We start from the raw sequence: 56,570 nt of genomic DNA on the forward strand, positions 1-56,570 counted from the left end.
GATGCCGGCGATGGTGCCGGTGAGGTAGCCCTTGCCGTACTGGTCGGCCTGGTCGTCGGGGACGGGCAGCGGGGCCACCCCGATCTCGAAGTCCGTCCCCGCATCCTCGGCCATGCCGAGCCGCCACTCGCCGTCGAGCTGCATGGCGACCTGGCCGGTGTGGAAGGGGTGCTTGGGGCCCCACTCGTCGCCGAGGGTGGCCCGGAACCTCTCCAGCCGCCGGAATCCGCCGAGTTCGTCCACCAGCTTCTTCTGGAGCGTGAAGCCCTTTTCGAAAGCGGGGTCCCCGGCGAGGTTCGACTTGCCGTCCTCGGTGAAGTAGGCCGGTGAGAACTGGCCGAAGTAGTGCTCGGTGGTGGATTCCCAGCCGTGGTAGTTCGGCATGAACCCGAGCTGTCGGTAGCCGTCCCCCCGGCGGACGGTCAGCTTCTTGGCGTCGGCCTCGAATGCGGACCAGGTCTTCGGCGGGCTGTCGATGCCGGCCTTCTCGAACGCCGTCTTGTTGTAGTAGAGCCCGTACGCGTCGCCGAGCAGCGGAACCGAGCAGCGGTTGCCGTCGAACTGCGTGTACTCGTTCATCGGCTTCGGGAACGTCTTCCCCGGGTCGATCCCGGACTTCTCGAAGAACGGGTTCAGATCCACCAGCGCCCCCGAGGAGCAGAACTTGCCCACGTTGTTGGTGGTGAAGGAGGAGATCACGTCCGGGGCCTTGGTGCCGCCGGAGCGCAGCGCCTGGTTGATCTTGTCGTCGGTCATGTTGCCGACGACGTTCACATGGATGTGGGGGTGCGCCTTCTCGAAGCCGGCGACCAGCGACCTGACCGCCTTCACCTCGTTCGGCGCGCTCCAGGCGTGCCAGAAGGTGAGGGTCGTGTCCTTCGTCGGGTCGTCGGTGGCGCCCGAGCCGGACCGGCCGGTACACGCGGCGGTCAGGAGCACGGCGGAAGCAGTCAGGGCAAAAGCCGCTTTTCGGGCGACTTCGGGTATGGCTGTGGGCATGGCGAGGTCTCCCAGGGACGGGTGGACAGAAGGAGGAGGGCTGCGGGGGATCAGCGCGAGGTGTCGAAGACCTCGTCGCGGGTGGCGGCGAGCGCCGACTCCAGGGCGCCGCGCAGGACGGGGTGTTCGCGGACGTCGCCGACGACCAGCCGGGGCCGGGCCGCGGCCAGGTCTTCCAGTTCCTCCTGGACGAGGGCGCGCAGCACCTCGCCGCCGGCCGTCAGGGCGGAGCCGCTGAGGACGACCAGCTCGGGGTCGAGGACGGAGACGAGCGAGGCCAGGCCGGTGGCCAGCCGGGTGGCGTAGAGGCGGAGCAGCTCCCGGTGGGGGCCGCTCGAATGGTCGGCGGCACGGGCGACGAGTGCGGCGGCGGCCTCGGCGTGCGGCCCCGACGGTAGGTCCGTGATGCCGAGTTCTCGGGCCAGCTGCGGTACGGCCTGGGAGCCGGCCAGCTCCTGGTAGCCGCCGCTGTTGGCCTTGGTGACCTGGCGGACCAGTGGTGCGCCCGGCACCGGCAGGAAGCCGACCTCGCCGGCGCCGCCGGTCCAGCCGCGGTGCAGCCGGCCGCCGAGGACCAGGGCGGCGCCGAGGCCCTCCTCGTTCCACAGCAGCACGAAGTCCCGGTGGCCGCGGGCCGCCCCGAGCCGCTGTTCGGCGATGGCGGCGAGGTTGACGTCGTTCTCGTACTCGACCGGCATCGGCAGCGCCGCGGCGAGGTCGTCGAGCAGCGTCGGGGAGTGCCAGCCGGGCAGGTGGGAGGCGTAGCGCAGTCGCCCGGTGTTGGGGTCGAAGGCGCCCGGGGTGCCGATGACCAGCCGGTGCACCTCGGAGGGGGCGAGCCCGGCGGCCTTGACGGCGCCGTCGAGCGCGTCGGTGACCTGCCGGACGACCGGATGGGCCGGCCGCCGGCCGGGGGTGGGCAGCTCGTACTCGCCGACCGTGCGGCCGGTGATGTCGGCGACCGCGGCCCGGATGCGGACCGGGGTGACGTCGAGACCGGCGGCGTAGGCGGCGGCGGGGTTGACCGCGTACAGCTGGGCGTTGGGGCCCGGCCGGCCCTCGCTGGTGCCGGTGAGCCGGACCAGTCCGGCCGCCTCCAGGCGGGCCAGCAGCTGGGAGGCGGTGGGCTTGGAGAGGCCGGTGAGCTTGCCGATCCGGGTGCGCGACAGCGGCCCGTGCTCCAGTAGCAGGTCCAGGGCGGCGCGGTCGTTCATGGCGCGCAGGACGCGCGGGGTGCCCGGCGTACCGGCGGTTCCTGCCATGGGGTCGACACCTGCCTTTCCAGCCGCCCAGCTTCCCAGTGACCTGGGTATGACGTCCAGTCTTGATCATCGGGGCCGCCCCGAGATCACTGTTAGGAAAGTTTCCTGTTCGGTGGGAGGAACGTAAGCCCAGGAGGAAGCGGGCGTCAATACACAACGCCCCCGAGGCGACGGAGTCGTTACCTCGGGGGCGCGGTGGTACGGAGGTGGTGGTGCTACTTCACCGTCACGTGGTCACCGGCGGACGTCTTCGCGGCCGTGGTGGCCGTACCGGCGAAGACGAAGCGGTAGCTGCCGCTCTTGGCCGCCTTCACCGTGGTGGACAGGGCGCCACCGGTGCCGGAGGTGATCGTCTTGACGTCGGCGTAGGAGCCGCCGTCCGCCTTGAACTGCAGAACGGCCTTCTGCCCCTGGTAGCCGGTGTACGTGCCGGACGCCCAGGTGGCGCGGGTCAGCTTGCCCTTGACGGTCAGCGTCCTGCCCTTCTTCACGGGCTCCGGGGTGGCGTCCGTGGTCAGCCGGGCGGCGCGCAGCACCTTCACCGAGGCGAGGTTGCCCCACATGGTGATGTCGTTCTCGCTGTGCAGGTAGTCGTCCGAGACGGTGCCGTCGCTGTGGGCGTACACGCCCGCGGCCTTCCAGGTGCCGGCGTCGGCTGCCTCGTACAGCGTCTCGCCCGGAGCGGCGGTGATCGTCTCGGTGCAGCTCTCGGTGACGGTCGTGTCCGTCGTGGCGGTGGTCGTGCAGACGGGCGCCTTCTCCGGGCCCAGCTCGTTGTCGACCGACTTCAGCGTGCCGCGGTAGAGGATCACCGCCTGCATCGTCGTCTTCTGGTCGATGACCAGGTCCTTCGGCCGGGTCAGGGTGTACGACACCGGCACGGTCACGGCCTTGACGGCGCCGACCACGACCGGCTTGCCCTTGTTCACGGTCACGCCGGAGAACGTCAGGTCCGGCGTACCGGCCGCCGACGCGGCGGGCGCGGCCAGGCCGGCCAGGGCCAGGGCGCCGGACAGAGCGGTGCCTATGGCGAGCTTGCGCATGTATCCCCACATTCGAGACTGACCCCGGGCGACGTCGCGCTCCAGAGCAAGGTCCGCTGTGCACGTGACCCTAAAGGATCACCGGGTGCGGAGGGAACGCGGGGTTTCTGTGAAGGTGATCTGCATGCGGGGGCGCGTCACGAGTGCGCCACGGATGTGGTTTCCGCTGGTCACAGGGCCTACATTCGCAGTCTGTCGACGAGTGGACGGTGGGGGATGCCCGATCGAGGACTGCTGTGGAAGCTGTGGCTGGCCCTGATGTCCGGCTCGGCGCCCTTGCTGGTGGGAGTGGGCGCACGCGGCCTCGTGGAGGACGGCATGTCCTGGTCGCTCGTCCGCGACCTCGCCTTCGTACCACTGATCTGGGGCTTCGTCAGCCTGCTCCTCGCCCTGTACGTGTCCGTCGCCCTGGTCCGCCGGGCACGCGGGACCGGCATCCCGGTGACCGCGAACGCCCTCGCGGCCACGCAGAAGCGCACGTTCCCGGCATGGGCGGCGAAGCGGCTGCGGGCGAGGCTCGCCGACTCCGACCGGGCCTTCGACGTGGAACAGGGCGAGGAGTCGCTCGACTTCCGCTGGCGCCCGTTCCGCAGCCGGCACGCCGTCACCGGTTCCCTGACCGCCGTCGGGACCTCGGGCGAGGCCCGGGTCCGGCTCGACGCGGACGAGGGACTGCTGCACCTGCTGGGCCAGCGCAGGGCGAGCGCGTTCATCGCGCTGTGCCAGATGACGCGACTGGCGGAGGGGAAGTGAGGAGGCGTCGGGCCGCCGCGCTGCTGGGGGCACTGCGCTCGAAGTGCGTGCCGAACCGCTTCGCTACTTCACCGGAGGCGCCGGGCGCTGGGCGGCGATCGGGGCGGCCGCCGCCGACTGCGGGGAGTCCGCGTTGGAGTACACCGACGGGGCCGCGACCGTCGCCGTCGGGTCGGGGGTGTCCGCCTGGTCCTCGACCGCCGTCGCACCGCCCACGATGCGGATGCTCGCCGCGTCGAACGCCCGCTTGATCCGCCAGCGCAGCTCGCGCTCCACCGTCACCGACTTGCCCGGCATCGTCTTGGCCGAGACCCGGACGACCATGGAGTCGATCAGGACCGAGTCCAGGCCGAGGACCTGCACCGGGCCCCACAGCAGCTCGTTCCAGGGCTCTTCCTTGCTCATCTTCTCCGCGACCTCCTCCAGCGTGGCCTTGACCCGGTCCAGGTCCTCGCTCGCCTTCACGGTCACGTCGACCCCGGCCGTCGCCCAGCCCTGCGAGAGGTTGCCGATCCGCTTCACCTCGCCGTTGCGGACGTACCAGATCTCACCGCTGTCGCCGCGCAGCTTCGTCACGCGCAGCCCGACCTCGATCACCTCGCCGGACGCCACGCCCGCGTCGATCGTGTCCCCGACGCCGTACTGGTCCTCCAGGATCATGAACACGCCGGACAGGAAGTCCGTGACCAGGTTCCGGGCGCCGAAACCGATCGCCACACCCGCGACACCGGCGGACGCCAGCAGCGGCGCCAGGTTGATCTTGAAGGTGGACAGCACCATCAGCGCGGCCGTACCGAGGATCACGAAGCTCGCCACCGAGCGCAGCACCGAGCCGATCGCCGCCGCCCGCTGCCGCCGCCGCTCGGCGTTGACCAGCAGCCCGCCCAGCGCGGTGCCGTCCACCGCCTGCGCGGTGCGGTTCATCCGGTCTATCAGCTTGGTGATCGCCCGCCGCACCGCCGCTCTGAGCGCGACCGCCACCGCCACGATCAGCAGGATCTGCAGACCCATCGCGAGCCACGTCTGCCAGTTCTGCTCGACCCAGCTCGCCGCGTTCGTCGCGCTCTCCTGGGCGTCCTGGAGCGTCGGCACGGCCGGGGCCGACCCCGAGGGTGACGGCGACGGGGACGGCGATGCACCGGCGGCCATCACGGCGGCGGGCAAGGACGACACGGCAGGTACCTCCAAGGTGCTGCGCGGTCCGTACCGGCGGGCGGTCAAGGTCACGAAAAGGTCACCGGACGGACAGGACCACCACACTAACGGGGCATTGTGGGTGCCTCGTGCCGATCCGCACAGGAGGCGCGCAGGAGAGACAGGGCTCACGCGGGCTTGAACAGGCCATGATCCGGGGGATGAGTCGGATGTGGTCGAAAACACTCCCAGCCCGTTACCGGGACATGGTGGCGCTTCCACCAGGCATGAGGGGAGACTGGCCACAGTTCGTCCCGGCGCGAGCCACGCGCCGCCGACGCCCAAGGAGGCACCCGTGCCGCATGTCCTGGTCCTCAACGCGTCGTACGAGCCGCTCGGCGTCGTACCGCTCCGCCGCGCGCTCGTCCTCGTCCTGGAGAACAAGGCCGTCTCCCTCGAGGAATCCGGCGCCTATATGCACAGCGCGACCGTCACCCTCCCCGCACCCAGCGTGGTCCGGCTCAAGCGATTCGTCCGGGTTCCCTATCGGGGGCCCGTTCCTCTCACCAGGCGGGCGCTCTTCGCGCGCGACGGGGGCCGATGCATGTACTGCGGTGGCGTCGCAACCAGCGTCGACCACGTCATCCCGCGCAGTCGCGGGGGCAAACACGTCTGGGACAACGTGGTGGCCTCCTGCCGCCGCTGCAACCACGTCAAGGCCGACCGCCACCTCGTCGAGCTGGGCTGGCGGCTGCGGCACAAACCGGCTCCGCCGACCGGGCTGGCCTGGCGGATCATCGGCACGGGGCATCGCGACCCGCGCTGGTTGCCGTACCTGCAGCCCTACGGCGCGGATGATGCCCTGGCCCGGATCGACGGCGTGTCCGCCTAGACCCGGGCCTGTGTGTGTGCGCCTGTGAGAGGGGGCGGGGACTAGCCGTCGGCCCCCTCGGGGCGCGCACCCCGTACCGCATACACGGCCGTGCCCAGGACGAACGCCGTCACCGCCGCCGCCCACGCGCCCGGCTGTGCGCCCGGCTGCATCGGCCACGCCCACACCGCGGCCGCTCGGCCGTGGGCGGTGCCGGAGCCCAGATACACGGCGCTCACGTAGGCGAAGGCGGGGAGCCAGCTGAGACGGGCGCCCAGGAGCACGGCCGCTGCCGCGGTGACACCCGTGCAGCCCAGGGTGTTGCGGAGCACGGCGGGCGGGCCGAAGGTCTGCATATGGCCGAGCACGGCCGGCGTCACCAGCACGGCGGCCAGCGCGGTCAGCCCGACCAGCTGCACCAGCCGACGCGGCCACCACGGCCGTACGGCCGTGCGGTCCAGCTCGTCCGAGGCGCTGTACAGGCTCGTCCCGATCGCCGCGGACGCCAGCAGCGGTGCCAGCGCGACGATCGGCACCCGACGGTCCGGATCGAGGTAGGCGTCCAGCCGGCCGGCCGCCCACACCGCGAAGGCGGCCGTACCGGCGAGCGCGGCCAACGTGAGCGGAAGCGCCCGGGAACGGGCGTACAGCACAAGGCCATTGGTCGTCGTCACAGTGCGGGGACCCTTTCCGGGTGGCAGCCCGCGCGGGCCGCGAAGTACGCCGACAGCCACTCCCGGCGCTCGTGCTCGGCCATGCCGGCCAGCCGGGCGCGCGTCCGGCGCAGCTTGCCGCGCTCGGGGTCGAAGCGGTCGATGTCGTCCTGGACCGGGCTCGGCGCCAGGTAGCTCTCCACCGCGTCGTCCGCCGTGAGTACCCGGGCGGACACCGTCCGCTCGGGGCAGTCACCGCGTTCCGAGAGCGCGGCGACGGCCTCCCACGCGAACTGCTTCGGATCGGTCAGCCGCCCCCGCGCGGCCGACCAGCCGAGCGGGGTGACGCCCGGCAACCCGGCCTCGTCGGCGCGCAGGGCGCCGCCATGGTCCGCCCAGCGCACCGGCAGGTTCCGCACGCCCCGCAGCTTGCCCCTGATCCCCGACAGAGCATCGCTGACCTGCGGGAGCATCCCGGCGTACCGAGCGTTGACGCACACCGCCGGAGTCGTGGAGGTGTCGCACACCTGGCGGCGGGCCAGCGGGTCGGTGTGCCACAGGCCGTCCCCGGTCTGCGCGAGCAGCGCCCCCGCGGCCAGCGCCGCCGCCAGCGGCAGCAGCGCCGTCACCCGCCGCCGGGCCGCGTACCCCAGCCCGGCGGCACAGGCCAGCCCGCCGGTCCACACCGCCATCGCCCACGGCTGCCACCACACCGGCAGCCCGCCGACCGGGACCGGGGCGGCGGGACTCAGCGGGCGGGCGAAGTCCGAGCCGCCGACCGACATCAGGCCGAACCCGACGTACCCGGCCATCGCCAGCAGCGGCGCCGCCAGCCGCGTGGGCACCACCCGGCCCACCACATGCCCGGCCAGCGCACCCGCCGCCATGGCGACCGCGTCCCCCGGCAGCAGGGCCGGGTGCGGCCGGTCGCCCTGGGCGTAGGGCCAGGTGGCGAGCAGCGCCGCGGCCACCGCGACCAGATAGCCGGCGGCCACCCACAGCGCGACCGGCAGCGCCGCCACCAGCAGGCGGGCCAGGGGCGGCCGTACGGTCGTCGCCCACAGCTCCTCGGTACGGCGCCGCCGCTCCCGGCCGCCCTGCCAGCAGCCCGCCGCCGCGGCCAGCGGCAGGGTGATCAGCAGGGCACCGTGCACCTCGGTGGCGGTCTCCGCCCACCAGCCCTGCCAGCGGTCCGCCGTCGCGCCCAGCAGCGCGCCGCACGTCAGCAGCACCGCGGCCCCGGCCCAGGGCGCGAAGCCCCGGACGGCCTCGGCCCGCAGCGGGTGCGGCGCACGCCCGGGCGCCTTCGGCCCGGTGCCGATCGTCCTCACACCGCCTCCCGCACACCCGACGCACGGTGCGCCCGCAGCGCCGCCGTGTACCCGCGCTCGATCGGATGGTCGCCCGGCCCGCCGGACGCCTCCCCGAGCAGGCTGAGCGCCTCGGGCGTGCCCCGGTACGCGACGCGCCCCCCGTCCAGCAGGGTGACCTCGGTACAGGCGGCCGCCACGTCCTCCACCAGGTGGGTGGAGACCACCACGGTCGCCGTGGCACCCAGCTCCCGCAGCAGCTCCCGGAACTCCACCCGCTGCTCCGGATCCAGACCGGCGGTCGGCTCGTCCAGCAGCAGCAAGGCCGGATCGTTGACGATGGCCTGCGCGATGCCCACCCGGCGGACCATGCCGCCCGACAGCGTCCGCACCTTCGCGTCGATACGGTCCGCGAGGCCGGCCCGGGCCACCGCCCGCTCCACGGCCGCCGGCACCCGCGCCGCCGGCACCTCCTTCAGCCAGGCCACGTACGCCACGAACTCCCGCACGGTGAACCCCGGGTAGTAGCCGAACTCCTGCGGCAGATAGCCCAGCCGGCGCCGCACCCCGGCCAGGCCGCGGTGGCCGGCCGTGTCCTCGCCGAGCAGCTCCACCCGGCCGGCGTCCGGCCGCGCCACCGTGGCCAGCACCCGGATCAGCGAGGTCTTCCCGGCCCCGTTCGGCCCGAGCAGCCCATGCACACCGGTGCCGAGCGCCAGGTCGAGCGAGTCGAGGGCGACGGTCTTGCGATGCCGGACCCGCAGGCCGGACACACGTAGGGAACTCACGTCTCTCCAGGACAGGGCGCGGGGCCACGACGGTCGGTCGGGTCCCGGGAATCGGTCAGGGGCGGCTCGGAAGGCCGCGGACAAGCGGTGAACGCCGTTACGGGCGCAGCGGGCGGTCGTACGCGAGGCGGCGGCCGGCCAGCAGGGCGGCGCTCAGCACGGCCGCCGCCGCCCACCCGCTCTGCGCGGCGGCACCGTCCAGGCAGCGGGACAACTGCTCGGCCAGCCGCGCGGTCACCGCACCGCCCGGCGCGACGGCCACCGGTGCTGCCACCGCGCACAACCAGCCGCCCCCCGTCAGCCCGGCCGCCGCCCGGCACCCCACGAAGGAGGCCAGCGCCAGCGAGGCCAGCGCCAGCGCCAGCCCCGGCAGCAGCCAGGCCGCCGCGGCCGGGGCCCCCGAGGCGGGCAGCAGCAGTCCGGTGAGGGTCAGCAGAGGCAGGCTCACCGCGAGGACGGCGACCGTGCGGATGAGCGCCAGCCGCAGCCCGCCGCCCGGCGTGGCCGCGGTCACCTCGTGCAGCGGATCGGCGTGCGGGCCGTACGACAGGGCGACCCCGGCGACCGGCACGGCCGGAGCGAGCGCCAGCAGCAGCGCCCGCGCCCCCGGGAACCCGGCACCGTACGACAGGGCCACCGCGCCCACGGCCACGCCCAGCACGGCCGGCAGCCACGCCCCGCGCACCGCGGGCCCGGCCGCCCACACAAGCCGGGTGAACCGGGACAGCGCGGCCGGCCGCCCGGGAGCCCCACCGGGCAGCGGCCCCGCCGGTACGGCACCCCACGGCACCCGAACCGACTCCACCCCCGCCGGTACGGCGGCTTCCGGTGCCGGAACCGACTCCGGTCGCGCCGGTACGGCACCCTCCGGTACCGGAACCGACTCCAGCACCGCCGCCCGCACCTGTGCGAGCACCGCCCCCGCCGCCGTGCCGCGCACCGCGGCAGACACCCGGGACGCGCAGCCCGCGCAGCCCTCCACGTGCTTCTCCAGGGACCACGCGTCCGGCTCCGGCAGGACGCCCTCGGCATAGCGGGCGACCAGGTCGTCGGAGGCGTGCCAGTGCCGCCTGTCGGGGTTCGTCATGCCGTGCCTCCCACCGGGGACGGGTTCAGCTGGGCGAGGGCCTCGCGCAGCTCGACGCGGGCGCGGCGGGCCCGGGACTTGACCGTGCCCTCCGGTATGCCGAGCAGCCGGGCCGCCTCACGGGTGCTCAGCCCGTCGACGACCGTCGCCCGCAGCACCTCCCGCAGCTCGGCGGAGATCCGGTCGAGCGCCGTACCGACATCGCCGTACTCCAGCCCGGCCAGCACCCGGTCCTCGGCGGACGGCGCGGCCGCGGGCTCGTACCGAACCGCGGCCCCGGGCTCCGGCAGCGGCCCGGCGACCCGTACGACCCGCTCCTGCGCCCGGCGCGCGTCCACCAGCCGGCGCGCCGCGATCGTCCACAGCCAGCCCCCGGCCTCCTGCCCGCGGTGCCCGGCCGCCGACCGCCACACCGTGACGAACGTGTCCTGGAGCACTTCCCGCACCAGCTCGGGATCGGCGCACCGCCGCGTCAGCCGCGCGTGCAGCCACCCGGCGTGCCGGTCGTACAGAGCGGCCATCGCCCCCGCGTCGCCCCGCGCGACGGCCCGCAACAGGGCGGCGTCCCCGCCGCTCCCGTCGTCCTTCTCCCGCTGGCCCCCCATGGGGCGGAACAGTCTCACACCCCCTCTATCGATCACCGGACCGGTGCCGGATCACCCTGCGCGCCTGTTTTTGCCGCGCGTGGCGGCGGCGTCTCTGGGTAGGCCTGCCGTAACCCGTCCGAAGCCGCAGCATCCGGCACACCGACAAGGAGGCCCTCCGTGGGCGCACCCGCTCGACTCACGCTCCCGGCCCCGTCCAAACCCGTGGCGGACCCGTCCGCCGAGACCCACGAGACACCCCTGTGCGTCTTCAGCGCGGAGAGCGCGTGCACGCAGGCGCCGCTCACCAGCGAACCCCCGCTGCCCGACGCCGAGCCCCTGACCAGTGAGCCCCCGCTCGCCGAGGCCGCCCCGCTGACCAGCGAGTCCGACCCGATCCCCGCCTCCTTCGCGCCGGGACTGTAAATGGCCGCGGCGCACGACGAGCACCTCGCGGAGGACCTCGCCCGGCTCGCCGAGCTGCACGGGGTCGCCACCTCCTACCGCCCCGCCCCGGACCGCACCGTCCAGGTCCCCGCCGCCGCCGTGACCGCCGCCCTCGCCGCCCTCGGCGTCGACGCGACCGGACCTGACGCCGTCCGCACCGCCCTCGCCGCCCGGGACCGCGAACTGCGCGAGCGCCTGCTGCCGCCCACGGTGGTCCACTGGGCCGGCGCGGAACCGCCCGCCGCCCTCACCGCCCTGCCCCCCGGCACCCGGCTGCACGTCGAGACGGAGCAGACGGAGCAGACGGGGGAGACGGACGGAGAGGGCGCGGCGGGGTCCGCGGGCCCTTCCCGCGCGGCCCGTCGAGTGACCGCGGAGCTTCCCGGCCAGGCGCACGCGGTGATCGCGCACCTCCCGCTCGGTGTCCACCGGCTGACCGCCACCGCCCCCGACGGGCGCACCGGTGAGGCGTACCTCGTCGTCGCCCCCGACCGGCTGCCCGCCCCGCCCGACCGCTCCCACGGCCTCCTCGTCCAGCTCTACTCCCTGCTCTCCCACCGCTCCTGGGGCATGGGCGACCTCGCCGACCTCGCCGAACTGGCCGGCTGGGCCGGACGCACCGCCGGCACCGGCTTCGTCCAGGTCAACCCGTTGCACGCCGCCGTACCCGGCGCCCCCACCGACCCCTCCCCCTACCGCCCCTCCTCCCGCCGCTTCCCCGACCCCGTCCACCTGCGCGTCGAGGACATCCCCGAGTTCGCCTACGTCGAGGACCGGGAGCGGCTGAGCGGCCTGCTGCACAGGGCCGAGCGGCTGCGCGCCGCCGTCCTCGACAAGGGCGCCCTCATCGACCGCGACGCCGTGTGGGACCTGAAACGGCAGGCGCTGGAGCTGGTCCTCGCGGTCCCGCTCGGCCCCGGGCGCCAGGCCGCCTACGACGCCTTCCGCGCCGCCCACGGCCAAGCCCTCGACGACCACGCCACCTGGTACGCCCTCGCCGAGATCCACGGCTCCGACTGGCACCGGTGGCCGGCCGGGCTGCGCGACCCCCGCTCGGCCGCAACCGCCCGCGCCCGCACCGAACTCGCCGGCCGCGTCGCCTTCCACACCCGCCTCGCCTGGCTCACCGACGGCCAGCTCAGGGCCGCCCAGCGCGCCGCCCGCGAGGCCGGCATGCCCGTCGGGATCGTGCACGACCTCGCTGTCGGCGTGCACCCGGCCGGCGCCGACGCCTGGGCCCAGCAGGACGTGTTCGCCGCCGGCATGTCCGTCGGCGCCCCACCCGACGCCTTCAACGCCCGCGGCCAGGACTGGGGCCTGCCGCCCTGGCGCCCCGACCGGCTCGCCGCCTGCGGCCACGCCCCCTACCGCGAGCTCCTGCGCGCCCTCTTCCGCTACGCCGGCGCCCTGCGCATCGACCACGTCATGGGCCTGTTCCGGCTCTGGTGGGTCCCCCAGGGCAGCCCGCCCACCGACGGCACCTACGTCCACTACGACGCCGACGCCATGCTCGCCATCCTCGCCCTGGAGGCCACCCGCGCCGGAGCCGTCGTGATCGGCGAGGACCTCGGCACCGTCGAACCCGGCGTACGCGAGGCACTCCAGCGGCGCGGGGTGCTCGGCACCTCCGTCCTCTGGTTCGAACGGGACTGGGACGGCGACGGCCGCCCGCTGCCGCCCGAGCGCTGGCGCCCCGACTGCCTGGCCACCGCCACCACGCACGACCTGCCGCCCACCGCCGCCCGCCTCACCGGCGACCACGTCGACCTGCGCGACCGACTCGGCCTGCTCACCCGTTCGGCGGCCGAGGAACGCGCCGAGGCCACCGCCGACACCGCGGAATGGCTCGCGCTGCTCGGCAGCCTCGGCCTGCTGGACAGCCCGGCGGCCGGACCGCCCGGCTCCGACGAGGAGGAGGAGATCCGCGCCGTCCACCGCTTCCTGCTGCGCACCCCGGCCCGCCTCATCGGGGTCTGGCTCCCGGACGGCATCGGCGACCGCCGCCCGCAGAACCTGCCGGGCACCTGGGACCAATATCCCAACTGGCGGCTGCCGATCGCGGACCGGGAGGGCAGGCCGGTGCCGCTGGAGGAACTGGTGGCTTCCGGGCGCCTCAGGGCACTGCTGGAGGTGCTGCGGAACGGCACCGCCCCGCGCCGGTAAGGCACCCCGAGCGCGCGGCCCCGACGGCGGTTCGCTAACTTGATTTCCGTGGACAAGAAGAACGCCCTGCGCGCCGGCGCCCTGGCCGCCGGTACGACGCTGATGATGCTGCTCATGTCGTCCCCCGCGCTCGCGCTGACCCGCGACGACGGCGACGACCCCGGCAAGGGCCTGAGCGTCATCGAGACGCTGGGCCTGTACGTCATTGCCCCTGTGGTGCTGTTCCTGGTCATCGCCGGCCTGGTCATGGCTCTCGACAGGTCCCAGGCCAAGAAGGACACCACCTCGTCCAACATCAACGTCAAGCCCGAGGCCCGGGCCAAGGCCTGAGCCGAACCATCGGTTCGTTCGCCGGGGGCGCCGTCCTCCCGTCGGTACGTGCGCATGCCGTACCCGGGATGAGACCGGCGCCCCCGGCGTTTTTCCGTGCCCGGCCGGTCAGGGACTCGGCGCGGTCAGATACCGCTGCACCGTCGGCCCCAGCCAGGCCACCAGCTCCGCGCGGGTGAGCGCCCGGGCCGGCGGCAGCCGCAGCACATAACGGGTGAGGGCCACCCCGAGCAGCTGCGCGGCACACAGCGCGGCCCGCGCCGGGGCCTGCTCGGGGTCGGGGCACGCCTGCCGGGCCACCGGCAGCAGCTGCTCGCGGAAGATGCCCTGCATCCGCTCGGCCCCGGCCTCGTTGGTGACCCCGACCCGGAGCACGGCCGTGAGCTCCTCGTTCTCCTCCCACAGGCCGAGAAAATGGCCCACCAGCGCGCGACCCACCTCGTCCCGCGGCACCCGCGCCAGGTCGGGCAGCCGGAGGTCGAGCGCGACGGCCGCCGCGAACAGTCCCTCCTTGCTGCCGAAGTACCGCATCACCATCGACGGGTCGATGCGGGCGTCCTTGGCGATGGCCCGGATGGTGGCCCGCTCGTAGCCGTCGGAGGCGAAGCGCTCGCGGGCGGCGGCGAGGATGGCGGTACGGGTGGCGTCCGAGCGGCGGGGTTGGGGCTGGGGTTGGGCCTGGGGTTGGGCGGCCTGAGGGGGCTGCGGGGTCTGAGGGGGGTGAGAGGGCTGTGGGTGCTGCGGGGGCTGGTGGGGTGGCTGGGACTCCTGGGGCCTGCTGGCTGTCATGTCAACGAGCGTAGGCCAACACACGTAGGCCAACAAGTGTTGACCTCCTTCCGGGAGGCGGCATACGCTGCCAACAGGCGTTGACCAACAGGCGTTGACCAACAAGTGTTGGCCAACGAACGTAGACCTATGACGTAGACCAACGGCACGTAGACCTACGAGCGTTGACCAACAGACGTTGGCACCCAGGAGGCCACCATGAACGGCACCACTGGAACCACGGGCACCGAAGGCACCAGCAACACCGGCAGTATCACCAGCCCCGCCAGCGCCCCCCCGAAACCCAAAAGCCCCCAAAACCCCGCCCCGCACATCGTCATCGTCGGCTCCGGCCCCACCGGCCTCCTCCTCGCCGGCGACCTCGCCACCGCCGGCATCCCGGTCACCGTCCTCGAAAAGCGCCCCCACGAGATCAGCAATCTCTCCCGTGCCTTCGTCCTGCACGCCCGCACCCTCGAACAGCTCGACGCCCGCGGTCTCGCCGACGACCTGGAGGCGGTCGGCCGCCCGCTCGACCGCCTGCGCCTGTTCGGCCGGCTCACCCTCGACCTCTCCGTCCTCCCCTCCCGCTACCGGCACCTCCTGGTGCTCCCGCAGTACGAGGTCGAGAAGGTGCTGGAGGGGCGTGCGGTGGCGGCGGGGGCCGAGTTCCGGTACGAGACCGAGCTGACCGGGCTGGGCCAGGACGCGGACGGGGTGACCGTGCAGGCGCGCGGCCCGGAGGGCCGTAGGGAGACCTTCCGGGCCGCGTACGTGGTCGGCGCGGACGGTATGCGCAGTGCCGTACGGCAGGCGATCGGCCTGCCCTTCCCGGGCCGGTCGGTGATCCGGTCCGTCGTGCTCGCCGACGTCCGGCTCGCCGAGGAGCCGCCGACGCTGCTCACGGTCAACGCGGTCGGGGACGCGTTCGCGTTCCTCGCGCCCTTCGGTGACGGCTACTACCGGGTGATCGGCTGGCACCGGGGCCGCAACGTCCCGGACGGCGAGCCGCTGGACCTCGCCGAGGTCAAGGAGATCACCCGGCTCGCCCTCGGCCGGGACTTCGGGATGCACGACGCCCGCTGGATGTCCCGCTTCCACAGCGACGAGCGCCAGGCACCGGCCTACCGGGTCGGCCGGGTCTTCCTCGCCGGAGACGCCGCGCACGTGCACACCCCGGCCGGCGGGCAGGGCATGAACACCGGGCTCCAGGACGCGGCGAACCTGAGCTGGAAGCTGGCCGCGGTGGCCGGCGGCCACGCGGACCCCGGGCTGCTCGACACCTACCAGGCCGAGCGGCACCCCGTCGGCCGGGCGGTGCTGCGCAGCAGCGGCGGGATCGTCCGCCTCGCCATGGCCAAGCGCCCCTGGACGCTGGCGGCGCGCGCGGCCCTCACCGCGTTCCTCGACGCCGCCGGCCCGGCGCGGCGCAGGGTCGCCGCCCAGATCACCGGCATCGGCTACCGCTACCCCTCACCCCGCGGCGCCCACCCGCTCACCGGCGCCAGGATCCCGGACATCGCCCTCGCCGACGGCGGCCGGCTGTACGAGGCGCTGCGCGGCGGACGGTTCGTCCTGATCACGCCGGAGCCGTACGAGGCGGGGGCCGGCCGTGCGGACCGGCTGGCCGTGGCCCGGTGGACGGGCGACCGTCGCACGTCCGTCCTGGTGCGCCCCGACGGCTACGCGGCCTGGGCCGCCGACTCGACCGACCCGGCGGCCATCGAGCAGGCCCTGGCCCGCCACCTCGGCCCCGCGAACTGACCCGACGGGCCGGCGCCGCACCGCACCCACACGCACCGCCCCCGCACACTCCGCCCCCGGAACGGCTACTCGGCCGTGTCGCCTACTCGACCGTGGCGCTCAGCAACTCCCGCAGCAGGCCGGCCAGTCGGCCGGCCTGTTCGTCGTCCAGGGCGGACAGGGCGGCGGTCTCTTCCGCCAGGCCGGCGCCGACCGCCTCGTCGATCAGGCGCAGGCCCTCCTCGGTGAGGGTGACCTGGAGGCCGCGCCGGTCGTGCGGGTCGGGGGAGCGGCGCAGCAGACCGGCCCGCTCCAGCTTGTCGAGCCGGCCGGTCATCCCGCCGGTGGTGAGCATGAGGGTGGCAGACAGCTGGCGCGGCGAGAGCGTGTACGGCTCGCCGGAGCGACGCAGGGTGGCCAGGACGTCGAACTCGCCGCGCGAGATGCCGTACGGCTTGTAGGCCCGCTCCATCCGGTCGCCCATGGCGCGCGAGAGCCGGAAGATCCGGCCGAACACCTCCATCGCCCGGGTGTCCAGGTCGGGACGCACCCGGGCCCACTGCTCGACGATCGCGTCGACGGGATCCGCTGGCTGTTGCTGCATGCGGAGAGTATCGGCCCGGTTCCGCTCGACCGCAAGAAAGTCACTTGACGCTAAGTAGCTTGCGACTAAGCTAATTAGTGTCAAGGTAGTCAGCGCGACTTTCGAAGGGGCCCGCCATGGCCACCCGTCACCCGGCCAGAACCGCCGTCATCGCCGCCACCGCACTCGCCCCCGTCTCCTGGGGCACCACCTACGCCGTCACCACCGAGTTCCTGCCGCCGGACCGCCCCCTGTTCACGGCCCTGATGCGGGCCCTGCCCGCCGGCCTGCTGCTGCTCGCCGTCACCAGGGTCCTGCCGCGCGGCGCCTGGTGGGGGAAAGCGGCCGTGCTCGGGGCGCTGAACATCGGCGCCTTCTTCCCGCTGCTGTTCGTCGCGGCGTACCGGCTGCCCGGCGGGATGGCCGCGGTCGTCGGCTCGGCCGGGCCGCTCTTCGTCGTCGGCCTCTCGGCGCTGCTGCTCGGGCAGCGGCCGGAGCCGCGCACGCTGCTCACCGGGCTCGCGGCCGCGTTCGGCGTCAGCCTCGTGGTGCTGAAGGGAGCGGGCGCGCTCGACCTCGTCGGCGTCCTCGCGGCCGTCGCCTCCACGGCCTCGATGGCCGCCGGAACCGTACTGACCAAGCGCTGGGGCCGCCCCGACGGAGTCGGCCCGCTGGCGCTGACCGGCTGGCAGCTCACCGCGGGCGGCCTGCTCATCGCGCCCGTCGCCCTGCTGACCGAGGGCGCCCCGCCCGCCCTCGACGGCCGTGCCGTCGGCGGCTACCTCTATCTGGCCCTGGCCAACACGGCCGTCGCCTACTGGCTCTGGTTCCGCGGCATCGGCCGGCTCACCGCCACCCAGGCCGGCTTCCTCGGCCCGCTGTCCCCGCTGACCGCGGCGGTCGTCGGCTGGGCGGCCCTCGGCCAGGCGCTCACCCCGGTGCAGGTCGCAGGCATGGCGCTGGCGTTCGGGGCGACGCTGACGGCACAGCTCGGCGGCGGCCGACGGCGACCGTTCAGTTCTGCTGAAAAGAACGGCCGTAAAGATTCGATGGACCTGACAGTTCCGGCGCTGCGACGGTAGGGGCACCCCACTACCGCTCACGAAAGGCCCCCTGTGACCGCAGTCGCGCACCAGACCGTCACCACCGCTCCGGCGGCCCGCCCGCACCGGGCCGCCGCCCCCCCCTCCTCGGCCTCGCCTGTGCCGCGCTCGCCACGGTCGTCTGGTCCGGCAGCTTCGTCACCTCACGCGGACTGCACGACAGCGTCCCACCCGTCCAGCACGCCTTCTGGCGCTGGCTGATCGCGCTGATCGCCGTCGCCCCCTTCGGCGCCCGCCGGGCCTGGCGGCAACGGCACCTGTTCCGGCGCCACGGAGCTGACGCACGTCGCCGTGGTGGGGCTCGGCGTCATGGGCCGGGGCACGACGGAGGACTGGAGCACGGTCGACCCGGTCGCGCCGCGGTAGCCCACCAGGCCGGCGTGTAGCGTGCGCGCATGGCCGAGTGGGACTGAGGAAGCTGCGGATCCTGCGCACCCTGCGCGCACAGGGGACCGTGACCGCGACGGCCGAGGCCCTGCACATGACCCCGTCCGCGGTCTCCCAGCAGCTCACCAACCTCGCCGCCCAGCTCGGCGTGCCCCTGCTGGAGGCGCAGGGCCGCCGGGTCCGGTTCACCGACGCGGCCCGGCTGGTGCTGGCGCACACGGAGCCGGTGTTCGAGCAGCTGGAGCGGGCGGACGCGGCCCTCGCGGCCTACGCGCACGGCGAGGCCGGCGAGGTCCGCGTCGGCGCCTTCTCGACCGCCGTGCCCGCCCTGGTCGTACCCGCCGTACGGGCCCTGCGCGACACGCACCCGCGGGTGGCCGTCCGCGTCCGCGAGGCGGAGGCCGCAGAGGCGTACGGGCTGCTGACCGCCGGTGACGTCGACCTCGCCCTGTCCCTCGCAGCCGAGGCCCCCAGCGCCGACCCCCGCTTCACCCACGTCCCCCTGCTCGCCGACCCCCTCGGCGTGGCCCTGCCCCCGGACCACCCGCTCGCCCGTGCCCCGCGGCTGACCCTCACGGACCTCGCCGCCGAACGCTGGATCTTCGGCGGCAGCGGCCCCTGGTCGGACATCACCCGCCGCGCCTGCGAGACGGCCGGTTTCAGCCCCCACCAGGGCCACTCGGCCTCCGGCTGGACGGCGATCCTCGCCATGGTGGCGGCGGGCATGGGCGTCGCCCTCGTACCGAGAATGGCGGCCGGCCGCCGCACCGGCGTGACCATGCGCGAACTGGGATCGGACCGCCCGGTGCGGCACGTGGTGGCGGCGGTGCGCAGGGGCTCGGCCCAGGCGTCGGCGGTGGGGCGGGCGCTCCACTCCCTGCGGCGCGCGGCCGGCACGTCGTCGCAGGTCAGCGCGGTCCGAGATGCTGATCCACCGGGTGGCGGCTAGCGTGTTGGGGGAGGGCCGCGATCGGGCGGTGTGCCCCCTGTCGGCGAGTGCCCTGCCCAACGGGCTGACCGCCCTGGTGGCGCAGGCCGTGCTCTCGCCCCCGCGGCAACACCCACGACCGTGCCGTGCTCGTTCCCCCGCGGCCGCGGCCATCGCCCCCGTACCGGAAACCCCTGCGAGGGCGTGGAAGGAAGGTAGGCCCCAATGAAAGCACAACGCGCGAGGCGTCTCTTCGCAGCATCCGCGGCCGGGCTCGTCCTGGCCGGCGGCGCCGCGATCGGTGCCGCGGGTACGGCCTCGGCGGCCACCCCGGACCAGGTGTCCACCAACCGCGGCTGCTTCGACCGCGGCGGCTGGTGGTCCGACTGCAACCGCTTCGGCCGAGGCGATTTCTTCCGCAACGGCTTCGTCGACAGCGGTGTCGTGGTGATCGTGGTGAGCTGATCGCGGACGCGAACCGCTGAACCACTCCCGCCGGACGGGCCCTGCACGCCCGTCCGGCACGCGTAGGGGCGCCCGGTGTGACACCGGGCGCCCCTTCATCTTTCGGCGACGACTACGCGGCGGAGCCCGCCGCCGCGTCCGCCGCCTGGGCCTTCAGGGCGCGCTCGATGCCCGAGCGGGACTCCGAGACGAGGCGGCGCAGGGCCGCGTTCGGCTCGGCCGAGGTCAGCCAGGTGTCCGTCTTGGCCAGGGTCTCCGCGGAGACCTGGATCGACGGGTACAGGCCGATGGCGATCTGCTGGGCCATCTCGTGCGAACGGGACTCCCAGGCGCCCTTGAGGACCTCGAAGTACTTGTCCGCGTACGGCGCGAGCAGCTCCCGCTGGTCGGTCTGGACGAAGCCGCCGATCACGGCCTCCTGCACGGCGTTCGGCAGCTTGTCGGAGTCGACGACCGAGGACCAGGCCTCCGCCTTCGCCTCCGGCGTCGGCCGGGACGCGCGGGCGGTGGCCGCGTGCCGCTCACCGGCCGCCGTCTTGTCCCGCTCGTACTCGCCCGCGATCTCCGCCTCGTCGTACCGGCCGACGGCCGCGAGCCGCTGCACGAACGCCCAGCGCAGCTCGGTGTCCACGGCCAGGCCCTCGACGGTCTGCGTGCCGTCGAGCAGCGCCTCCAGCAGGTCCAGCTGCTCCGGGGTGCGGGCGGTGGCCGCGAAGGCGCGGGCCCAGGCCAGCTGGTGGTCGCTCGCCGGCTCGGCCGTGCGCAGGTGGGCCAGGGTGGCGTCGGTCCAGCGGGTCAGCAGGGACTCGCGGGTGGCCGGGTCGGCGTACAGGTCGATGGCCAGCTTCACCTGGCGGTGCAGGGACTGCACGACGCCGATGTCGGACTCCTTGCCGATGCCGGACAGGACCAGGGAGAGGTAGTCGCGGGTGGCCAGCTCGGCGTCCCGCGTCATGTCCCAGGCCGACGCCCAGCACAGGGCGCGCGGCAGGGACTGCTCGAAGTCGCCGAGGTGCTCGGTGACGGTCCTCAGCGACTCCTCGTCCAGGCGGACCTTGGCGTAGGACAGGTCGTCGTCGTTGAGGAGGATCACGGCCGGGCGGCGCGTGCCGGTCAGCTGCGGTACGGCGGTCAGCTCGCCGTCGACGTCCAGCTCGATCCGGTCGGTGCGGACCAGCTTGCCGGAGCCGGCGTCCAGGTCGTACAGGCCGATGGCGATGCGGTGCGGGCGCAGTACCGGCTCGCCCTTGGCGCCGGCGGGCAGGGCCGGGGCCTCCTGGCGGACGGCGAAGGAGGTGATGACACCTTCGGCGTCGGTGGTGACCTCCGGGCGCAGGATGTTGATGCCCGCCGTCTCCAGCCACTTCTTCGACCAGGTCTTCAGGTCGCGGCCGGAGGTCTCCTCCAGGGCGCCCAGCAGGTCGGACAGGCGGGTGTTGCCGAACGCGTGCCGCTTGAAGTAGGCCTGCACGCCCTTGAAGAACTCGTCCTGGCCGACGTACGCGACGAGCTGCTTGAGGACGGAGGCGCCCTTGGCGTAGGTGATGCCGTCGAAGTTGACGAGCACGTCGTCCAGGTCGCGGATGTCCGCCATGATCGGGTGCGTGGAGGGCAGCTGGTCCTGCCGGTACGCCCAGGTCTTCATGGAGTTGGCGAACGTGGTCCACGAGTGCGGCCAGCGCGAGCCGGGCGCGGCGGCCTGGCAGGCGATGGAGGTGTAGGTGGCGAACGACTCGTTCAGCCACAGGTCGTTCCACCACTCCATGGTGACCAGGTCGCCGAACCACATGTGGGCCAGCTCGTGCAGGATGGTCTCCGCGCGCACCTCGTACGCCGCGTCGGTCACCTTGGACCGGAAGACGTACTGGTCGCGGATGGTCACCGCGCCCGCGTTCTCCATGGCGCCCGCGTTGAACTCGGGTACGAAGAGCTGGTCGTACTTCTGGAAGGGGTAGGCGTAGTCGAACTTCTCCTGGAACCAGTCGAAGCCCTGCCGGGTGACCTCGAAGATCGCGTCCGAGTCCAGGAACTCCGCGAGCGAGGGACGGCAGTAGATGCCCAGCGGCACGCTCTGCCCGTCCTTCTCGTACACGCTGTGCACGGAGTGGTACGGGCCGACGATCAGCGCCGTGATGTACGTCGAGATGCGCGGGGTCGGCTCGAAGGACCAGACGTTGCCCTTCGGCTCCGGCGTCGGCGAGTTCGAGATGACGGTCCAGCCCTCGGGCGCCTTCACGGTGAACTGGAAGGTGGCCTTCAGGTCGGGCTGCTCGAAGGAGGCGAAGACGCGGCGGGCGTCCGGGACCTCGAACTGGGTGTACAGGTACGCCTGCTGGTCCACCGGGTCGACGAAGCGGTGCAGGCCCTCGCCGCTGTTGGTGTAGGCGCAGTCCGCGGCGACCCGCAGGACGTTGCGCCCCTCCAGCAGACCGGGCAGGGCGATCCGCGAGTCCTTGAAGACCTCGGCGGGGTCCAGCTGGTCGCCGTTGAGGACCACTTCGTGGACGGTCGGGGCCACCAGGTCGATGAAGGACTCGGCACCGCCGCGGGCCACGTCGAAGCGCACCGTGGTCACGGACCGGTAGGTACCGCCCTCCTGCGCGCCGGAGAGGTCGAGATCGATCTCGTACGAGTCAACGGTGAGCAGCTCGGCCCGCTGCTGCGCCTCTTCGCGAGTCAGGTTTGTGCCAGGCACGCGGTCATCTCCTCGTTATGTGTCGGTTGCGTCATCCTTCCATGGGATCAACGCGGAACGCGATGTCCGGTTCCCGCCGGTGGGCGCGGCGCCGGGGCGGAATGCCGGGGACATGACGACGTAGCCCCCGGGCGTGCGCCGCCGGGTGGCCGGGACGGGCGCCGCCCCGGGTGCCGACGAGCGGTCCGGAGCCTCTGGGCATGGCAAAAGGGGCGGCCCGACGGGGCCGCCCCTTTTGCCGGGTGCGCGTTACTTCGCGGACAGCTCCGCCGCGACCAGCTCCGCGATCTGCACCGCGTTCAGTGCGGCGCCCTTGCGGAGGTTGTCGTTGGAGATGAACAGGGCGAGGCCGTTGTCCACCGTCTCGTCGCGGCGGAGGCGGCCGACGTACGACGGGTCCTGCCCGGCCGCCTGGAGCGGGGTCGGGATCTCGGAGAGGGCGACGCCCGGCGCCTTCGCCAGCAGCTCGGTGGCGCGCTCCGGGGAGATCGGGCGGGCGAACCGGGCGTTGACCTGGAGCGAGTGGCCGGAGAAGACCGGGACGCGCACGCAGGTGCCGGAGACCTTCAGCTCGGGGATCTCCAGGATCTTGCGGGACTCGTTGCGCAGCTTCTGCTCCTCGTCGGTCTCGTTCAGACCGTCCTCGACGATCGAGCCCGCCAGCGGGAGCACGTTGAAGGCGATGCTGCGCTTGTAGACCTGCGGCTCGGGGAAGTCGACCGCCGCGCCGTCGTGGGTCAGCTTGTCGGCCTCGGCGGCCACCTTCTGCACCTGGCCGTGCAGCTCCGCCACGCCCGCGAGACCCGAGCCGGACACCGCCTGGTAGGTGGCGACGACCAGCGCCTCCAGGGCCGCCTCCTCGTGCAGCGGCTTCAGCACCGGCATCGCGGCCATCGTGGTGCAGTTCGGGTTGGCGATGATGCCCTTGGGGCGGTCGGCGATCGCGTGCGGGTTCACCTCCGAGACCACCAGCGGGACCTCGGGGTCCTTGCGCCAGGCCGAGGAGTTGTCGATCACGACCGCGCCCTGGGAGGCCACCTTTTCGGCCAGCGCCCGGGAGGTCGCGCCGCCCGCGGAGAAGAGCACGATGTCCAGGCCGGTGTAGTCGGCGGCCGCCGCGTCCTCCACCGTCACGCCGTCCAGCACGGTCCCGGCGGACCGGGCCGAGGCGAACAGGCGCAGCTCCGTGACCGGGAAGTTGCGCTCCGCGAGGATCCTGCGCATGACCGTGCCGACCTGACCGGTGGCTCCGACGATTCCGACCCTCACAGCGACTCCCTCTATGTGTCTCTTGCCCGACCGGGGCTTTTCCATCATGCGGCCGACCCCGGTCCACCTGTCCAATTCTTTGCCCAGCCTGCCCGAAGAGTGGGACACGATCATCCGGCGGACGGTTCCATACGTCCGTCCGACACCCGGCTGAGCTGGAGATGTTTCCTCCGCTGCGGCCGCGCGCCGGAAGCTGTGCTGTCCCGCCCCTGCCCGTCCGGGCCCCGGCCATACGGCGGTGTGACGTACGCCTCGGCGGCCCTCCGCGGCGGGCCGAACGTTTCGGCCCGCCGCCGCGTCGTAGGGGCAAACGCGTGAGGGGGTGGCTCGTGCTGCGCGGAAAGGCGCGCCGCGATCAGGGGGCGTACGCCGGCGGTGGTGACCGCACCGCCGGTGATCCGCTGGACGCGGCCCAGGAACGCCGGGTGCGGGCGGTGCTCGCGCTCGGCGGGGTGCCGCAGTCGGACCTGCCGGACGGGGTGCAGCAGGTCCGGCTGCGGCTGCTGGAGCGGGCCGCGGGCGGTCGCGAGGCGCCGCGGGACGTGTCGGCGTGGGCGGCGGTGGTCGCCTCCAACCTGGCCATGGACTGGCACCGGGCCAAACGGCGCCAGGAACGGCTGGGGGAGCGGCTGGCCGCGCTGCGCGAGCCCGCGCACCCGTCGGGCGAGGAGACCAGTCTGCTGTCCCTCGCCGTCGCCCGGGGCCTGGACGAGCTGCCGGCCGCCCAGCGGCAGGTGGTCGTGCTGCGCTTCTTCGCGGACCTGCCCGTGCGGGCCATCGCGGAGGAGCTGGGCGTCCCGGAGGGCACGGTCAAGAGCAGGCTGCACACGGCGGTCCGCGCGCTGCGCGACCGGCTGCACGAGGACGAGGTGGTGTGACATGACCGCCGAACACGAGAGCGCGCGGGGTGCCGAGGGTGCGCGGGGAGCCGAGGGCGCCGAGGGTGCCGGGGAGTACGCCGGCATGGACGCCCTGATGAGCGCGATCACCGGCGCCGCCCTGCCGGAGGAGGCCCGCCGTGACCCCGCCTTCCTCGCCGAACACCGGGCGGCCGAGGCCGACGTGGCGGTGCTGCGGGAGCAACTGGCCTGGCTGGCGGAGACGCTGACCGGAGAGGCCGTAGAGACCGGAGGGACCGAGACCGGGGAGACGGGTGAGGCGAAAGAGACCGGGGCGGCGGCCGCCGGTGCCGGTGCCGCGCGCGGCCCGGCCATGGAGGACGGGCTCGCGGAGGACGGGGCCGTGGAGGACGGTCCGGCGCAGGCCGGGGCGCCCGGTTCCCCCGCGCGCCGCCCCCGGAGCCGTACCCGGCCCGTCGGACCCGCCCGGCCGTCGCGGCCCGGGCGCCCCGCGGGGCCCCGCCGGGCCCTGCGGATCGCGCTCGGCTCGCTCGCCGGTGCCGCGGCCTTCTCGCTGGCCCTGGGCGTCGGCCTGCTGGTGACGCGGGCCGGCGGCGGTGCGGACGACAACGGCGGGTCGTCGGCCAAGAGCGCCGCCGACGCCGCGGGCCAGGAGACCGGGACCGGCTGGCAGCCCCCGGACCCGGAACGCGAGCTGGCCTGCTCCCGGCTGGTCGTGGAGGGCACCGTGGCCCGGGTGGACCGGCGGGAGGGCATCTCCTGGACCCGGGTCACGCTCACCGTGAGCCGCTCCTACAAGCCCGCGCACGGCCCCGCCGAGGTCGCTTTCCTGCTCGACGCGGGCGCGCGGCCGGCGCCGGCCGCGGGGCAGCACGCGCTCGTGCGGGTGGCGCGGGGCGAGCGGTACGCGAGCCTGTGGGCCGTCGGCGACGCGCGCGTGGCCGACAGCCGCGCCTGGATCACCGACGCCCTGCCCGGGTCCCGGGACACGGCCTGCCCCTCCGACGACGCGTCCTGAGCGGACGGGGCGGGAAGGACCGGCACGGCAGGAGGGGCGGGCGTCCGTCAGGACACCCGCCCCTCCCGGGCGCGTCACCCCGTTACGGCGTGACCTTCTCGATCTTCACGTTGGCGATGCCCGCGACCGTGCCGCGCGCGTTCACCAGCTGCACCCGGCCGAAGAACTCGCGGCCGGCCGGAGCCTCCGCGGCGGCCGTGACCTGGCCGGTCAGCGTCGCCGAGTCGCCCGTGCCGAGCGTGACCGGCCCGGAGCCGTCGACCGTGACGGAACCGAGCGAGGAGGAGAAGAACACGTCCCGGTAGTCGTAGTCGGTCGAGCCGGACGGCACCGAGTAGCCCACGACCTCGATGGTGTACTTGCCGGCGGCCGGGGACGGCACGGAGACCGCCTCCTCCGAGTCACCGTCGGCGGACTGCGCGACCTGCTTGCCGCTCGCGTCGTACACCGTCAGGTCGAGGTCGGCCGCGGCGTCGGAGACGTGGCCGATCGCGACGTCCAGGGACGTGGCGCCGGCCGGGACCTCCACCGTGCTGGTCTGCGTCTCACCCTGCTTGATGGCCGGGCGGGTCGCCTTGGCGGAGCCGAGCGGGCCGCCGACCAGCTTGCCGTCCAGCGGGGCGTACGTGTTGGTCACCTTCCAGGAGGCGGTGGCCGGAGTGCCGACCTTGGCCTCGGGGACGGTCACCGTCTCCGGGTCGAAGGCCGCGCCGAGGACGGAGACGTCCAGCTGGTACGGGTTGTCGAGCAGCGGGGACGTGCGCCGGGACTCGACCTCGATCTCCCAGACGCCGGGCTGCGGGTCGGCGTACGCCCGCACGTCGGGCTTGCAGCCGTTGCCGTCCAGGTAGTTGTTGTAGCAGTACGGGGTGCCCGTGGTGTCGGACGGGACGCCGTAGGGGTGGATGGCGACGAACCGGGTCTGGCTCTTGTCCTTCAGCCCGCCGATCGCGACCTCCAGCGACTTCGCGCCCTCGGGCACGGTCACGAAGTACGACCGCGTGCTGTTGCGCTGCACCGAACCCGAAGCGGAGTAGGTGTACTTCACCGGGGCCGCGACCACGACCGTGGAGAGGATCTGCTTGTCGACGCCCTCGGTCTTCGGGTCGTCGACCTCCAGGATCGCGCTCTTGATGCCCGCCGACCGCGGGGCCGCCCGGACCTTGACCGTGACCGGCTGGTTCAGCGGCAGCTTCACCACGTCGTCACCGACGATCCGGAAGGTGTGCCCGGCGTTGTTCTCGAAGTGCAGCTCGTGCCGGACCGCCTTGTCCGGGCCGGACGTACGGGTGATGGTCACGTCGTACGTCTTCTTCTCGCCCGCCTTCAGGCCGCCCTCGCGGTCGTACAGGCCGGTGCCGAAGCCCGGGGTCTTCAGGGCGTTGTCGATCGCGGTGTCGACCGGCGCCTTGACGACGTAGTTCATAGGCACGGCGTCGTGCGCTGTGGCGCCGTCCTTGATGGACTCCCACGCGTCCACGATGTTGATGAGGCCCGCGCCCTCCTCGTACGCCTGCACACCCTTGATGTGGTCGGCGGTCGAGGTCAGAGCGGTCCGCAGCGTGGCGGGCGTGAGGTCGATGCCCTTCTGCTTGGCGGCGCTCAGCAGCAGCGCGGAGGCGCCGGCGGCCTGCGGGGAGGCCATCGAGGTGCCCTGGAGCATCGAGTAGCCGGCCGGCAGCGAGTAGCCCGCCTCGGCGACCGGGGAACCCGGCAGCCAGGTCTGGGTGGTGTTGATCGCGGCACCGGGCGCGCTCAGGGTCGGCGTGAAGCCGCCGTCCTCACGCGGGCCGCGCGAGGAGAAGGGCATCATCGCGTACTTCTTCTCCACCGCGGAGCCGTAGTTGGCGGCCCAGGTCTCCTTGGAGATCGCCGCGCCGACCGAGATCACCTTGTCGGCGAGGCCGGGGTCGCCGATGGTGTTGGCGCCGGGGCCGGAGTTGCCGGCGGAGATCACCAGCTGGACGCCGTAGGTGTCGATGAGCCGGGTGTACAGCTCGGCGCGCGCGTTGTTGCCGTCGTTCAGCGCGGGCAGGCCGCCGATCGACATGTTGACGATGTCGACCCCGCGCTTGGTGACGAGGTCGATCATGCCCTCGGTGAGGGCGACGTTGGTGCAGCCGCCGGTCCAGGTGCAGGCGCGGGCGGAGACGAGCTTCGCGCCGGGGGCCGCGCCGTTCATCTTCCCGCCGAACAGGCCGTTGGCGGCGGTGATGCCGGCGACGTGGGTGCCGTGCTCGGACTCGATGACGCCGATGTTGACGTAGTCGGCCTTGGCACCGGTGGAGTTGTAGACGACGTCCTTGCGGGTCTCGACCACGAACGGGACGCGCTCGGCGACGTCCGTCGACGGGTCGTCGGTACCGAAGTACCCGACCTGGTAGCCGTCCTTGTACGGCTTCATCGCCGGGTCGTCGGTGAAGTCCAGGTTGTCGTTCGTGTCGACGCGGACCGTGCCGGCGGCCGGGTCGTACAGCACGCCCCAGGCGTCGGTGGTGTCGCCGTCGCGGTTGAGGTCGCCCTTCTCGTCACCGCCGGCGGTGGCGGACTCGTACATGTAGTTGAACTTGTACGAGCCGTCGGGGGCCGTGAACTTCTCGGTGCCCTGCGAGGTGGTGGTGATGGAGAAGGACGGGCCGGCCGCGGCGGTGGTCATCCGCCGCCAGGTGCCGTCGCTGTCGGAGACCGGGTCGGTGGCGGTGACCCAGTCGACGATCTTCCGCTCGCCGGTGGTGGTCTTCTGGAGCGCCGGGTGGCCGAGGTCGATGCCGGAGTCCAGGATGCCGATGGTGATGCCGCGGCCGTCGGCCTTCGGGTGGTCCTCGACGAAGTCGACGGCACCGGTCTCGAAGGACGGGTTGTACGGGTTCTCCGCCGGGGTGTTCTTCCCCGGACCCCGGTAAGTGCCCTTGGCCGCCGCGGACTTGCTGCCGTTCGGCGCCGGGTCGTCGAGCGGGATCTCCTGCTTGAGGTCGATCGCCTGCACGGAGGACAGCTTCGCGGCGGCGGCGATGGCCGAGTCCGCCTTGGCCGTCGGGACGGTGGCGCGGACGTAGCCGAGCTTGTCGTCGGTACGGCCCACCAGGCCGCCCTTGACCGCGTCCAGCTCGTCGGCGACCTGCTCGGTCCTGCCCGGCGAGGTCGCGATCATCATCGTGACGTTCTTGTCGCCGTCGGCCTTGGCCTCGGCGAGCAGGCCGGCGTCGTCGGAACCGAGCTTGTCGTCGGCGGACTTGACGCCGGGGTCGGCCGCCGGGGCGGGCGGCGTGTCCGCGGCGAGGGCCAGGGGGATGGGCCCGGCCGCGGACAGGGCGGCCACGACGCCCACGGCCACGGCTATGCGGGCCAGGCGTCTCGGGCCGGGTATGGGATCACGCTCGGGCGTGTGGGTCATCGGCATCCCTCAGGTAAAGGAACGAGCGGACGAGAGCGCTCAGCCTTACCCAAGGGTTCGTTATGTGGGGACCGTTGACCGAATCGATATGAATGTATGGGGAAAACCCGCGATGTGATGTGTGCGGATCCAGCCTGTTTCGCCCGGAATTCGCTCAGTTCTCCTTCGTGCGGGCGTAATGCCGGGACGCCTTGGCCCGGTTGCCACACGCGGCCATCGAGCACCAGCGGCGGGTGCCGTTCCGGGACGTGTCGAAGAAGTACAGGATGCAGTGGGCGCCGGCGCAGGAGCGGATCCGGTCCGGGCCCCGGGTGAGCAGATCCAGGTAGTTCCGGGCGGCGAGCCAGGCTGGGCCCCAGGCCGGGTCGGCGAACTCGGGCTCCTCGGCCGGGTGGCCGGCGTCGGTCAGCCGGGCCCGGATCCGGCCGTGCGCCAGGACGGCGTCCACGAGCGGCGCCGCCTGTGCGGGCGACCCGTCCACCGCGGCCTTGATCGCCTCGCGGGCCACGCGCAGATGGCGCAGCGCCTCGGCGTCGGCCGGATACGTCCCGGCCAGCCCGTTGCTCGCCAGCCACACCGCGAGGCCGTCCGGGTCCGCGAGCAGGTCCTGGACGACGCCGGTGTTCCACCGGGTGTTGAGCAGGTCGAGCGCGAGGGGTTCACCGGTGAGCGGGCGGGGGTCACGGATGGCGGACATCGGGCACTCCTTCTCGGCTAACCCCTCAAGCGTACGTGACCGGTTGACTCCGTCCGAACTAACCACCTACTGTGATGCACGACGGTTAGACAGCTCGAAGGGGAAAGCCATGACCTTGCGCACCGCGCACATCGGCGTGAACGTCACCGACCTCGACCGCTCGCTCGCCTTCTACCGGGACGTCCTCGGCTTCGCCCTGCTCGCGGAGGGCAAGGAGGACGACCGGCGCTTCGCGTTCCTCGGTGACGGCAGCGGCCAGCCCGTCGTCACCCTCTGGCAGCAGGCCGAGGGGTCGTACGACCGCGACCGGGCCGGCCTGCACCACCTCGCCTTCCTGGCCGACTCCGTGGACCGGCTCCGGGAGTACGAGGCGGCACTGAGGGCCGCCGGGGTCGAGTTCGCCCACGACGGCGTGGTCGCCCACCGGGAGGGCGCGGCCTCCGGCGGGATCTTCTTCCACGACCCGGACGGCACGCGGCTGGAGATCGCCGTACCGCACGGCCTCGATGGTGCCCCGGCCCCGCACGCCTCCGCACCAACCTGCGGCTTCTTTTAGCCATGAGCGGGTACCACGCCGGCTCGCGGGCCGTGCAGGACGCGGTCGGCGTGCGCGAGCGCGCCGACCACGTCGGCCGCTCGCTCGGCCAGGACATCAAGGCCGTCGCGGCGGCCTTCCTGGAGCTCCAGCCCCTGCTCGTCGTCGGCGCGGCGGACCCGGTGACGGGCCGGGTGTGGGCCGCACCGCTCACCGGAACCCCCGGGTTCGTCCGCGCCACCGGCCCCCGGCAGATGTCGGTCGCCCTCGCGCGGGCGCGGTCGACCACGGGCCCGGGGCCGGGCGACGGCCCGGCCCACCCCCTCGCCACGGCCCTGGAAACCCCCGGCACGCCCGTCGGCACCATCGCCCTCGACCCCCGCACCCGCCGCCGGATGCGGCTGAACGGACGGCTCCGGCCCACGGTCCGCGGCTTCGCGGTCGAGGCGGACCAGGTGTTCTCCAACTGCCCCAAGTACATCCAGCGCAGAGAGCGCTACGAGACGGTCGCCGGCCGCACCCCCGGCCCGTCCCGCCGGTCGGCCCGACTGGGCCCCGAGGAGACGGAGTTCGTCCGGGCCGCCGACACCTTCTTCCTCGCCACCGTGCACGCGAACGGCGCCGACGCCAGCCACCGCGGCGGCAACCCCGGCTTCGTCCGTGTCGTCTCACCGCACGAACTGGCCTGGCCGGACTACCCCGGCAACGCCATGTTCCTCAGCCTCGGCAACCTGCGCGCCGATCCGCGCGCCGGGCTGCTCTTCCTCGACTGGGAGACGGGTACCACGCTCCAACTCACCGGCGAGGCCCGCACCGGCTTCTCCGCCGACGGCGAGCGGACGGTCCGCTTCACCCTCACCGAGGCCCTGTGGACCCCGGCCGCCGTGCCGCTGAGCTGGTCGGCGCCGGAGTACTCACCGGCCAACCCGCCCGCTAACGTCGGGGAATGCGACGAAAGTTGAGGGTGGCGGCCTACGCCGTGTGCGTCCGCGACGGACGGATCCTGCTCGCCCGCTCACCGGCTGCCGACGGCACCCCCGAGTGGGTGCTGCCCGGTGGCGGCATGGAGCACGGCGAGGACCCGTACGACACCGTCCGCCGCGAGGTCACCGAGGAGACCGGCTACCGCATCGAGGTGACCGGTCTGCTCGGCATCGACTCCTCCCACCGGGTCTTCCCCGGTGGGCGCCTGCGCCGGCGCACCGACCACCACGGGGTGCGCCTCCTCTACACGGGCGAGGTCGTCGGCGGCGAACTCCGCCACGAGATCGGTGGTTCCACCGACTTCGCCGCCTGGCAGGACCTGGACGCCGTACCAGGACTCACCCGCGTACGGCTGGTCGACGTGGCCCTGCGGCTCTGGCGCGAACGCCCGGCCCACGGACGTCTGGAGGACCTTCCCCTGCCCCGGCAGATGAACGAGGAGTGACCGGCCCCCGGCCGCCCGCGATCCACTCCATGACCGCCTCCGGTACCCCGTGATCCACGTACGGTGATCGGCGCTGCGCGTTGCCGCCGCGTTCACGCACAGGTCATTCCCGATGCCAACGATCCACAGTGAGCGGGGCGTTCGCGTCCGCGACGGCCCGCGACCACTGCCGACGCGTTCGCACTCGGGGAGACCGCGCCATGTCGCGCATACGCTCTGTCACCGCCTCCATCCCGGGGGTCCACCGCCGTACCGTCCTCGCCGCCGCCGGAGCGGTCTCGCTCTCCGCGGGCGTCGGCTACGCCCTCCGTGCCACCGACAGCCAGGCCGCCACGGCCGGCACCGAGGCGCCCGTCGCGCACTCCCGGCAGGCAGCGGCGGCGACCCCGCTCGCGCCCTACACCAAGGGCACCACGCTCGCCTCCGTCGCCGCCCCGAGGAACAGCTCCGGCTACCGCCGCCTCGGCGACGGGCCCGGCTGGAAGCGGGTCGTGCGCGGCGAGCTGGCGGCACCCAAGTCCGGCCGGGCCGGCCGCCGTACGGCGCTCGCCGCATTCGTGCAGTTCACCGACCTGCACCTGATGGACGTCCAGCACCCGCTGCGCCTGGAGTACCTGCGCGCCCACGACGTGCACGCCTGGCGTCCGCACGAGGCGCTCACCGTGCCCGGCGCGATCTCCCTGGTGGAGCGGGTCAACGCGCTGCGCGGCGCTCCCGTCACCGGCGCCCCGCTGCACTTCGTGATGACCACCGGCGACAACACCGACAACAACGCCCACTCCGAACTGGAGTGGTTCATGAAGGTGATGAGCGGTGGCCGCATCACGCCCGACTCCGGGGACCCCCGGCACTACGAGGGCGTGCAGAACAGCGGCCTGAAGCTGTACTGGCAGCCCGGCTCCACCACCCGCGACCACGACAAGGCGCTCGGATTCCCGCACCTGAAGGGCTTCCTGGCCGCCGCGACCCGCGAGGTGCGAAGCCCCGGCCTGAAACTGCCCTGGTACTCCACGGTCGGCAACCACGACGCCCTCCCGCTGGGCTGCTACGGCTCCCACGGCGACCCCTACCTCGCCGAGGCGGCCATCGGCGGAAGGAAGCTGATGAGCGTCTCCGCCGCCGACGCCGGAAAACTCCAGGACGCCATCAAGAACGCCAAGGACCCCAAGGGCGCCGGCTACCGCGACTTCCTCAAGGCCCACGCCCGGTCGATGCGCTCGGTCACCCCGGACGAGAAGCGGGCCCCGTACACCCAGGCCGACTACCTGAAGGCCCACCTCGACCCGGCCCACCAGGGCCTCGGCCCGGCCGGCCACGGTTACTCCTCGGCCAACCTGGACGCCGGCACCCAGTACTACGCCTTCCGCATCTCCGACGACGTCATCGGCATCAGCCTCGACACCACCGACGCCGGCGGCCACTACGAGGGCTCCCTCGGCACCGCCCAGCTGAAGTGGCTCGACAGGACGCTGAAGGACAACAAGGACTCCTACGCCGTCGTCTTCAGCCACCACACCAGCAAGACCATGACCAACACCCGCCCCGACCCGGCCCGCCCGGGGGAGAAGCGGCACGGCGGCGCCGAGGCGGTCGCGCTGCTCTCCTCCCACGCCAACGTCCTGGCCTGGGTGAACGGCCACATCCACAAGAACGTCATCACCCCGCACAAGGCCGCCGGCGGGCGCTCCTTCTGGGAGATCTCCACCGCCTCGCACGTCGACCACCCCCAGCTCGCCCGGATCATCGAGCTGGTCGACAACAAGGACGGCACGATCTCCGTGTTCACCACCCTGATCGAGTCCGCCGCCCCGCACCGCACCGACTACGCCGACCTCTCCCAGACCGGCCTCGCCGCCCTCTATCGCGAGCTGTCCTACAACGCCCCCGGCGCCAACAAGGCCCTCGCCGGCAGCGCGGCCGACCGGAACACCGAGCTGGTGCTCAAGAAGGGCTGATACTCACTCAACCCGCCCGCCCCGGGCAACGCTCGCGCACCCCCCACGGTCCCTTCCCCCGACCGATCACGACCACAGGTTGGGGAAAGACATGCGCGTGCGTACAGCCACGGTGGGCGCCACCGCCCTGCTCCTTGCGGCGGCCCTGGCGGCCCCGGCCGTCGCGGCCTCCGGGGGGAGTCCCGGGGGCGGTCACTCCGCCACCCGCAAGGCGATCGAGGCGGCGGTCGAGGCAGGGGTGCCCGGGGTGACCGCCACCGCGCGGGACACCCACGGCACCTGGTCCACGACCGCCGGCGTGGGCGACACCCGCACGGGCAAGCCGCGTTCGGCCGCCGACCGTTACCGCGTCGGCAGCATCACCAAGACCTTCGTCGCCACCGTCCTGCTCCAGCTGGAGGCGGAGGGCCGGCTGTCCCTGGACGACACGGTCGGCAGATGGCTGCCCGGCGTCGTCCGCGGCCACGGCCACGACGGCCGCCACATCACGGTCCGCCAGCTGCTGAACCACACCAGCGGCATCTACAGCTACACGTCGGACGAGGAGTTCGGCCGCACCTACTTCCTCAAGGACGGCTTCTTCGAGCACCGCTACGACACCCGCACTCCGCGCGAACTGGTGGCGATCGCGATGCGGCACCGGCCGGACTTCGCACCGGGCACGTCCTGGAACTACTCCAACACCAACTACGTGCTCGCCGGCATGGTGATCGAGAAGGTGACGGGCCGCTCGTACGCCACCGAGATCCGGCACCGCATCATCGACCCGCTGCACCTGACGGCCACCTCCCTGCCCGGGACGAAGGTCACCGTGCCGCGGCCCAGCAGCCGCGCCTACTCCAAACTCGCCGAGACGACGACGGGCCCCACCTACGACGTCACGGCCCTCAATCCCTCCATCGCCTCAGCGGCCGGGGAAATGATCTCGAATTCCGCGGATCTCGACCGCTTCTACAGTGCTCTGCTGAGCGGAAAACTCCTTCCGGCGCATCAGCTGAAGAAAATGAAGACCACCCGGAAGATCGACGGCGCTCCGCACACCCGCTATGGCCTCGGCCTCAGCGAGACCACGCTGACCTGCGGTGTGCACGTCTGGGGCCATGACGGCGGCATCCACGGCTCGTCGTCCTCGGCCGTGACGACGGCGGACGGCCGCCATTCCCTCGCTCTCAATTTCAACGGGGACTGGACCGGCGACACGTCCGCCGTGATCGAGAAGGAATTCTGTTAGCCGACGTTTCATTCGCGTAGTTCTGCGTTAACACGTACGCAATGTCCGTACCGCCTCATATCGGCTAACCCGCTGCGAACGGGGATGGCTCGATCTTTTTGATCCTTTATGCAAGGCGGGTGGTCGTGTGCGCGCGAGGCACGAACTGCGTGTGCTGTCGGTCTACGAGGGGTTCTTCTCCGGGGGAGCCCGGATCGTGCACTCCGACGTCGTTCTGGGACTGGCCGAGGGCGGCCAGTCCCACCAGGTGCTCAGCATCCACGGCGAGGTCCACCGGGAGACCACCCGGCAGCGCATGGAGGACGACGCCTGCTACCGGGCGCTGACCGCCGGCGGCGTCGGCGTCACCTCGCTGGGCCGCACCGCCGGCCTGGTGGACGGCACCGTCGCGGCGAACGTTTTCAGCGGGCCGGAGCTGGCCGAATCGGCGCGGTCCATGGCCGCGGCGGACGTGATCCTTTCGCTGAAGGAGCAGCCGCTGGCGCTGCTCAACCAGGCCGGGCTGCCCCGCCGCCCGGTCGTGGTCGGCCTGCACCGCTCCGACCCGGAGAACCAGGGCCCCGCCCTGGACGAGCTGAGGGCCGCCATCGCCGACGGCACGGTCGTGGCCTGCGTCTGCTGCGCCGAGTCCACCCGGGCCGCCTACGAGGCGGCCGGCATCCCCGGTGAGGTGCTGCACGTCATCCCCAACGGCGTGGACCTGCTCCGGTTCCGTCCGGACCCGGCGGCCCGGCAGGCGTTCCGCGCGTCCCTCGGGATACCGGCGGCGGCACCGGTGGTCGTCTTCGCGGCCCGCTACGCCGCGATGAAGAACGTCCCGCTCCTCCTGCGGGCCGCCCGCGCCTGGCTCGCCCGCGAGCCCGAGGGCCGGGTCCTGATGTGCGGCGCGGGCATGACCGACACGAACCCGGCCCTGTGGGCCGACATCGAGATCGCGTTCGGCGCGGACCGGCAGCTCGCGGAAAGGATTCGCCTCCTCGGCGTCCGCGGCGACATGGAGACCGTCTACGCCGGCGCCGACGTCGTCGCCCTGACCTCCGTCTCCGGCGAGGCGGCGCCGCTGTGCCTGATCGAGGGCATGATGTGCGGCGCCGTCCCCGTGACGACGGACGTGGGCGACAGCGCGGAGATCGTCCGGGGCCACGGCTTCGTGACCCCGCCGGACCCGGAGGCCATTGCCCGGGCCTGGGCGGCGGCGGTCGCCGGCCGCACCCGTATCGCCCCGGCGCTGGCCGCGAGCCGTGAACGCTTCAGCCGTACCCGCATGATCGCGGCGTACGCCGCGCTGCTCGACGGCGTCCACACGAGGACGTCCCGCCTGCCGACACTGCCCGATGTGGTGTAGCGGTCAGGAGACGCTGGTGAGGACCGGGAGGTAGCCGAGGGACTGTCCCGGGGCCGTGGGGTGGTACGACTCGGTGATCGCCAGGACGTCGACGCTGTGCAGCCAGGGGTGGGACGAGCAGATCTCGTGGCCGGCGAAGGCGGCGGTGACGTCGGCGAAGGTGAACCCGTGGTCGGCGGCGCGCTTGGCGATCACCGCGTTGAGGTGGTCCACGCCGTCGTTGAGGGCGGCGCGTGCGGTGTCCGGAAGGCCCACCGCGCAAGCGCCGCTGAGCTGGTACAGGCGCGGATAGCCGAGCACCACCACATCGGCGGCGGGCGCCCGCTCCCGGATGGCCGAGTAGAGGCGGTCCAGGTCGGACGTCAGCTGCCCGTCCATCGTGGCCCGGGAGCGGGAGACGGCGGACAGGCACCCCTTGGCGCCGCCCAGCGCGCAGCTCGCCATGACGCCGGCGAAGCCGGAGTCGCTGCCGCCGACGGTGAGGGTGACCAGGCCGGTGCGTGCGTTGAGGTGGCCGAGCTGGTCGGTGAGGACCTCGCTCGCGCCGGCACCGTTGCACGCGGCGAAGCTGAACGACGACGGCGCGTGGGCCTCGGCCCACAGCACGGGGTAGGCCCGGCTGCTGCGCTTGCACTCCCTGCCGGAGGCCAGGTAGTCGCCGGCTCCGACACCGGAGGAGTAGGAGTCGCCGAGGGCCACATAGCCGGTGGCCGCGTTCCGGGGCGCCACCTGCGCCGTCGCGGGGTCGGCGAAGGCGCATGCCGCCGCCAGGAGGAGGGAGGCCGCACCTGCCGCTATTCGGGACTGGCTCATGTGTCTCCTCTATCGCGGGGCCGCCCGGCGCCGCCCGTGGTGCTCGGCCGCCCGGGTGAACCGTCACCCGGGTGGCCCAGCAGAAGTGGACCGGGGCGGCACACGCGAGGAGGGGCCACCGGTGTCCGGCCCGGTGGCCCCTCCGCTCCCCTCCTGCCGGCCTCGCGGCCGCTGCCCTGGTCCGTCACTACCGGGGCAGCGCCACGACATACGCGGCCGGGTCGCGGTCGCCGGCCGCCATCAGCGCCGTACGCACCACCGCCGCCTGCTGTTCCAGGGAGTCCCGCAGCTTCTTCGGGGTGATGTACACGACCGTGATGCCGAGGCGCTCCAGGTGCTCGCGCTTGCGGGCGTACTCCGACCACAGCGCGTCGTCGTCCTGCCGGTGGTCCTGCCGGGGTGCTCGGGTGTCGAGTTCGACGGCGACCGCCTGGTCCGGCCAGTAGGCGTCCAGCCCGCCCAGGTGCGGGCCGCCGGGCAGGCGCAGGTCGACGTTCCAGACCGGGTCGGGCAGGCCGTACTCGGCGACCATCCGGTAGAGGCGGTCCTCGGCGATCGACCGGCCCTCCGCGAGCAGGGCGTCCACCGCGTCCACCACGTGCGGCCGGTTCAGCAGCTTGGCCTGGGTCAACTCCCGTACCACCGCAGCCGGTTCGCAGTGCCGCCCGCGCACCGCCTCGGTGAGCAGCCGGCCTACCGCCTCGGCGTCCGTCAGCTCCGCCACCGCGTCCGCCACCGCCCGCGGCACCGGCGCCACCGGCAGGCCCGTCACCACCTGCGGGGCGGGCAGGTCGGCGGTGCGCAGGACGCGGACGTAGCCCGTGGAGCGCAGCCGGCGCAGGCGCGGGACCAGGACGTCCACGCGGTCCAGGGAGAGCAGCGGCGGGGTGGACGAGAAGCCGTGCAGGGTCAGCGCCGCCAGGCCGGTGATCACCGCCTCCGCGTACAGCGGCCGGTGCGGGCTCTCGGCCGTCGGCTGGACCGGGACGCTCGGCTCCGTCGCGCGGGCCGCGTACAGCAGGGCCCCGTGCAGCCGCTCCTCGCTGGTGGGCGGGCCGGGGTGCAGCAGGACGACGTGCGGGAGCAGCTCCCGCCAGGGGCCGCCGGGACGGCACTGCTCGGTCAGTTCGGCCTGCGTCACGCCGTGGGCGCGCAGTTGGACCGCCGTCAGGACGCGGCGGTGGACCTCGGAGAGGTGGCGGAGGGGGCGGGGGGAGAGCGGGGTGTTGTGCGTCATGGCCTCGAGATTCCCGCGCCCGGCCCCGTCCGTAACCGCTGTTACACGCCCGTCGAGGGATGCGGACAAGACGGGACTAAAGGTCAGGTGTTCGGATGCCGAGTGGGGGCCGAAAACCCCTGGTCCGATCGGGTGCGGACCAGGGGTTACGGTTGTGTTTGCCCGAATTTCGTAACGGTCACCGACCGGGCAAGCTCAGGCCAAAGCTCATCGGTCGACGGCCGCCGTATCGCACGCCTGTGCGCGCAGCGCCCGCGCCAGATCGTCCCGCGCCTCCAGCACCAGCCGGCGCAGCGCGGGCGCCGCGTCCTGATGCGCCTCGAGCCAGGCGTCCGTCGCCTCCAAGGTCTCCTGACGGTCCTGGAACGCCGGGAACAGACCCCGGACCACGTCCATGCCGATCTGGATCGACCGCTCCCGCCACACCCGCTCGATCACCGCGAAGTACTTCTCCGCGTACGGCGCGGTCAGCTCCCGCTGCGACGGCTGGCCGAAGCCCGCGATCGTCGCCTCCACCAGCGCGTTCGACAGCGCGTCGGACTCCACCACCTGCGCCCACGCCTGCGCCTTGACCGCCGCCGACGGGCGGGCCGCAAGACAGCGCACCTGATGCCGCTTGCCGGACGCCGTGTCGTCCCGGGACAGTTCCGCCGCCAGCACCGCCTCGTCGGCCGCCCCGTGCGCGGCCAGCGGCTCCAGGAACGCCCAGCGCAGCTCCTGGTCCACCTCCAGACCGTCGATCGAGGTCGTCCCGTCCAGCAGCTCCCCGAGCAGCGCCAGATCCGGCTCGGCAGCGGCCACGGCCGCGAAGAACCGCGCCCACGCCAGCTGGTGCTCGCTGCCCGGCCCGGACGCCCGCAGCTCCCGCAGCGCGCCCTCGGCCAGCAACTCGCCGCCGGCCGCCCGCCACTGCGGCGCCGCGTAGTGCACCAGCGCCGAGTTCGCCCAGGCGTGCAGCATCTGCAGCACACCGATGTCCGACTCGCGGCCCGCGAACCTGAGCACCAGGTCGATGAAGTCCCGCGCCGGCAGCAGCCCGTCCCGGGTCATGTTCCACAGCGCCGACCAGCTGAGGGCCCGGGCCAGCGGATCGGTCAGCGCGCCCAGGTGCGTGCGCAGGGTGGCCAGCGAGGTCTCGTCGAAACGGATCTTGCAGTAGGTCAGGTCGTCGTCGTTGACCAGCACCAGCTCCGGCGCCTGGGCGCCCGCCAGCTCCGCCACGACCGTGCGCGGCTCGTGCACGTCCGTCTCCACGCGCGCGTACCGCTCCAGAGCACCCTCGGGCGTACTGCGGTACAGGCCCACCGCGATCCGGTGCGGGCGCAGCTCCGGGTGCGACTCCGGAGCCTCCTGGACGATGGCCAGCTCGGCGATCCGCCCGCCCTCGGTGTCCAGCAGCACCTGCGGGGTCAGCGAGTTGACGCCCGCCGTCTGGAGCCAGGACCGCGCCCACCCCGACATGTCCCGGCCGCTGGTCTCCGCCAGCACCGCCAGCAGGTCGCCGAGGCGCGTGTTGCCGTACGCGTTGCGCTTGAAGTAACGCCGGGCGCCCTCCAGGAACGCGTCCTGGCCGACGTACGCCACCAGCTGCTTCAGCACCGAGGCACCCTTGGCGTAGGTGATGCCGTCGAAGTTCAGCTTGGCGTCCTGGAGGTCCCGGATGTCCGCGGTGATCGGGTGGGTGGACGGCAGCTGGTCCGCGCGGTACGCCCACGCCTTGCGGCGGTTGGCGAAGGTGATCCACGCGTCCTTGAAGCGGGTCGCCCCCACGTTCGCGAACGTGCCCATGAAGTCGGCGAAGGACTCCTTCAGCCACAGGTCGTCCCACCACACCATGGTGACCAGGTCGCCGAACCACATGTGCGCCATCTCGTGCAGGATGACGTTGGCCCGCGCCTCGTACGACGTCTGCGTCACCTTCCCGCGGAAGATGTACTCCTCCCGGAAGGTCACCAGCCCCGGGTTCTCCATCGCGCCCAGGTTGTACTCGGGCACGAACGCCTGGTCGTACTTGCCGAACGGGTACGGGTAGTCGAAGTGGTCGTGGAAGAAGTCCAGGCCCTGCTTGGTGACCAGGAAGACGTCCTCGGCGTCGAAGTGCGGGGCCAGACCCTTGCGGCACATCGCGCCGAGCGGGATCTCCAGCTTCGTGCCGTCCTCGAAGGTGCGGGTGTAGGAGTCCGTCACATAGTGGTACGGGCCCGCCACCACACACGTGATGTACGTCGAGATGGGCTTGGTCTCCGCGAACCGCCAGACCCCGTCGGCCAGTTCGCCGGCGCCGTTGCTCCACACCGTCCAGCCCTCGGGCGCCCGCACCTCGAAGCGGTACGGCGCCTTCAGGTCCGGCTGCTCGAAGTTCGCGAACACCCGCCGGGCGTCCGCCGGCTCGTACTGCGTGTACAGGTAGACCTCGCCGTCCTCCGGGTCGACGAAGCGGTGCAGACCCTCGCCGGTGCGCGAGTAGGCGCACCGGGCGTCCACCACCAGCTCGTTCTCCGCGGCCAGGTCCTCCAGCGCGATCCGGGAGCCGTCGAAGACCTCACCCGGGTCCAGGTCCCGGCCGTTGAGCGAGACGGAGGTCACGCCGGGGGCGATCAGGTCGGCGAAGCTCGACGCGCCCGGCTCGGAGCAGCGGAACCGGATGGTGGTCACCGAGCGGAACGTGCGCGGCTCCCCGTTACCGTCACCGACGGCGGACCTCAGGTCCAGGGACACCTCGTAGCCGTCGACGGACAGCAGGGCGGCCCGCTCCCGGGCCTCGTCGCGGGACAGATTCTCACCGGGCACGGACGGCACTCCCTCGTGAACGCGTGGATGGCGGCTGAACAGGACCGATCCTGCCATGTGCTCCTGACGGGGGCAGCAGGGAATGCGGATGGCGGCGATCTCGTTGACCTTTCAAAAGACGTTTCGCTGAGGAGACCCATGTCCGAGACCGCCCCCTCGTCCGGCAAGACCCCCGTCGACTTCTGGTTCGACCCGCTGTGCCCGTGGGCCTGGATGACCTCCCGCTGGGTGCTGGAGGTGGAGAAGCTCCGCGACATCGAGGTCCGCTGGCACATCATGAGCCTCGCGGTCCTGAACGAGGACAAGCTGGACGAGCTGCCCGAGGAGTACCGGGAGATGCTCGCCACCAAGGCGTGGCAGCCGGTCCGCGTGGTCACCGCGGCCTGGCAGAAGCACGGCGAGGACGTCCTCGGCCCGCTCTACACCGCGCTCGGCACCCGCATCCACAACAACGGCGAGGGCCCGACCCGTGAGGCCGTCGCCGGCGCGCTCGCGGACGTCGGCCTGCCCGCCGAGCTGATCGACTACGCCGACCAGGAGGACTTCGAGTTCGACGCCGAGCTGCGCGCCTCCCACAAGGAGGGCATCGAGAAGGTCGGCCAGGACGTCGGCACGCCGGTCATCGCGCTGCCCGGTCCCGACGGCGAGCAGATCGCCTTCTTCGGCCCGGTCGTCACCCCCGCCCCCACGGGCGAGGAGGCGGCCCGCCTGTGGGACGGCACGATCGCCGTGGCCTCGGTACCGGGCTTCTACGAGATCAAGCGGACCCGCACCAAGGGCCCCGACTTCAGCAACCTGTAAGTCCCGCTCGGTGCAGCGCTCCGAAGGGGCGCGGGGCTGTACCGGCATGCGGCTCCGCCGTGCGGGCGCGACCAGTCACGACGGTGCCGCAGACAACCGAGGGCATGACCCGGCAGGTCCGGCGGAGCGCTCAGCGCCGGGCCCGTTCCCGCGCCCCGGCCAGCAGTTCCAGGTGCTCCTCGTAGCCCTTGGCGTAGTACGCCACCCGGTCCGGGTCGGGTTCGACGATCCGGGCCGGCCGGGTCCACTCCCCGGCGTCCAGCGGGACGCCGCAGCGCGCGGCGGCCGCCAGCACCGCGCCCCGCGCTCCCACCTCACCCTCCACCACCCGCAGCGGCCGGCCCAGCACATCGGCCAGCAGCCCCGTCCAGGCGGGGCTGCGGGTGCCGCCGCCGCACACCGCCAGCGAGCCGGTCAGGCCCGCCGCCGCCAGGCAGTGCCGGGCCGCGTAGCCGATGCCCTCGCAGGTCGCCCGGACAAGGTCGGCGGGTGTCGACTCCAGGGACACGCCGAGGAGTTCGGCCCGCAGCCCGGGCGCCACGAAGGGGGCCCGCTCTCCGGACGGAGCGAAGTACGGCAGCACCCGCACCCCGTGCGCGCCCGGCGGGGCGGCCGCCAGCAGCCCGTCCAGCTCCTCGTGCCGGGCCCCCGTCGTGCGCAGCACCCAGTCCAGGGCCGCCGTGCCGACCATCGCCGGCATCGCGCGCAGCCAGTGCCCGGGCCGGTCCGTGGAGATGTACAGGCCCGCCGGCTCGCCGCCCAGGTCCGGCTCGGTGGTGGCGACCAGGCTCGCCAGACAGGTGCCGACGATCAGCAGTCCGTCGCCGGGCGCGGTGACCCCGGCGCCGAGCGCACAGGCGGGCAGGTCGTACGGGCCGTTCGCCAGCCGGGTGCCGGCCGGCAGGCCCGCGCCGCGCGCCTCACCGGTCGCGATCGGGTCGCCGATGCCGGGCAGCAGCCCGCGCCGGTGGGTCAGCCCGAGCAGCTCCACCACCCCGTTGTCGTACGACCGGGTGCGCGGGTCCAGGAACGGCATCGACGCGTCCGACACGTCCGTCACCGCCCGCCCGGCGCCGGTCAGCCGCTGGAACACCATGTCCTTGCAGTAGACGGCGGCCGCCGCCGCGTCCAGGGCCTGCGGCTCGTGCCGGTCCAGCCAGGCCAGCAGCGGCCCCGGGCAGCCCGGGAACATCGCGCTGCCGGTGCGCCGGAAGACCGTCTCGAACGTGCCGTCCGCCAGCCACCGGTCCACCAGCTCATGGGCGCGGCCGTCCATCCAGGAGATGGCCGGCCGCACGGGCCGCCCGGCCGCGTCCACCAGCCACACCCCGTCGCCCTGCCCGGTCAGCCCGGCCAGCTCCACCGGCTCCGGCACCCGCGCGGTCAGCGCCCGGAGCACGGCGACGACGGCCTCGTAGACCTCCGTCATGTCCTGCTCGACGGCTCCGCCCCGTAAGTCCAGCCCCACCGGCCGCGCCTCCACGGCCAGTTCCCGGCCGGCCCGGTCGAAGGCGGCGGCCTTCACCAGGGACGTGCCCGCATCGATCCCGACGAACATGCCAAGCCTCCCGGGTCCTCAGGTCAGACAGTGCGCGAGCGGTTCCCCGCGCAGCCAGCGGCCCACCTCGGCGGCGGCGATCCGGGCGGCCTTCTCCGCCACCGCCCGGCTGGCCCCGCCCAGATGCGGGGTGAGCACCACCCGGCCGGCCAGGGCCCGCAGCCGGGAGTCCGGCGGGAGCGGTTCGCGGGCGTAGGTGTCCAGGGCCGCCGCCGACAGCCGCCCCTCGGCCAGCGCGTCGCACAGCGCCTCCTCGTCCAGCAGCGGGCCCCGCGCCGCGTTCACCACCACCGCGCCCGGCGGCAGCAGCGCCAGCTCGCGGGCGCCGATCAGGTCGCGGGTCTCGGCGGTGAGCCGGGCGTGCAGGGTGATCACGGCCGAGCGGCGCAGCAGGTCGTCCAGCGACGTCAGACGCAGCCCGTGCACCTCGCCGCGCACATACGGGTCGTACACCATCACCCGCGCCCCGAACGCGCACAGCACCCGGGCGACCCGGCTGCCGACCGCGCCGTAGCCGACGAGTCCGACGGGCAGGTCCTCCAGCTCCAGGCCGCTGTGCTCGTAGGTGTAGTACGACGAGCCCGCCCAACTGCCCTCCCGTACCAGGAGGTCGTGGGCCTGCGGGATGCGGCGCAGGGCGGCGAGCAGCAGGCCGACGGTGAACTCGGCGGTGGCGGCGGCGTTGCGGCCGGGCGCGAAGCACACCCGCACGTCATGCCGGCGCGCCGCCTCCAGGTTGACGTTCACCGGTCCGCCCCGGCAGACGACGACCAGCCGCAGCGCGGGGCAGGCCGCGAGGACCCGTTCGGTGACCGGGCCCATCTGGGTGACGAGCACCTCGGCGCCGGCGAGGGCCGCGATCAGCTCGTCCTCGGCGTCGCTCGCCTCGCTGACCTCGGCCACCGGCCCGAACGGCTCCAGCGGCCAGCCCAGGGTGACCTCCCGCACCGCGCAGTCGGCCTCCTTCGCGAGCGCGGCCGTGATGAGGGACGGCAGGACGAAGTGGTCGCCGGCGGCCACCACACGCACACCACTGGAGGTCATCGCAGGGAGTCTCCCGTCTCGGCGTCGAAGACATGGGTGAGCCCGGCCGCCACCCGCACGTGTGCGCCGTGGGCGAGCCGAACCTCGGGCCCGGTGAGGACCACCAGGTGCCGCTCCACCCCGTCGAGGGCGAGGGTGGCGATGCCGGACTCCAGCAGGGGTTCGTGGGCGATGACCCGCGCGGGGATGCCGTCGGCGCCGGTGAGGCTCAGGTCCTCGGGCCGGACGCCGACCACCACCGCACGGCCCTCGGGCACCGGCGCGGGCAGCAAGATCCGCACCCCGGCGGAGAGCCGGGCGTGACCGTCGGCGCCGGCGACGCCGGGCAGCAGGTTGATCGCGGGCTCGCCGACGAAGTCGGCCACGAAGGTGGTGGCCGGGTGGTCGTAGATCTCGTACGGGGTGCCGAGCTGCTGGATCACACCGTCCCGCATGACGGCGATCCGGTCGGCGAGGGACAGGGCCTCCTCCTGGTCGTGGGTGACCAGGATCGTGGTGTGGCCCGCGTCCCGCTGGATGCGCTTGAGTTCACGGCGGGTGGTGTCCCGCTGGGCCGCGTCCAGATGGGACAGCGGTTCGTCCAGCAGCAGCACGTCCGGTTCCCGGATCAGGGCGCGGGCCAGGGACACCCGCTGTTTCTGCCCGCTGGACAGGCCGGCCGGGCGGGCGTCGAGGACGTCGGTGAGCCCGACCCGCTCGGCGATCTCGGCGACCTTGCGCACGACGTCCTTGCCGCGGCGGCTCCCGCGGGCCCGCAGCCCGAACGCCAGGTTCTCCGCGACCGTCAGCGGCGGATACAGCGCGTAGTTCTCGAAGGCGACCCCGATGTTCCGCCGCCGCGCCGGCCGGTCCGTCACCGAGGCGCCGCCGACCAGGATGTCCCCGCCGGTCACCGTCTCCAGGCCCGCGATCATCCGCAGGGTGGTGGACTTCCCGCAGCCCGACGGGCCCAACAGGCCGAGCAGCTCCCCCGAGTTCAGGCTCAGGTCGAGGCCGCGGACCGCCTCCACCGCCGGGCGGCCCCGCGACCGGTAGGTCTTGCGCAGCTCACGTAGCTCCAGCGCGGTCATCGCCCTCCCTCGGATCGGTGGGGCACACCTCGTAACGCACCTTGTGCTCGTCCAGGTCGCGCAGCGCCTCCGCGGAGGCTCCGTCGTCCACCAGCAGCAGGTCGAAGCGGGACAGGGGCGCCACCCGGTGCAGGGCGACCCGGCCCAGCTTGGTGTGGTCGGCCAGCAGCACGTTGCGGGCGGCCACGTCGAGCATCGCCCGCTTCACGGAGACGATGTGCTGTTCCTGGTGGTAGGCGTAGCCGCCGTGCACGCCCGAGGTGGACACGAAGCCGACGTCGACGCGCAGCTGGCCGACGGCCTCCACGCAGGACACTCCGAGGAAGGAGGAGTGCAGCCGGTCGTAGTCGCCGCCGAGCGCCATCAGATGGATGCCCCGCCGGCCGGCGAGCAGGTTGACGGCCTCCAGGAAGTTGGTGACGACGGTGAGCGGGGTGATCTCGCCGAGGCACAGCCGGCGGGCGATCTCCAGGGTGGAGGTGGAGTCGTCCAGCAGGATCGCCATGCCCGGCTCTATCCGCCGCATCGCCCGCTCGGCGAGCGCGGCCTTCTGCGGGCGCATGGTCTTCAGCCGGTACTGCACGTTCGACTCGAACACCCCGGACGGCTGCGCGGTCACCCCGCCCCGGAACTTCCGTACGATGCCCTGCCGTTCGAGTTCGTCAAGGTCACGGTGGATGGTCATCAGGCTCACCCCGAACCGCTCGGCCAGCTCGGCCGCGGCCGCCGAGCCCTCGGCGAGAACGAGTTCGGCCATGGCGGCCTGCCGGGCCGCGGGTCCCTGCTGTGCACCGGTGCTGCTCATCGTCGCTCTATCCGTCGTCCTGGGCGCTGTGGCCGGTCGGCCTCGAACACCAGCAGGTTCTCAGGCCGGACGGCCGGGCGGACCGGGTCGTCGGGGCGCAGTCCGGCCGCCTCGTCGCGGGATGCCACGAGCGACAGGTGCTGGGCGCCGATCCGCACGGTCACCTCCACGGACCGGCCGAGCACCTCGGTGACGTACACCGTCCCGGCGAGCCGGTGCCCCTCGCCGGTCAGCGACACGTCCCGGGGGCGCACCCCGGCCAGCACCTCGGTGCCCGCCGGCACCCGTACCGGCAGCGGCAGTGCGAACGCCCCGTCCGCCGACCGGAAGTCCCCGGTCTCGGTCACCGTCCCCGGCAGCAGGTTGATCCGGGGCCGCCCGAAGGCCCGGGCGACCTCGGTGTCGCAGGGCCGGTACCAGATGTCCTCCCGGGTGCCGGTCTGCACGATCCGCCCCCGACGGATCACCCCGATCCGGTCGCCGAGCGCCAGTGCCTCCACGGAGTCGTGGGTGACGTACAGGGTGGTCGTGCGCCGCACGGCGCCGATCGCCTTCAGCTCGGCCCGCATCTGCTGGCGCAGCTTGGCGTCCAGGTGGGACAGCGGCTCGTCCAGCAGGAAGGCGCGGGCCGGACGGACCAGCACCCGGCCGAGCGCGACCCGCTGCCGCTGCCCGTTGGACAGGTGACCCGGCATCCGGTCCAGCAGGCCGCCGATGCCGAGGAGTTCGGCGACGGCGCCGACCCGGTCCCGGGCCTCGGCGGCGGGCAGCCGGTGGCGCGGGGACCGCAGCGGCGAGACCAGGTTGTCGTACACGGACCGGTGCGGGTACAGGGCGTAGCTCTCGAAGCACATGGCCAGGTCCCGGTCGTACGGCTCCACGCCCCGCATGTCCCGGCCGTCGATCTCGACCGTGCCGGCGTCGGGCCGCTCCAGCCCGGCGACGGTCTTCAGGGTGGTCGTCTTGCCGGCTCCCGACGGTCCGAGCAGACAGAAGAACTCCCCGTCCCGGACGTCGAGTTCGAGACCGTCCAGGGCGGTCGTGCGCCCGTAGGACTTGTGTACGTCCCGCAGCGCGATGCTCATGACTTCACCGCCCCGAAGGACAGCCCGCGCACCAGATACCGCTGGATGGTCAGCGCGAGCAGCAGCGGCGGGACGACGGAGACGAGCGCGGCGGCGGCCGTGAGGTGGTACTTGGGCCGGTCGCCGCCGAGGAAGGACAGGGCGCCGACGGTCACCGTCTGGGCCTCGTTGGAGGTGAGGATCAGCGGGAAGACGAAGTTGTTCCAGGCGAAGATGAACGCCAGCAGCGACACGGCCGCGATACCCGGTTTGACCAGCGGCAGGACCACCCGGAAGAACGCCTGCTTGCGCGTGTAGCCGTCGAGCAGGGCCGCCTGCTCCAGCTCCGGGGGCAGATCGGCGAAGTACGACCGCATGATCCACACCACCAGCGGCAGGGTGACCAGCTGCAGCACCCACACCATGCCGACGTAGGTGTCGAACAGGCCCAGCTTCTGATACAGCACGAACAGCGGGATGATCACGGTGAGTTCGGGCGCGAACCGGAACGACAGCAGCGTGAACATCAGGTTCTCCGAGCCCTTGAACCGCCAGCGCGCCGAGGCGTACGCGGCCGGCAGCCCGACCACCAGCGACAGTGCGACCGCGCCCACGGACACCACCAGGCTGTTGACGAAGAAGCGGACGAACGGGATGCCCTCGCTGTCCCCGAGGACGGTGCGGTAGGCGTCCAGGGTCGGGGTGAAGGAGAAGTAGGTGCTGAAGAGCTGGTCGGCCGGCTTGAGGGAGAGGATCAGCATCCAGGCGACCGGGAACAGCGCGAAGACGAAGTACGCGAGCAGGGCGGCATCCGCCAGCCACCCCCACAGCCGCCGTTTCACGCGGACACCTCCGCCGCCTTCCGCTGGATCCGCCCCAGACGCCGGACCAGCACCATCGCGGCCAGGTACACCACGGCCCACAGCACGATCGTGTAGCTGATCCCGAACGAGTACCGCTGGAACCGGATCGCCTCCAGGTACGCCCTGATCTGGAGCACCACGGTGGAGTCGCCGGGCCCGCCCTCGGTCAGCGCGTAGATGATGTCGAAGACCTTCAGCGAGTCCATGAACCGAAAGATCACCGCGACCAGGACGTACGGCCACAGCATCGGCAGGGTCAGCCGCCGGAAGGTGTACCACCAGCCGGCGCCGTCCACGGCCGCAGCCTCGAACGGGGAGGCGGGCAGCGACCGCAGTCCGGCCAGGGCGAGGATCGCCACGAACGGGGTGTACACCCACACGTCCACGGCGATCGACGACAGCAGCGCGCCCGTCGGGGTGTCCGTCCACTGCACCCCGCCGAGCCCGAAGGGCTTCAGCAGGTGGTTGACCACCCCCACCGACGGCTGGAGCATCAGCTTCCACATGATCGCCGCGATCACCGGGGCGATCATCAGCGGCAGGATCAGGATCTTCTCCAGGACCCGGCCCACCACCGAGGAGCGATGCAGCAGCAGGGCGACGGCGACCCCGAGCACGGTCTCCACCCCGGCCGCGCCGACCGCGTACAGCACGGTCACCCAGGCCGAGTTCCAGAAGGCGTCCTGCGTGAAGACCGTCTCGTAGTTGTGCAGCCGGACCAGGTCGGGCTGCGGCTTGGCCGCCGAGAAGTCGAACAGCGTGTAGTACAGGCCGAGTCCGAACGGGTAGAGGATCCCGCAGGTCAGCAGCAGTGCCGGGAGGATCAGCAGGTACGGCCGCAGCGCCGGGCGGGGCCGCATCAGCCGACCTTCGGTTTCAGGTCGGCCGCCAGCCCGTCCAGCGCGGACTTCGCACTCTTCCCGCCGTAGATCTCCTGGAGGGCCGCCGCCCAGCTGGTGGTGGCGTCGAAGAACTGCGCCTGCGGGGTGAACTGGATCTTCGTCTGGTCGACGACCGTCTCGAAGGTCTCCAGGAAGCCGGGGAGGTGCCGCATCTTGTCCTGGTAGGCGCCGTCCCGGCTGACCGACTTCCGCACCGGGTCGATGTGGTTGTGCGTGAGCGCGGCCCTGCGCAGGTGCTCCTTGCCCGTGGCCCACTGGAGGAACAGCCAGCCGGCGCTCTTGCGGGTGCTCTTGGCGTTCATGCCGAGCGACCAGATCCACATGTTGGTGGCGAGCGAGCCGTCCGGTCCCTTCGGCCCCGGATGGAAGGCGATCTTCCCGGAGGCGGGCGAGGCCCCCTCGACGGCCTGGAAGTAGGCGGCGGTGTCGGCGTCGAAGAGCATCCCGGCCTTCCGTGCGCCTAGGTCGCTGGAGCACTGGTACCAGGTGTACGACGTCCAGGACGGCGGCCCGCCCTGCCGGACCATGCCCGCCCAGTCCTCGGTGAACGCCACGGCCTCCGGGGAGTTCATGGCGGGGGTGAGCTTCCCGCCCTCGACCGTGAAGTCGTGCAGCCCGTTGCGGGCGTACATCGTCATGAACCCGGGGTGGATCGTCGCCCAGCTCCGCGACCCGCGCACGGCGATCCCGTACATCCCGTCGAACCCGGCGCCGGGCGCCTTCTTCTTGATCACCCCGGCCAGTTCGCGCAGCTCCTCGAAGGACTCGGCCGGTTTCAGCCCCAGCTTGCGGAACACCTCGGTGTTGTAGGCGACCACGTTGGTCTCCCAGCCCCACGGCAGCGCGTACTGGCCGCCCCGGCCCAGCGGCGCGCCCGCCTTCAGCGACCACTGGTCGGCCTGGAGCAGGTTCGGGAAGAAGTCCGCCTGGTCCCATTCGGCGGCGGTGGCCGAGGAGTTGCGCATCCAGGGGCCCAGGTCCTCCAGCCAGCCCGGCGGCCCGTACTGCCACACCATGTAGGCGCCGAGCATGAAGACGTCGTAGGAGGCGCGCCCGCCGGCCAGGTCGACGGTGAGCTTGTCGAAGTAGTTGTCCTCGGGGAAGACGTCGTACTTCACCTCGATGCCGGTCTGCTCGGTGAAGGACTTCAGGTCCGCGATCAGGGCGTCCGTGTACGGGTGCTTGTTCAGCAGCGCCTTGACGGTGGTGCCCTTCTCCCGCTTCCAGTCGAAGGCGCCGGTGACGTCGTCCGCGGCCGAACCGCCGCCCTCGTCCCGGTCGTTGCCGCCGAAGCCGGTGCCGCAGGCGGACAGCAGCGGGGCGGCGGCGAGGGCCCCGGTGAGCGTGAGGAAGCGTCGGCGGTCGTGCACGTGCCTGTCCATCCGGGACCTCCGTCGGTGGGGCGGTGGGTTCGGGCGGGTTCACCGTGCGAGTCGACTCGACAACAGAGGGTGTAACGGCGAGGGATGACCGTCAATCCCTTGTGCGCGAGGAAATCAGGGGGAAATCTCAAAGGGCAGTGGGAAGTTCACAGGGCCGGTCGCGAAGATGCGGGAGGTTCGGATGGATGGGGCGTGGCTCGGGGTGGACCTCGGCACGCAGGGGGTGCGGGCCCTGCTCGTCACCGCCGACGGCGGCGTGCTCGGCAGCGGGTCGGCGCCGTTACGGCGGGGGCGCCGGGAGGGCGCCCGGCACGAGCAGGACCCGGGGGAGTGGTGGGCGGCGGCGTGCGCGGCCTGCCGGGCGGCGCTCACCGGGGTGCGGGCCCGGCCGGCGGGGGTCGCGGTGTGCGGGACGTCCGGGACCGTGCTGCTCACGGACGACGCGGGCTGCCCGCTGGGGCCCGCCCTCATGTACGACGACCGGCGTGCCGCCGCGGAGGGCGCGCGGCTGCGGTCGGCCGGGTTCGCGGTGCAGGACACCTGGGCGCTGCCCAAGGTGCGCTGGCTCGTCGACCGGCACGGCCCCGGCCGGGTCGCCCACCAGCCGGACGTGATCACCGCCCGGCTCGCCGGGCACCGGGTGCCCAGCGACTCCAGCCACGCTCTGAAGACGGCGTACGACCTGCGGCGCGAGGCCTGGCCCGATCTCACCGGGCTGCCCGCGGGCGTCCTGCCGGACGTGGTGCGTCCCGGCACCCGGCTCGGCGAGGTCTGCCCGGCCGCCGCCGACGCCACCGGTATCCCGGCCGGCACGCCCGTCATCGCGGGCATGACCGACGGCTGCGCCGCCCAGATCGCCGCCGGCGCCCTGCGCACCGGTGCGTGGAACTCGGTGCTGGGTACGACGCTCGTGCTGAAGGGCGCGGCCGCCGTACCGGTGTCCGACCCGGCCGGCGTGGTCTACAACCACCGCGCGCCGGACGGCACCTGGCTGCCCGGCGGCGCCTCCAGCGTCGGCGCCGGCGTCCTCACCGCCCGCTTCCCGGGCGCCGACCCGGCCGTACTGGACGCCCGCGCCGCCGCGTTCGAGCCCGCGGGCGCGGTCGCCTACCCCCTGGTCTCGCCCGGCGAGCGCTTCCCCTTCCACGCCCCGGACGCCACCGCCCTGCTGCTCGGCGACCCGGAGTCGGACGCCGACCTGTGGGCGGCTCTCCTCCAGGGCGTCGCCTTCGCCGAACGCCTCTGCCTGGACTACCTCGACCACCTGGGCGCCCCCCTGGACGGCCCCCTCGCCGTCACCGGCGGCGCAGCCCGCAGCGCCTACTGGACCCAGCTGCGGGCCGACATCCTCGGCCGCCCGCTGCGGGTGCCGGCCCGCACCGAACCGGCGCTGGGCATGGCGGCGCTGGCCGCGTACGGCACCGGGGCGGGGCCGGCGCTCGCGGAGGTGGCCGACGGCATGGTGCGGGCCGGGACGACGGTCGAGCCGCGCCCCGGCCGCACGGCCCGCTTCACCGAGCCGTACGCCCGGCTGGTGGACGAGCTGGAGGCGCGGGGCTGGCTGCCGCGCCCGGTGGCCGGGCATGCGCGGAGCCGGCTGTGAGAGCCGGGGGAGCGCGGGTGGGGCCCATACTGCTGACCATGACTGCCACCACGCTCCTCCTGGCCCGCCACGGCCAGACCGTCTGGCACGCCGAGAACCGGTACGCCGGGGTGAGCGACGTGGCCCTCACGGACACCGGGCGCGCTCAGGCCGAGGCGTTGGGGCGGTGGGCCGGCGGGCATCCCGTGGCCGCGGTCTGGACCTCGCCGCTGTCCCGGGCGATCGCCACCGCCGAGCCCGCCTGCCGGGCCCTCGGCCTCACCGCGCACCGCGAAAGGGGCCTCCGGGAGTGCGACTTCGGTGCGGTGGAGGGCCGCACCCTCGCGGAGTTCGCGGCGGAGGACCCGCAGGCGGCGGAGGAGTTCCGCGCCGACCCGGTGGCGCACCCCTTCCCCGGTGCCGAGGATCCCCGCGCGGCCGCGGAACGCGGCAAGGCAGCCCTGCGCGGCATCGCCGCCGCCCATCCCGGCGGACGTGTCCTGGTCGTCGCCCACAACACCCTCCTGCGGCTGGTGCTGTGTTCCCTCCTGGGCATCCCGCTCGCCGAGTACCGCAGGGTCTTCCCGCGGCTGCGCAACGCGGCGGTGAGCGAGATCCGGATCGACGGGGACAGCACCGCCCTGCTCTCGCTCAACGTTCCCTGCGCGTAGGGGAAGACCCCCGTGAGTCACGTCCTCACGGGGGTCTTCTCTCATCCGCCTGCCGCCGTGAAGGGTGAGAAGACGATCACGAGGCAGGACGACCGAGGGGGCTCAGGGAGCGAGCAGCAGCACGTCCGCGCGGGACTTGGCGGCCCGGTACCGGCGGGCGACGTCCTGCCAGTCGACGACCTGCCACATCGCCTCGACGAAGTCCGCCTTCTGGTTGCGGTACTGGAGGTAGAAGGCGTGCTCCCAGGCGTCGAAGACCAGGATCGGGGTGGAGCCCTGGCCGACGTTGCCCTGGTGGTCGTAGACCTGCTCCACGATCAGCCGCCCGCTCAGCGGCTCGTGGGCGAGCACGCCCCAGCCCGAACCCTGGGTGGTGGCCGCGGCCTTGGAGAGCTGGGTTCGGAAGGCGGCGAAGGAGCCGAAGGACTCCCTGATCGCCTCGGCCAGCTCGCCCACGCCGTCGGCGGCCAGCGGCTCGCCGCCGCCGTCCTTCGGGCCGGTCATGTTCTGCCAGTAGATCGAGTGCAGGATGTGCCCGGAGAGGTGGAAGGCCAGGTTCTTCTCCAGGCCGTTGATCGAGCCCCACGCCTCCTTGTCACGTGCCTCGGCGAGCTGCTCCAGGGTGTCGTTGGCGCCCTTCACATAGGCCGCGTGGTGCTTGTCGTGGTGCAGCTCGATGATCTCGGGGCTGATCACGGGCGCGAGCGCCGCGTAGTCGTAGGGCAGGTCGGGCAGCGTGTAGACGGGCACGGGTGATCCCCTCCGGAACCTTATTGCAAGTCTCTTGCAAGTACACGCTAGCAACAAGAAGATCAGGGCAACAGAAAGGCCCCCACGTGTCGTCCGTGGGGGCCTTCGCGAGGGAGCGCCGGTTCAGCCGCGGGCGCGCACCCGCTGCCACACATAGCCGAGCACCGCCAGGGCCAGCGTCATCCCGCCCGTCGAGTACAGCTGCACGCGGGTGTCCGGCTCACGGGCCATCAGGACGAAGATCGCGGCCATACCGGCCAGCGCGACCCAGGTCAGCCACGGGAACGCCCACATCCGCACGACCAGCTTCTCCGGCGCCTCGCGCTCCAGCCGGCGGCGCAGCAGGAGCTGGGAGACCGCGATGAAGATCCAGACGACGAGGATCACTGCGCCGATCATGTTCAGCAGCCAGGGAAAGACGTCGTCCGGGCTCCAGTAGCTCAGCAGCACGCAGAGGAAGCCGACGACGCAGGAGGTGAGGACCGCGATCCGGGGGACACCGCCGGAGAGCTTCGCCAGCGCCTTCGGGCCCTGGCCGCGTCCGACCAGGGAGTAGGCGATGCGCGAGGAGCCGTAGATGTTGGCGTTCATCGCCGACAGCAGGGCCACCAGGACGATCACCTTCATCAGCTGCCCGGCGCCCGGGATGCCGATGTGGTCGAGCGCGGCGACGTACGGGCCCTTGTTCTGGTCGACGATGTCCTTCGAGTCCCAGGGGACCAGCGTCACCACGACCGCCATGGAGCCGATGTAGAAGAGGGCGATGCGCCACATCGCCGTGCGGACGGCGGAGGCCACGCCCCGGACCGGGTCCTCCGACTCGGCAGCCGCGATCGTGACCGTCTCCAGTCCGCCGTAAGCGAAGACGGACGCGAGCAGTCCGATGATCAGGCCGTTGCTCCCGTGCGGGAGGAAGTCCGACAGGTTCGAGGCGCCGGGGGCCTCGGTGCCGGGAAGGACCCCGGCGATGGCCAGCAGACCGAGGATCAGGAACAGGCTGATCGCACCGACCTTCAGGGCCGCGAACCAGAACTCGAACTCGCCGAAGTTCTTCACGGCGGCCAGGTTCGCCCCGCAGAACATCACCATGAACAGGGCCACCCACATCCACTGCGGGGTTCCCGGCACCCAGCTCTGGGCGATCTTCGCGGCGCCGATGCCCTCCAGCCCGACCGCCGTGCAGAGCAGTACCCAGAACGACCAGCCGGCGGCGAAGCCGGCCCAGGGGCCCATGGCCCGCTCGGCGTGCGCGGAGAAGGAACCCGACGACGGGTAGGCGGCCGACATCTCGCCGAGCATCCGCATCACCAGCATCACGAGCAGGCCGGAGAGGGTGTAGGCGACCACGATGGACGGTCCGGCGGCGGCGATGCCCGCACCGGAACCGACGAACAGACCGGCGCCGATGACCCCGCCGAGGGCGATCATCGACAGATGGCGCTGCTTGAGGCCGTGGGAGAGGGAGGCACCGTCCTGCTGCGGCGGCGTCTCGGTGGTGGTGCTGCTGGGCATGGGCGCGGCTCTCCCAGTGCAAGGGGCGGGTAAAAACCCCGCCAGTCTGGGCGGACCGTCCGCTCAGGCGGGGAGGCTGCCCACTATCCGGACACCTGCCGTACGCAGGGCGAGCGGACGGTTACGCGGAGACCGGAGGTTCGTTTGGTGGAACTCCACAGTCCCGTCGACGCCCCGCCGCGTGAGCGAAACGTCTCTGCCTCCGTGATCAGTGTCACGCCCGGATGGGTGTCACCAGCATCCTTTGTCCGGAGCCCACCAACCTCTCGTTCTCCCCTTTGTCGAGCGCTGACGGTGATCGGCTTCCGTCCGCTGGGATAGCGTCACCGTGTCCCAGCCTCTCCCCGTCACCCGCGGAGTCCCCATGAGCACCGCTGCCGTCACCGCCCGCCCCCGCGAGGTACTCGCCGACCTGCTGCCCGCGTCCCGCGTCCGCGACGCCGCCCTCGTGCTCGGCGGCGCCGCGCTCACCGGCCTCGCGGCCCAGCTCGCGGTCCCCGTCCCGGGCTCCCCGGTGCCGGTGACCGGCCAGACCTTCGCCGCGCTGCTGGTCGGCACGGCGCTGGGCGCGAGCCGCGGCCTGGCCGCGCTCGCCCTGTACGCGCTCGCCGGACTCGCCGGCGTGCCGTGGTTCGCCCACGGCACCTCCGGTGTCTCCGTCTCCTTCGGCTACATCCTCGGCATGCTGCTCGCGTCCACCGTCGTGGGTGCCCTGGCGCGCCGCGGCGCCGACCGGTCCGTGCTGCGCATGGCGGGCACGATGCTGCTGGGCGAGGCGATCATCTACGCGATCGGCGTCCCGTACCTGGCCTACGCCGCCGGCCTCTCCGCCTCCCAGGCCGTCGCGGCCGGCCTCACGCCGTTCCTGATCGGCGACGCCGTGAAGGCTGCCCTGGCGATGGGCCTCCTGCCCGCCGCCTGGAAGCTCGTCGGCAAGCGCTGAGGCACGCTCAGGCGCCCACGCCGCGGTTCCCGCACAAGAGGTTCGCCGGGTCGTACGCAGACTCGAATCCGGCGAACCTCTTTCGCGTCCCGGGGCCGGCCGTGATCCCGTCCACGGGGTCACCGGCGGCCCGCCGTGCGCGGCCGCCGGTGACGACCGAACGGCCGGAACGCAGCATGGCCGCACGGCCTGACGGAAATCGTCAGGCCGTGCGGCCATGCAGGTCCGGGACCGGATCAGCCGACGGACACCTTGTCGGCCGGGGCCTCGGCCGCGGGGGCCGGGCGGTTCGCCGAGATCCGCTGCTTCACCACCGCGATCACCAGCACGATCGCCGCGACCATCAGCGACAGCAGCACGGTCTCCCGGCCGTCGTGCTCGGTGTCGGTCAGCATGTAGCCGAGGACGAACACGATCATCGCGGCCGTCGCCCAGGTCAGGTACGGGTACAGCCACATCTTCACGATGAGCTTCTCCGGCGCCTCGCGCTGGATGATCTTCCGCATCCGCAGCTGCGAGAAGCAGATGACCAGCCACACGAACAGGGCCACCGCTCCGGAGGAGTTGACGAGGAAGAGGAAGATCTTGTCCGGGGACAGGTAGTTGAAGAAGACGGCGACGAAGCCGAACACGACCGACGCGAGGATCGCCGTCATCGGCACGCCCCGGCTGTTGACCCGCGCGAACGCCTTCGGCGCGTCACCCCGCTCGCCGAGCGAGAAGGCCATGCGGGAGGCCGTGTAGAGGCCCGAGTTGAGGCAGGACAGCACCGAGGTCAGCACGATGAAGTTCATGAGCTGACCGGCGTGCGCGATGCCCAGCGAGTCCAGGGCGGCGACGTAGGAGCCGTCCTTCTTGATGGCAGGGTCGTTCCACGGCAGCAGCGAGACCACGACCAGGATCGAGCCCAGGTAGAAGACGCCGATCCGCCAGATGATGCTGTTGGTGGACTTG

49 protein-coding genes and 2 pseudogenes (2 of these 51 cut by a window edge) are annotated in these 56,570 nt (G+C 72.9%); 22 read left to right on the plus strand and 29 right to left on the minus strand.

Features of this window, described 5'->3' with window-relative positions; translation table 11 throughout:
* The 3 genes from ACZ7DL_RS09785 to ACZ7DL_RS09795 form a co-directional block, all read right to left on the minus strand.
* A protein-coding gene (locus ACZ7DL_RS09785) for an ABC transporter substrate-binding protein (protein ID WP_470772914.1) crosses the window boundary here: on the minus strand, positions 1-999 show its 5' portion. The gene continues 345 nt to the left of window position 1, outside the view; 999 of the gene's 1,344 nt are visible here — the first part of the coding sequence; its start codon is at positions 997-999; its stop codon lies off the left edge, out of view.
* A 50-nt stretch (positions 1,000-1,049) separates the two neighbouring features.
* Positions 1,050-2,261, minus strand: coding sequence for an ROK family transcriptional regulator (locus ACZ7DL_RS09790; RefSeq protein ID WP_470772916.1), 1,212 nt, complete (start codon positions 2,259-2,261; stop codon positions 1,050-1,052).
* 215 nt (positions 2,262-2,476) lie between these two features.
* Complete coding sequence (locus ACZ7DL_RS09795; RefSeq protein ID WP_470772918.1) at positions 2,477-3,304, minus strand: hypothetical protein; 828 nt, start codon at positions 3,302-3,304, stop codon at positions 2,477-2,479.
* Positions 3,305-3,520: 216 nt separating this feature from the next.
* Here ACZ7DL_RS09795 and ACZ7DL_RS09800 point away from each other — a divergent pair, with 216 nt between their 5' ends.
* A complete protein-coding gene (locus ACZ7DL_RS09800; protein WP_470772919.1) occupies positions 3,521-4,057 on the plus strand; it encodes a hypothetical protein in 537 nt (178 codons plus the stop codon).
* A gap of 63 nt (positions 4,058-4,120) precedes the next feature.
* Here the strand turns inward: ACZ7DL_RS09800 and ACZ7DL_RS09805 are convergent, their stop codons facing one another.
* On the minus strand, positions 4,121-5,206 hold the full coding sequence (locus ACZ7DL_RS09805) for a mechanosensitive ion channel family protein (RefSeq protein WP_470773567.1): 1,086 nt from the start codon (positions 5,204-5,206) through the stop codon (positions 4,121-4,123).
* Positions 5,207-5,546: 340 nt separating this feature from the next.
* On the opposite strand from ACZ7DL_RS09805, the gene ACZ7DL_RS09810 reads away from it, so the two are divergent.
* On the plus strand, positions 5,547-6,083 hold the full coding sequence (locus ACZ7DL_RS09810; RefSeq protein ID WP_030608086.1) for an HNH endonuclease: 537 nt from the start codon (positions 5,547-5,549) through the stop codon (positions 6,081-6,083).
* Between the two features lie 41 nt (positions 6,084-6,124).
* Here the strand turns inward: ACZ7DL_RS09810 and ACZ7DL_RS09815 are convergent, their stop codons facing one another.
* From ACZ7DL_RS09815 to ACZ7DL_RS09835, 5 genes are all read right to left on the minus strand, one after another.
* Positions 6,125-6,736: a hypothetical protein gene (locus ACZ7DL_RS09815; protein ID WP_470772921.1), complete on the minus strand. Its 612-nt coding sequence runs from the start codon at positions 6,734-6,736 to the stop codon at positions 6,125-6,127.
* On the minus strand, positions 6,733-8,046 hold the full coding sequence (locus ACZ7DL_RS09820) for a hypothetical protein (protein WP_470772923.1): 1,314 nt from the start codon (positions 8,044-8,046) through the stop codon (positions 6,733-6,735). The genes ACZ7DL_RS09815 and ACZ7DL_RS09820 overlap by 4 nt, the downstream gene beginning before the upstream one ends.
* Entirely contained in the window at positions 8,043-8,798 is a 756-nt protein-coding gene (locus ACZ7DL_RS09825) for an ABC transporter ATP-binding protein (RefSeq protein WP_470773568.1), read from the minus strand. Before ACZ7DL_RS09825 ends, ACZ7DL_RS09820 begins: the two co-directional genes overlap by 4 nt.
* A 112-nt stretch (positions 8,799-8,910) precedes the next feature.
* Positions 8,911-9,900, minus strand: a complete 990-nt coding sequence (locus ACZ7DL_RS09830) for a zf-HC2 domain-containing protein (protein WP_470772924.1) — start codon at positions 9,898-9,900, stop codon at positions 8,911-8,913.
* On the minus strand, positions 9,897-10,505 hold the full coding sequence (locus ACZ7DL_RS09835; protein WP_470772926.1) for an RNA polymerase sigma factor: 609 nt from the start codon (positions 10,503-10,505) through the stop codon (positions 9,897-9,899). The genes ACZ7DL_RS09830 and ACZ7DL_RS09835 overlap by 4 nt, the downstream gene beginning before the upstream one ends.
* Before the next feature lie 159 nt (positions 10,506-10,664).
* Here ACZ7DL_RS09835 and ACZ7DL_RS09840 point away from each other — a divergent pair, with 159 nt between their 5' ends.
* From ACZ7DL_RS09840 to ACZ7DL_RS09850, 3 genes are read left to right on the plus strand one after another with little or no spacing between them, the layout of a single operon-like run.
* On the plus strand, positions 10,665-10,910 hold the full coding sequence (locus ACZ7DL_RS09840; RefSeq protein WP_470772928.1) for a hypothetical protein: 246 nt from the start codon (positions 10,665-10,667) through the stop codon (positions 10,908-10,910).
* Entirely contained in the window at positions 10,911-13,094 is a 2,184-nt protein-coding gene (gene malQ, locus ACZ7DL_RS09845) for a 4-alpha-glucanotransferase (protein WP_470772929.1), read from the plus strand. It begins immediately after the preceding gene.
* Positions 13,095-13,142: 48 nt separating this feature from the next.
* The gene (locus tag ACZ7DL_RS09850; protein WP_470772931.1) at positions 13,143-13,424 is read left to right on the plus strand and encodes a hypothetical protein; all 282 of its coding nucleotides are present in this window, start codon (positions 13,143-13,145) and stop codon (positions 13,422-13,424) included.
* 108 nt (positions 13,425-13,532) lie between these two features.
* Here the strand turns inward: ACZ7DL_RS09850 and ACZ7DL_RS09855 are convergent, their stop codons facing one another.
* Positions 13,533-14,213, minus strand: a complete 681-nt coding sequence (locus ACZ7DL_RS09855; protein ID WP_470772933.1) for a TetR/AcrR family transcriptional regulator — start codon at positions 14,211-14,213, stop codon at positions 13,533-13,535.
* 198 nt (positions 14,214-14,411) lie between these two features.
* Between ACZ7DL_RS09855 and ACZ7DL_RS09860 the strand changes: the two genes are divergently transcribed.
* Complete coding sequence (locus tag ACZ7DL_RS09860; RefSeq protein WP_470772935.1) at positions 14,412-15,956, plus strand: FAD-dependent monooxygenase; 1,545 nt, start codon at positions 14,412-14,414, stop codon at positions 15,954-15,956.
* Between the two features lie 82 nt (positions 15,957-16,038).
* Here ACZ7DL_RS09860 and ACZ7DL_RS09865 read toward each other — a convergent pair whose 3' ends face one another.
* Positions 16,039-16,539 (minus strand): MarR family winged helix-turn-helix transcriptional regulator, encoded by a 501-nt coding sequence (locus tag ACZ7DL_RS09865; protein WP_470772937.1) that lies wholly within the window; start codon positions 16,537-16,539, stop codon positions 16,039-16,041.
* Between the two features lie 116 nt (positions 16,540-16,655).
* Here ACZ7DL_RS09865 and ACZ7DL_RS09870 point away from each other — a divergent pair, with 116 nt between their 5' ends.
* The 4 genes and pseudogenes from ACZ7DL_RS09870 to ACZ7DL_RS09885 all read left to right on the plus strand — a co-directional run bounded on the left by ACZ7DL_RS09870 (position 16,656) and on the right by ACZ7DL_RS09885 (position 19,401).
* Positions 16,656-17,600 (plus strand): EamA family transporter, encoded by a 945-nt coding sequence (locus ACZ7DL_RS09870; protein ID WP_470772939.1) that lies wholly within the window; start codon positions 16,656-16,658, stop codon positions 17,598-17,600.
* Between the two features lie 98 nt (positions 17,601-17,698).
* Positions 17,699-17,893: pseudogene (locus ACZ7DL_RS09875) on the plus strand (EamA family transporter); the annotation flags it as partial.
* A 123-nt stretch (positions 17,894-18,016) separates the two neighbouring features.
* Positions 18,017-18,957 (plus strand): annotated as a pseudogene (locus tag ACZ7DL_RS09880) (LysR family transcriptional regulator).
* A 204-nt stretch (positions 18,958-19,161) separates the two neighbouring features.
* On the plus strand, positions 19,162-19,401 hold the full coding sequence (locus ACZ7DL_RS09885; protein ID WP_470772941.1) for a hypothetical protein: 240 nt from the start codon (positions 19,162-19,164) through the stop codon (positions 19,399-19,401).
* 112 nt (positions 19,402-19,513) lie between these two features.
* On the opposite strand, the gene pepN (ACZ7DL_RS09890) is transcribed toward ACZ7DL_RS09885, so the two are convergent.
* Both pepN (ACZ7DL_RS09890) and ACZ7DL_RS09895 read right to left on the minus strand, forming a co-directional pair.
* The gene (gene pepN, locus ACZ7DL_RS09890) at positions 19,514-22,096 is read right to left on the minus strand and encodes an aminopeptidase N (protein WP_470772943.1); all 2,583 of its coding nucleotides are present in this window, start codon (positions 22,094-22,096) and stop codon (positions 19,514-19,516) included.
* Positions 22,097-22,345: 249 nt separating this feature from the next.
* Positions 22,346-23,365, minus strand: coding sequence for an aspartate-semialdehyde dehydrogenase (locus ACZ7DL_RS09895; protein ID WP_470772945.1), 1,020 nt, complete (start codon positions 23,363-23,365; stop codon positions 22,346-22,348).
* Positions 23,366-23,694: 329 nt separating this feature from the next.
* On the opposite strand from ACZ7DL_RS09895, the gene ACZ7DL_RS09900 reads away from it, so the two are divergent.
* Complete coding sequence (locus ACZ7DL_RS09900) at positions 23,695-24,243, plus strand: RNA polymerase sigma factor (protein WP_470773569.1); 549 nt, start codon at positions 23,695-23,697, stop codon at positions 24,241-24,243.
* A gap of 1 nt (position 24,244) precedes the next feature.
* Positions 24,245-25,243: a hypothetical protein gene (locus tag ACZ7DL_RS09905; RefSeq protein ID WP_470772947.1), complete on the plus strand. Its 999-nt coding sequence runs from the start codon at positions 24,245-24,247 to the stop codon at positions 25,241-25,243.
* Between the two features lie 82 nt (positions 25,244-25,325).
* On the opposite strand, the gene ACZ7DL_RS09910 is transcribed toward ACZ7DL_RS09905, so the two are convergent.
* Both ACZ7DL_RS09910 and ACZ7DL_RS09915 read right to left on the minus strand, forming a co-directional pair.
* The gene (locus tag ACZ7DL_RS09910; RefSeq protein WP_470772949.1) at positions 25,326-28,637 is read right to left on the minus strand and encodes a S8 family serine peptidase; all 3,312 of its coding nucleotides are present in this window, start codon (positions 28,635-28,637) and stop codon (positions 25,326-25,328) included.
* 154 nt (positions 28,638-28,791) lie between these two features.
* Positions 28,792-29,334: a CGNR zinc finger domain-containing protein gene (locus ACZ7DL_RS09915; RefSeq protein ID WP_470772951.1), complete on the minus strand. Its 543-nt coding sequence runs from the start codon at positions 29,332-29,334 to the stop codon at positions 28,792-28,794.
* 109 nt (positions 29,335-29,443) lie between these two features.
* On the opposite strand from ACZ7DL_RS09915, the gene ACZ7DL_RS09920 reads away from it, so the two are divergent.
* From ACZ7DL_RS09920 to ACZ7DL_RS09945, 6 genes are all read left to right on the plus strand, one after another.
* Positions 29,444-29,890, plus strand: coding sequence for a VOC family protein (locus ACZ7DL_RS09920; protein ID WP_470772953.1), 447 nt, complete (start codon positions 29,444-29,446; stop codon positions 29,888-29,890).
* Between the two features lie 2 nt (positions 29,891-29,892).
* Positions 29,893-30,831, plus strand: a complete 939-nt coding sequence (locus ACZ7DL_RS09925) for a pyridoxamine 5'-phosphate oxidase family protein (protein ID WP_470772955.1) — start codon at positions 29,893-29,895, stop codon at positions 30,829-30,831.
* Complete coding sequence (locus ACZ7DL_RS09930) at positions 30,816-31,298, plus strand: NUDIX hydrolase (protein WP_470772956.1); 483 nt, start codon at positions 30,816-30,818, stop codon at positions 31,296-31,298. The genes ACZ7DL_RS09925 and ACZ7DL_RS09930 overlap by 16 nt, the downstream gene beginning before the upstream one ends.
* Positions 31,299-31,498: 200 nt before the next feature.
* Positions 31,499-33,253, plus strand: coding sequence for a TIGR03767 family metallophosphoesterase (locus ACZ7DL_RS09935; protein ID WP_470772957.1), 1,755 nt, complete (start codon positions 31,499-31,501; stop codon positions 33,251-33,253).
* Between the two features lie 91 nt (positions 33,254-33,344).
* Positions 33,345-34,484 (plus strand): serine hydrolase domain-containing protein, encoded by a 1,140-nt coding sequence (locus ACZ7DL_RS09940; RefSeq protein WP_470772958.1) that lies wholly within the window; start codon positions 33,345-33,347, stop codon positions 34,482-34,484.
* Between the two features lie 151 nt (positions 34,485-34,635).
* Positions 34,636-35,829 carry a glycosyltransferase gene (locus tag ACZ7DL_RS09945; protein WP_470773570.1) on the plus strand — a complete coding sequence of 398 codons (1,194 nt, stop codon included), beginning with the start codon at positions 34,636-34,638 and terminating at the stop codon, positions 35,827-35,829.
* Between the two features lie 3 nt (positions 35,830-35,832).
* On the opposite strand, the gene ACZ7DL_RS09950 is transcribed toward ACZ7DL_RS09945, so the two are convergent.
* The 3 genes from ACZ7DL_RS09950 to pepN (ACZ7DL_RS09960) all read right to left on the minus strand — a co-directional run bounded on the left by ACZ7DL_RS09950 (position 35,833) and on the right by pepN (ACZ7DL_RS09960) (position 40,669).
* A complete protein-coding gene (locus ACZ7DL_RS09950; protein WP_470772959.1) occupies positions 35,833-36,642 on the minus strand; it encodes an SGNH/GDSL hydrolase family protein in 810 nt (269 codons plus the stop codon).
* Between the two features lie 187 nt (positions 36,643-36,829).
* Positions 36,830-37,879, minus strand: coding sequence for a hypothetical protein (locus ACZ7DL_RS09955; protein WP_470772960.1), 1,050 nt, complete (start codon positions 37,877-37,879; stop codon positions 36,830-36,832).
* A gap of 207 nt (positions 37,880-38,086) precedes the next feature.
* Positions 38,087-40,669: an aminopeptidase N gene (gene pepN / locus ACZ7DL_RS09960; RefSeq protein ID WP_470772961.1), complete on the minus strand. Its 2,583-nt coding sequence runs from the start codon at positions 40,667-40,669 to the stop codon at positions 38,087-38,089.
* A gap of 138 nt (positions 40,670-40,807) precedes the next feature.
* On the opposite strand from pepN (ACZ7DL_RS09960), the gene ACZ7DL_RS09965 reads away from it, so the two are divergent.
* Positions 40,808-41,470 (plus strand): mycothiol-dependent nitroreductase Rv2466c family protein, encoded by a 663-nt coding sequence (locus ACZ7DL_RS09965; protein ID WP_470772962.1) that lies wholly within the window; start codon positions 40,808-40,810, stop codon positions 41,468-41,470.
* A 130-nt stretch (positions 41,471-41,600) separates the two neighbouring features.
* Here the strand turns inward: ACZ7DL_RS09965 and ACZ7DL_RS09970 are convergent, their stop codons facing one another.
* Genes ACZ7DL_RS09970 through ACZ7DL_RS10005 form a run of 8 tightly spaced genes read right to left on the minus strand, consistent with a single transcriptional unit; the run spans position 41,601 to position 50,158 of the window.
* Positions 41,601-43,028 (minus strand): FGGY family carbohydrate kinase, encoded by a 1,428-nt coding sequence (locus ACZ7DL_RS09970; protein WP_470772964.1) that lies wholly within the window; start codon positions 43,026-43,028, stop codon positions 41,601-41,603.
* 18 nt (positions 43,029-43,046) lie between these two features.
* Positions 43,047-44,072 carry a 2-hydroxyacid dehydrogenase gene (locus ACZ7DL_RS09975; protein ID WP_470772965.1) on the minus strand — a complete coding sequence of 342 codons (1,026 nt, stop codon included), beginning with the start codon at positions 44,070-44,072 and terminating at the stop codon, positions 43,047-43,049.
* Positions 44,069-45,142 (minus strand): ABC transporter ATP-binding protein, encoded by a 1,074-nt coding sequence (locus tag ACZ7DL_RS09980; protein ID WP_470772966.1) that lies wholly within the window; start codon positions 45,140-45,142, stop codon positions 44,069-44,071. The genes ACZ7DL_RS09975 and ACZ7DL_RS09980 overlap by 4 nt, the downstream gene beginning before the upstream one ends.
* A complete protein-coding gene (locus ACZ7DL_RS09985; RefSeq protein WP_470772968.1) occupies positions 45,120-45,947 on the minus strand; it encodes a DeoR/GlpR family DNA-binding transcription regulator in 828 nt (275 codons plus the stop codon). Before ACZ7DL_RS09985 ends, ACZ7DL_RS09980 begins: the two co-directional genes overlap by 23 nt.
* Entirely contained in the window at positions 45,944-47,032 is a 1,089-nt protein-coding gene (locus ACZ7DL_RS09990; protein ID WP_470772969.1) for an ABC transporter ATP-binding protein, read from the minus strand. Before ACZ7DL_RS09990 ends, ACZ7DL_RS09985 begins: the two co-directional genes overlap by 4 nt.
* A complete protein-coding gene (locus tag ACZ7DL_RS09995) occupies positions 47,029-47,853 on the minus strand; it encodes a carbohydrate ABC transporter permease (protein WP_470772970.1) in 825 nt (274 codons plus the stop codon). The genes ACZ7DL_RS09990 and ACZ7DL_RS09995 overlap by 4 nt, the downstream gene beginning before the upstream one ends.
* Positions 47,850-48,734, minus strand: coding sequence for a carbohydrate ABC transporter permease (locus tag ACZ7DL_RS10000; protein WP_470772971.1), 885 nt, complete (start codon positions 48,732-48,734; stop codon positions 47,850-47,852). The genes ACZ7DL_RS09995 and ACZ7DL_RS10000 overlap by 4 nt, the downstream gene beginning before the upstream one ends.
* On the minus strand, positions 48,734-50,158 hold the full coding sequence (locus ACZ7DL_RS10005) for an extracellular solute-binding protein (RefSeq protein ID WP_470772972.1): 1,425 nt from the start codon (positions 50,156-50,158) through the stop codon (positions 48,734-48,736). The genes ACZ7DL_RS10000 and ACZ7DL_RS10005 overlap by 1 nt, the downstream gene beginning before the upstream one ends.
* Positions 50,159-50,339: 181 nt before the next feature.
* Here ACZ7DL_RS10005 and ACZ7DL_RS10010 point away from each other — a divergent pair, with 181 nt between their 5' ends.
* Together ACZ7DL_RS10010 and ACZ7DL_RS10015 are read left to right on the plus strand one after the other, a co-directional pair.
* Positions 50,340-51,761 (plus strand): FGGY-family carbohydrate kinase, encoded by a 1,422-nt coding sequence (locus ACZ7DL_RS10010; RefSeq protein ID WP_470772974.1) that lies wholly within the window; start codon positions 50,340-50,342, stop codon positions 51,759-51,761.
* A 38-nt stretch (positions 51,762-51,799) separates the two neighbouring features.
* Positions 51,800-52,411 (plus strand): histidine phosphatase family protein, encoded by a 612-nt coding sequence (locus ACZ7DL_RS10015; RefSeq protein ID WP_470772976.1) that lies wholly within the window; start codon positions 51,800-51,802, stop codon positions 52,409-52,411.
* A 102-nt stretch (positions 52,412-52,513) separates the two neighbouring features.
* Here ACZ7DL_RS10015 and ACZ7DL_RS10020 read toward each other — a convergent pair whose 3' ends face one another.
* Positions 52,514-53,161 carry a superoxide dismutase gene (locus ACZ7DL_RS10020; RefSeq protein WP_470772978.1) on the minus strand — a complete coding sequence of 216 codons (648 nt, stop codon included), beginning with the start codon at positions 53,159-53,161 and terminating at the stop codon, positions 52,514-52,516.
* A gap of 123 nt (positions 53,162-53,284) precedes the next feature.
* The gene (locus ACZ7DL_RS10025) at positions 53,285-54,673 is read right to left on the minus strand and encodes an amino acid permease (protein ID WP_470772980.1); all 1,389 of its coding nucleotides are present in this window, start codon (positions 54,671-54,673) and stop codon (positions 53,285-53,287) included.
* 364 nt (positions 54,674-55,037) lie between these two features.
* Here ACZ7DL_RS10025 and ACZ7DL_RS10030 point away from each other — a divergent pair, with 364 nt between their 5' ends.
* Positions 55,038-55,616 carry a biotin transporter BioY gene (locus tag ACZ7DL_RS10030; protein ID WP_470772982.1) on the plus strand — a complete coding sequence of 193 codons (579 nt, stop codon included), beginning with the start codon at positions 55,038-55,040 and terminating at the stop codon, positions 55,614-55,616.
* Positions 55,617-55,852: 236 nt separating this feature from the next.
* Here the strand turns inward: ACZ7DL_RS10030 and ACZ7DL_RS10035 are convergent, their stop codons facing one another.
* Positions 55,853-56,570 carry the 3' portion of an amino acid permease gene (locus ACZ7DL_RS10035; protein WP_470772984.1) on the minus strand. The gene runs 701 nt beyond the window's last position, so only the last 718 of its 1,419 coding nucleotides appear in the window; the start codon falls outside the window, past its right edge; its stop codon occupies positions 55,853-55,855.

Source organism: Streptomyces sp. NPDC036984, assembly GCF_055607665.1.

Coding starts and splice junctions, on each gene's coding strand:
- ACZ7DL_RS10025 (WP_470772980.1), bottom strand. CDS start 54,673: ATGCCCAGCAGCACCACCACCGAGACGCCGCCGCAGCAGGACGGTGCC.
- ACZ7DL_RS09870 (WP_470772939.1), top strand. CDS start 16,656: ATGGCCACCCGTCACCCGGCCAGAACCGCCGTCATCGCCGCCACCGCA.
- ACZ7DL_RS09935 (WP_470772957.1), top strand. CDS start 31,499: ATGTCGCGCATACGCTCTGTCACCGCCTCCATCCCGGGGGTCCACCGC.
- ACZ7DL_RS09910 (WP_470772949.1), bottom strand. CDS start 28,637: ATGACCCACACGCCCGAGCGTGATCCCATACCCGGCCCGAGACGCCTG.
- ACZ7DL_RS09930 (WP_470772956.1), top strand. CDS start 30,816: ATGCGACGAAAGTTGAGGGTGGCGGCCTACGCCGTGTGCGTCCGCGAC.
- ACZ7DL_RS10030 (WP_470772982.1), top strand. CDS start 55,038: ATGAGCACCGCTGCCGTCACCGCCCGCCCCCGCGAGGTACTCGCCGAC.
- ACZ7DL_RS10005 (WP_470772972.1), bottom strand. CDS start 50,158: ATGGACAGGCACGTGCACGACCGCCGACGCTTCCTCACGCTCACCGGG.
- ACZ7DL_RS09980 (WP_470772966.1), bottom strand. CDS start 45,142: ATGACCGCGCTGGAGCTACGTGAGCTGCGCAAGACCTACCGGTCGCGG.
- ACZ7DL_RS09940 (WP_470772958.1), top strand. CDS start 33,345: ATGCGCGTGCGTACAGCCACGGTGGGCGCCACCGCCCTGCTCCTTGCG.
- ACZ7DL_RS09860 (WP_470772935.1), top strand. CDS start 14,412: ATGAACGGCACCACTGGAACCACGGGCACCGAAGGCACCAGCAACACC.
- ACZ7DL_RS09830 (WP_470772924.1), bottom strand. CDS start 9,900: ATGACGAACCCCGACAGGCGGCACTGGCACGCCTCCGACGACCTGGTC.
- ACZ7DL_RS10010 (WP_470772974.1), top strand. CDS start 50,340: ATGGATGGGGCGTGGCTCGGGGTGGACCTCGGCACGCAGGGGGTGCGG.
- ACZ7DL_RS09965 (WP_470772962.1), top strand. CDS start 40,808: ATGTCCGAGACCGCCCCCTCGTCCGGCAAGACCCCCGTCGACTTCTGG.
- ACZ7DL_RS09835 (WP_470772926.1), bottom strand. CDS start 10,505: ATGGGGGGCCAGCGGGAGAAGGACGACGGGAGCGGCGGGGACGCCGCC.
- ACZ7DL_RS09905 (WP_470772947.1), top strand. CDS start 24,245: ATGACCGCCGAACACGAGAGCGCGCGGGGTGCCGAGGGTGCGCGGGGA.
- ACZ7DL_RS10000 (WP_470772971.1), bottom strand. CDS start 48,734: ATGCGGCCCCGCCCGGCGCTGCGGCCGTACCTGCTGATCCTCCCGGCA.
- ACZ7DL_RS10015 (WP_470772976.1), top strand. CDS start 51,800: ATGACTGCCACCACGCTCCTCCTGGCCCGCCACGGCCAGACCGTCTGG.
- ACZ7DL_RS09795 (WP_470772918.1), bottom strand. CDS start 3,304: ATGCGCAAGCTCGCCATAGGCACCGCTCTGTCCGGCGCCCTGGCCCTG.
- ACZ7DL_RS09885 (WP_470772941.1), top strand. CDS start 19,162: ATGAAAGCACAACGCGCGAGGCGTCTCTTCGCAGCATCCGCGGCCGGG.
- ACZ7DL_RS09985 (WP_470772968.1), bottom strand. CDS start 45,947: ATGAGCAGCACCGGTGCACAGCAGGGACCCGCGGCCCGGCAGGCCGCC.
- ACZ7DL_RS09790 (WP_470772916.1), bottom strand. CDS start 2,261: ATGGCAGGAACCGCCGGTACGCCGGGCACCCCGCGCGTCCTGCGCGCC.
- ACZ7DL_RS09920 (WP_470772953.1), top strand. CDS start 29,444: ATGACCTTGCGCACCGCGCACATCGGCGTGAACGTCACCGACCTCGAC.
- ACZ7DL_RS09955 (WP_470772960.1), bottom strand. CDS start 37,879: ATGACGCACAACACCCCGCTCTCCCCCCGCCCCCTCCGCCACCTCTCC.
- ACZ7DL_RS09925 (WP_470772955.1), top strand. CDS start 29,893: ATGAGCGGGTACCACGCCGGCTCGCGGGCCGTGCAGGACGCGGTCGGC.
- ACZ7DL_RS09865 (WP_470772937.1), bottom strand. CDS start 16,539: ATGCAGCAACAGCCAGCGGATCCCGTCGACGCGATCGTCGAGCAGTGG.
- ACZ7DL_RS09950 (WP_470772959.1), bottom strand. CDS start 36,642: ATGAGCCAGTCCCGAATAGCGGCAGGTGCGGCCTCCCTCCTCCTGGCG.
- ACZ7DL_RS09805 (WP_470773567.1), bottom strand. CDS start 5,206: ATGGCCGCCGGTGCATCGCCGTCCCCGTCGCCGTCACCCTCGGGGTCG.
- ACZ7DL_RS09855 (WP_470772933.1), bottom strand. CDS start 14,213: ATGACAGCCAGCAGGCCCCAGGAGTCCCAGCCACCCCACCAGCCCCCG.
- ACZ7DL_RS09970 (WP_470772964.1), bottom strand. CDS start 43,028: ATGTTCGTCGGGATCGATGCGGGCACGTCCCTGGTGAAGGCCGCCGCC.
- ACZ7DL_RS09915 (WP_470772951.1), bottom strand. CDS start 29,334: ATGTCCGCCATCCGTGACCCCCGCCCGCTCACCGGTGAACCCCTCGCG.
- ACZ7DL_RS09990 (WP_470772969.1), bottom strand. CDS start 47,032: ATGAGCATCGCGCTGCGGGACGTACACAAGTCCTACGGGCGCACGACC.
- malQ (WP_470772929.1), top strand. CDS start 10,911: ATGGCCGCGGCGCACGACGAGCACCTCGCGGAGGACCTCGCCCGGCTC.
- ACZ7DL_RS09975 (WP_470772965.1), bottom strand. CDS start 44,072: ATGACCTCCAGTGGTGTGCGTGTGGTGGCCGCCGGCGACCACTTCGTC.
- ACZ7DL_RS09800 (WP_470772919.1), top strand. CDS start 3,521: ATGCCCGATCGAGGACTGCTGTGGAAGCTGTGGCTGGCCCTGATGTCC.